The sequence below is a fragment of the Kastovskya adunca genome (assembly GCF_059505785.1).
In genome coordinates, this window is the sequence record NZ_JCACLG010000004.1 from 57,672 (window position 1) to 107,328 (window position 49,657).

Below are 49,657 nucleotides of genomic sequence, written 5' to 3' on the forward strand. Positions count from 1 at the left end.
CACTGACGTTTTTTGGTGTGGCGCTTCTTGGTGATCAGTTGATCCAGTGCCGCGATCGCACTATCGACTCACTGAAACATGGCGCGATCGTTTTATTTAAATATCTTCACGTCAGATAGTTGAGGATTTTATTGTCTTGAGTTAATAAAAATGAATCGTAAACCTTAGCTGTTGCGACTATAATTTGGTCGGCTGGATTTGCATGAAATCCGGTTAATTGAGTAGATTGAATTGTAATCGGAACGGTTAACTGTAGCAATCGCATGCCGGAATAGGATAAGGCTAATTCTAGCCATTCTTCTACTGAACAATCAAAACCCAGTCTATTTTTATCGACTAATTTCGCGATCTCCCAGCAGGAAATGATGCTGATCCCTAGCGCTTCTGCTTGATTTTCCTCAATAATTTTCAGGTTTTGGGGAGTTAGTTTGGGGCTTTCGTCTACCCACCAAATCCAGATATGAGTATCTAGGATAATCATGTCAGTGCTTCCCAATCTTCTGAAGCTACAGGCTGATAAGGGTCATTATAATAAGTTACTTTTCCTTTTAGGGAATGAAGGTCAGACGAGGATTGTTTCTTAGAAACTCCTATATCATTTTTGAGAGACTGAAGGATAATTTCAATAATCTGGATTCGTTCTTCTACTGATGCACTTTGTAGCTTGCTAAGTATTTCTGAGTTAATCATCTTTGCGGCTCCCGATTTGATTTATGCTAAATAAACTACTTAACAATTTATCGTGTTGATTAGTGTCGTCTTCCTGCAATGGTTTTATTTTCACCGATACATCAGTCAAAGTTTTTTCATTTAAAACATGAACTCGCTGACACAGCAGTATTTTTGTAAATCAACCCAGCAGTTCCTACATGAAGCGATCGCCCTCTTCAGTTCCAACGTTTTATGAAGAAGGAAGTTGATAACGAAATAGAAACGGAATAAAAGCTGTTGGTGGGGAATTCAAGATCACTGCGTTTTGCCGTTAGCCTGTCGCACGCGGTTTGGGCGATCGCGTACTTCAATTCAGCTTTGGATCAACTCTCGTTTCCCCTAAAACCTCAAAGGCGATCGCTTCTCTATAAAACCAACAATTCAGCTACTTATACAGGCTGAACTTCCCTGATGTCCACACGCTCACCCGTTAAGCTAAACGCCCGCACTTCAGTAATTTTCACCCTCACCAACTGACCAATTAATTCGTTGATGTCGCCAGCAAAGAACGTCAGACGGTTACCCCGCGTGCGCCCCATAACTTGAGTAGGATCTTTAAGATTTTGTTCTTCAACGAGAACTTCCTCAACCCGTTCAAAGTAGCGTTGCGAAGCTTCAATGGCTTGGGTGGAAACTAAATGATTGAGGCGCTGGAGGCGATCGCTTTTCACTTCCTCACTCAGCTGATGCTCCCACAATGCCGCCGGAGTGCCGGGACGAGGCGAATAAGCCGCCGTATTCAACAGATCGAAGCCAATATCTTCCACCAACTTCAGCGTATTCTGGAACTGCTCTTCCGTCTCCCCAGGAAAACCGACAATCGCATCAGCACTAATCGACGCATCCGGCATATAGCTACGAACTGTCTCAATGATGCGGCGATACTTTTCTGTGGTGTAGCCCCGTGACATTGCCTTGAGAATATCGTTATCTCCCGATTGGAAGGGAATGTGGAAATGTTCGCATACCTTCGGTAACTCCGCGCAAGCTTTAATTAGCCGTTCTGTGAAGTAGCGGGGGTGACTGGTAGCAAAGCGAATCCGCTCAATTCCTGGCACATCGTGGACGTAGTAGAGCAAATCCGTCAGCGTCTGCTTGTGACGCCCCGACTCCGTAACTCCTGGTAAGTCGCGCCCATAGGCATCAATATTTTGCCCCAACAGCGTCACTTCTCTGTAACCCTGTCGCCCCAATTCTTCCATTTCGGCGCGAATTGCTTCTGGTGTACGAGATTGCTCTACGCCCCGCACGTTCGGAACCACACAATAGGTGCAGCGCTCATTGCAGCCGTAAATCACATTCACCCAAGCCGTCACATTACTATCCCGACGCGGTTTAGTAATGTCTTCCATGATGTGAATCGCCTCGGTGGCGACGACTTGATTGCCATCAAACACCTGTTGCAGCAAATCCTGAAGGTGATTGGCGTGTTGCGGCCCCATCACCAAATCCAGTTCTGGCACCCGCCGCAGCAGTTGCTCTCCTTCCTGCTGGGCAACGCAACCCGCAACTACGAGGGTTAAATCTGGTTGCTCGTGCTTGCGCTTGGCTTGTCTCCCTAGATAGGAGTAAACCTTCTGCTCGGCGTTATCCCGAATCGTGCAGGTGTTGTAGAGAATCACATTGGCGTCATTGGGGTCTTCTGACCACTCAAAGCCCATATCTTCCAGAATGCCAGCCATGCGCTCTGAGTCGGCTTTGTTCATCTGGCAACCGAAAGTGGTGATGTGATAGCGGCGGTTAGTCGTGGTCATGGACAGCTACAACCAAATTAATGGCAAAAAAGAGTAGGGACTTTATCTATGTTACCTATCCCGCAGACCCTTACATCGGGAGTTTGATCGTAAAGGTTGTCCCTTGTCCTACCACAGAAGAAGCAGTGAGCGTCCCCCGATGAGCGGTAACGATCTGCATGGCGATCGCTAACCCCAATCCAAAACCGCCTGTATATTTGGAGCGCTCTGTATGCACCCGATAAAATCCCTCAAAAACATGAGGTAAATCCGTTTCACCAATCCCAATCCCACTATCCTCTACTTGAATCACCGCTTGATGCGATCGCGTAAAAAGTCGGAGCTGAATTTTCCCACCTCCGGGAGTATATTTGCAGGCATTACTCAGCAGATTCGTCACGACCTGACGCAAAAGGTCTGGATCGGCTGGCAAATACAGGGGTTGCCAAGGTAGATGGCTACTCAGACTCAACCCCACTGCTGCCGCTTGGATAGTATAGATGTCTGCTATCTCTTTTAGTAAGCTCGTCAGGTCAACTGCGTTCAAAGATTTAGGATCTAACGGTCTTTCATGGCGAGCCAGAAGTAACAAATTACTGACGAGGGAACTCATCGACTTGGTGACATCAACAATCTTCTCCAAACGAAGACGCTGCTGCGAACCATCACCAACGGGGGACAGTAATCCCACCTGAGCATTGCTCAACACCGCCGCTAAAGGTGCCCGCAATTCATGGGAAGCATTGGCAGTGAAGCGGTGAAGTTGCTCATAGCTGTAGCGAATCGGTTGCATCGCCACTCCCCCCAAGAACCAGCCAGTGATCCCAATTATCCCTAAAGTCACAGGTACTGCTAGCGTCAAAACTAAGCGTAACTGAGCCAAACTCTCTTGAGTAGAGGTCAACGGAGTGCCAACCTGGAGATAACCAATTAACTGACTCTCTTGGTAGACGGGTAGCGTTACCTGACGAATCCAAGGGACAGTGGTTTTGATAGTGTCAAATCCTGGTGCGATTTTCAGCTCTTCTGGGGCAGGTGTACCAAAAAATTGCACAAGTTGCTCCGAAGGGCTGTACCAGCGTGCATACACCATTTCTGTATTCAGCAGCCGCGTGTTACTCCCTAGCAGCGGGACATTTTCTAGATCCAACTCCCCCTTCTGAAATTCATAGTTGGCATTAGTTGCCATCACTCTGGTTTTTTGGTAAAGCAAGCGGTCTAACTTGTCTAGCTCATCTACGATTTCCACGTAGTAAAGCAACCCTGCAAAGCCAATCAAAATACTCCCCATCGATAGGGTGAACCAGCGAGCCAGATTCCGACGGCTACGACCAAACATGGCTAAAGAAGGCAAAAGTCTGCGGGTAAATGGTAAGCAAACATGAAAAAGTCTTTCCCTCTGTTTACATTCAACTTTCCCCAGGGTTGAGGCAGTATCCCATACCGTAGACGGTCTCAATCCAGTCTGCTGCACCGACTAACTGCAAGCGTTGCCGCAGCCTGCGGACTAACGTTGTCACCGCATTGCTTTCTGGTTCTGTGCCCCATTCCCATAGAGACTGTTCAATTTGAGTGCGGGTTAAAACCTGATGAGGGTGACGGAGGAAGTACTCTAGCAACTGAGACTCGCGGGCTGATAAGGTGACACTTGCCTGCCCTCGTTCAGCGGTGAGTGTCGTCAGGTGTAGTTGCAAATCTCCTACGCCCAAACTATCTCCTTGCCACAGAGGCGATCGCCTCGATAATGCCCGTACTCGCGCCAACAGTTCAATAATATCGGTAGGCTTAACGAGATAGTCATCAGCTCCCGCATCTAATCCTGTCACTTTATCAGCGGTGGTATCCTTAGCGGTAAGCATCAACACAGGGGCAGTTTTCCCAGCTTGTCGATACTGACGACAAACATTTAAGCCGCTGATTTTCGGCAACATCCAGTCTAAGATCAACAGGTCATACTCTTTTTGGGACAGCAGCCATAGAGCCATGTCTCCATCATCGACACCATCTACAACGTGTCCGACTTGCGACAACGCCGCCTGTATTGGCTCTAATTGTGCCAGATCGTCTTCTACCAGTAAGATTTTCATAAAATAAAGCGATCGCCCTTTTCCCTCTAGAGACAGAAATCTCTGATTATGTATTCATCCTAAAGAAGCAGCATTGTTTAGCACGTCTTCCACCAGTCTGATTCTTACTGATAGTTGACCGGATCAAAGAATTCTTCTCACTTCAAACAAAGTTTTATGTCTTCACCCCAATGGCTGAAAAAATTGCCCGCTCTGGGCTTAGAATTTTGGCTCTCTCTACCTTTATTAGGAATAACTTTTTGGACGGGTGGTGGACTATTAGCTAACCAACTTTTAAGCCGTCCCTACGGTAGCGTTGATAAGCTAGAAGCTGATAGAGAGCTAGAGGTACAACTTTCCCTGACGGTGCTAGTGATTCAAGCGGATATCTATACCGATTTAGGACTAACTAAAGTTGAGATCAAAACTACCGATTCTGCTTTGAAAGAGCTGGAATTTGAGTTTCTGGTGACAGAAGTCAGCCAAGTGGAAGCGATGATTGCTCAAGAACTAAGATTGTCTCAGGAAGATGTGAGGAAACTAGTGCGCTATCGGTTGAAAAACTAGTACTCCCTAAGAATGATTTTTATAACTGATATTTCCAAAGGATGGTATTTGCGGTTAGAAGATCATCTTCCCTTTAATGACTCATACTGTCACATTCCGTCACATTTATTGGTAAGGCTAGAATAAAGACAAAACAAATTTATTTAGGATTCAATCACAAATGAAGAAGCTAACTACACTTCTAATTAGCGCTCTGCTCCTAGCTGGTGCTGCCGCTTGTCAATCCGACGTTGCCCAAACCAATACCGCCGCTCCCGATACTACAGAAGAAACTATCGGAACTCCCGCTGCTGAAGAGGCACGAGAAGGGCAAGAAGATGCTACCAGCGAAGTTCGCAGAGACCAACTTAATTCAGATATTCGGGCACGAGAAGAACGCGACCAAGCCTTGGGTAATGATGATGTCAGAGCTGATGCTGACTTAGCTAGGGAAATCGCCAGCAAGTTAGAAGCGAACTTACCTGCTAGCCTTTTGACCGTAGAAGCGGAGGAGGGTGTTGTCACTGTCGCAGGAACCGTTCCTACTCAAGAGCAGTATGAGCGCATCGAACCTTTGGCACGGGAGATCAGAGGTGTCCAGAATGTTGATATTCAAGCCAAAGTTCAACCGGCTCAACCCCAAGGTAATAACTAGACTGATCGCCATCCTATTTGGTTGATGAAAAGCTTTTTAATCAACCACAAAGACACATAGACGTGCCTTAGGGGCTTGTAAGGCTAGGACACGAATCATTGGGGATTGCTAGTAGTTAATGATTTGTTAGCTGGAAGAGCGATCGCAGGGAATTAATATTAATTTCACCGCGACCGCTCTAGCCATGCTCTATCGCTCAGTAAGAACCTAGGTCAATCTCGGAAATACTTGTGAGTAAAAGTTGCGAACAGGAATATAACTAAGGTAAAAAAAACAAGTCCAGGTTAATTGAGGCACCTATTGCCATTAACTTTTCAATCCAACAATTTTTACGGAGGGTTTCCCTAACAATTAGTTTTGATGAATTGATTGAATTAGGGAAGTTGAAACTTTCTACAACCTCTCTCTATAGAAGTTTTTGAGAGTGCTATTGATGAACGGTTTTTCGCGGACGCCCTCCTTTCTTCCCGTTATTACGAGCGGCTTTTGCTTTTGCCGTTGAGGTGGCAGAACCTCCTTTACTACCTAATTGGGCCATCCAAGCTTTAGTCCCAAATATCCCTATCATCAAAGCTGGAATACTTAAATCAACATCTAGCGTTTCCCAGTGTAGTCCCTCGCCAGATGGGGTAACTTCCACTTGTACGAGGTCATCAGTCGAGGCACCCGCTAATCCTTGAACTAACTCAGGGGGAAATAAGAAGCTGGCTCCATTTCGCAGTTCCACGACAATACGACTAGATTTTTGATCGTAGTGAACGGACTGAGCACGTGGCTCTGATGCATCAGATTCGCGTGCCGAGATCCTTGCCTTTGCAATCTCATCCTTTAAGATTTTCTCAGTTAAATTCAAGTTCTTCATGAATCTCGCTCCATTTCTTTAATAGTTCTGTCTGATGAACAAAAATTAGTTGCAGAGCTTTTTTCACATCTCCATCGCTCATATTCCAAATTTGAATGAGTGAGGGGTCTTCTGTTTCACTGCCGAGGTTGATTTTTGCTTCGCCACCCGCTTTAATAACGTGAACATGAGACGGAAGATGATCGTTGGTGTAAATGCGTACACTAAAACCATCTTTCTTCAGTACGGTTGGCCTGTAGGTTTTTATAGCTTTTTAATATATATCTGCATTGTAACTCAAGCGCTTGGGTTTTTATGCAAACGCAGAAACCTTCCTTGAGCCAAGTGAGGAAATGTCAGCCCAGAGCAAAAAATCTCTACTTCGTATCCATCCAGTTTTGCCCAGCACCAACATCAACCAGGAGAGGAATGCTTAACTGAACAGCGTTTTCCATCGTCTGGCGAATCTTCACCTGCAATTCCTCCCACTCATCGGGGGGAACTTCCAAGATCAGTTCGTCGTGAACTTGCAAGAGGAGACGTGCCTGGTAGTCTTGCAAGATATCGTGCATCTTCACCATGGCGATTTTGATGATGTCAGCACTAGATCCTTGAATTGGGGCATTGGCGGCGGCGCGGAGTAATCCGGCGTCGTAGGGGCCTAAACCTTTGAGTTTGTCGAGGTTGATGTCTTGGGTGTTTTTGCCTCGGTTCTGGAGAAGAGTGTGTGAATTGAAGTTGAAGTAGCGGCGGCGTCCTAAAATTGTTTCAACGTAGCCTTGCGCGATCGCTTCTTTTTGTAACTGCTGCAAGTACTCGAAAACTTTTGAATAGCGATCGTTAAACCGCTCAATAAATTCTTTACCCAATTGCGGCGAAATTCCTGTTTCCCGCGCAAAACGCTGCGCCCCCATCCCATAAATCACACCAAAGTTAATCGTTTTACCCAAACGCCGCTCATCTGGCGTCACTTCCTCCTTCTCAAACAGCAACCGCGCCGTTACCGCGTGAACATCTTCGTTATTTTTGTACGTCTCAACCAATATTGGCTCTTTACTCAGGTGTGCCAAAATACGTAACTCAATCTGAGAATAATCCGCTGTCACCAGCATCCAACCCGGTTCTGGAAGAAACGCCCTACGAATTTGGCGAGAAAAGGCAGTCCGGATGGGAATATTTTGCAAGTTCGGACTAGAAGAAGATAGACGCCCCGTAGATGTCGCTGTTTGGTTGAAGTCTGTATGCACCCGATGCGTCTCTGGACGGACTAGTGCTGGTAGAGCATCAACATAGGTAGACTTCAACTTAGAGAGAGTACGGTACTCCAAAACCGCATTGACAACCCCACTTTCATCTTCTTCTTGCAGCTTTTCTAACGTGGCGTGGTCAGTTGAGTAACCTGTTTTAATCTTGCGAGACTTCTTTTTACTCAGGTTCAATTTGTCAAACAGCAACTCACTCAACTGTTTGGGAGAGCCTAAATTAAATTTTTCCCCCGCCGCTTTGTAAGCTCTCTGCTCGATTGCCTCTAAATCTTTTTCCAGCGTTTGGGAGAATTGTTTCAGGTAATCTCGGTCGATACGGATACCCAGAGATTCCATATCGGCTAAGACAGGCTCCAAGGGTTGCTCAACATCCAGCAACAGCTTGTGCAGTTTCGGGGTTTGTTTCAGTTCCTCCCGCAGCTTAAGAACCAATCCAAATGTAGTATAGACATCCATCCCGCAGTAGTTAGCGACGCTGGGGATATCAATATCCGCCATCGTTTTGCCTTTCGGCACTAAGTCAGTGAATGACTTGGCAACAATACCCAGATATTTCAACGCCAAGTCACTCAAGTTATGGCTATTGTCAGGATTTAATACATAGCTTGCCAGCATCGTATCGAAGACGACACCCCGCAGGTGAATGCCCTGAAAATGCAACACTAAGCGGTCAAATTTGGCATTTTGCAGCGATTTTGGATACTTATCGCTTTCTAAAATCGGGCGCAGTGCTTCTAGAACCGCGTCCTTCTCTAAATTTCCACCCGCTTTGTGACCAATGGGGATATAGGCGACTTCCACATCATCCCGCTCAAGTTCCGTTTTACCCTTTGCCTGTTTGCCTTTAGTAAAGCAGCAGCCAATCCCCACCAGTTGGGCATCCCGTGGCTCTAAATCGCTGGTTTCTGTGTCCCAAGCTGTCGGGATTTCCGGGTCAGTGCAACCTTGCAGTTGCTTGACCAACTGAGCCAGCTTTTCGGGAGTATCAATGATGGTTGGTTGCAGCTCATCCTGAGAGGCTTGCTGCTGCTGGTATTCTTCCGTCTCCTCCGCACTGAAAAACCACAGGTCGTCGCCAGTATCGGGGGCGAGAACCTCTTCGGGGACAGTCCCCGTCGGAGCCTCTTCAACAGGGAAGCCGCCAAATCGTTGCTGAAGCTGGTCAATTTTCTTTAAAAATGTCTGAAATTCTAGCTTTTCTAAAAGGGGTTTGAGAACGTCGGTGTCAAATCCCTCTAACTTGCCCTCTTGTAGCTCCATGTTTACAGGCGCATCAAAGGCTAACTGAGCTAAGTAGCGGGAGTGTTCTGCTTCTTGTTTCCCTGCTTCTAGTTTTTTTTGCGTTGCGCCTTTGATGCTGTCTAATGAGGCATAAATTTTATCTAGGGAGCCGTACTCTTTGAGCAGGCTTACCGCTGTTTTGTCGCCAATACCTTTAACGCCAGGAATGTTGTCTGATTTGTCACCACAAAGGGCTTTGTAGTCAACGACTTGTTCTGGGGCGATGCCGAGCTTTTCTCTAACCTCTTCGGGCCCAAATTCCGTAGGGCCGGTGGAGTTACCCCGCTTGAGGAAAGTGCTGTTGAGGTAGAGGACGCTGATGCCTTTCGTGGGGTCAATGAGTTGGAATAGATCGCGATCGCCTGTTAATATCTTCACTCGATACCCTTGGGCACTAGCCTGACGAGCTAAAGTCGCCAACACGTCATCCGCCTCATAACCTGGGGACGTTACTACAGGCACTTTCAACGCCGTCACCAACTCTTTGAGGTTTTTCAGGTCAGGAATAAAATCTTCCGGCGTGTCTGGACGGTCGGCTTTGTAGGTGTCGTCCGCTTCATGGCGAAATGTCGGCAAGCTCAAATCGAAGGCGACAGCCATCGAGTCTGGAGATTCTGACCCCATCACTTCTGTTAGAGCCTTGAGAAAGCCAAAGCAAACACTTGTAGGAATCCCCGATTTCGTTTTCAATCCCCCATCTCGCCCTTTGGCAAAGGCGAAATAAGAGCGAAAAGCTAAAGAGTGACCATCAACCAGGATGTACAGAGGCTGCTGTTGAGAGGAATCAGCAGCACTTTGGGGTGCAGAGGTGGTTTGAGACATAACTCTATTTTATTTGGGATTGGAGAGGAAGGGTGAAGACAGAGTGCTGAGTCCTGAGTAAGGATTAGGGAGCAGGGGAGCAGAAAAGCAGGGGATAACTACACTCACCCTTCCCTTCATACTTCACCCTTCACCCTTCCCTTCATACTTCACCCTTCACCCTAGCCTCCGGCAACGGCTTCGCCGAACATACTTTCTTCCCTACTCAGGACTCAGGACTCAGGACTTATAATTCCGCATTTAAGCTGGTTATTAAGCATATTTACTTAACTTATTGTTCGCTCTGAGCAAACTGGCTGAAAGCAACCTGATACAAGTGTTTCATCCAATTTAGGAAACTTTTTGAGAAAGGATTCCATCTTTTGATTCTACAGAAGTACCTATTTAGAGGTATAGGCACTTTGTCAAATTATTGTTATATTTCTTAATAGCGAAAGACATATAGTCTTTAGCTGACAAGGGTTTCTGTTCTGAACCCATTTATCTCTCTTAAGTAGGAGAAAGTATCATGTCTCAGCCTGTTGAACTATCCTTGGAACAACAATTTAACCTTCGCTCATTTGAATCTCAGGTTCAACACATGAGCCGCGAACAAGCCCAAGACTTCTTGGTTAAGCTCTACGAGCAAATGATGGTGCGCGAAACAATGTATAAGGAGTTTCTCAAGCACGAATGGGGACTAGCGCCTAATAACGAATCTGAGTCATAGTCGCCGGATGTCTAGTCAGCGACCTCTTTCTCTTGCTCGGTTCCCTCCTGAGGAAAGGAGCTGGGGATGCTGGGGCGTTAACTTGACTCTCAACACTGCCTATTAGCAAGATTTGATAAAACCTCATTTCAAAAACGTTTTATCCCATTTTTATTTATTCACGTTCGTTGATGCTCAACCGCAGTTTCAATTCGTCTCAAGTGCCTAAAGCTGCGTAAAAATCTTGTATAAATAAGCATCCTACTACTACTAGCTAGGACTTCCATATTTGGAAGCTGCGTAAGGGCTTTATCTCTCGAATGTATTCTTTCGCCTGGACTCGCAAGAGGGTGTGTGTTTGCAGAAAGTTAAGCTGCTGCGTCTCAAATTCTATGCAAATCTGCTGCACGAATCGTTCTGTGACATATTCCATCACCACGGGTTGCAAAAAGAATAACCCATCTGCTTTTTCAATTTTGCCGTCTGAAATTTCTGCCATCCCTGAGGCGATTATTTTCCTCAAGAACAACCGCCACCATTTGAAACTACTTCACTTGGTCTAGCTATTGCACCGCAAGTAATCATCTTTATCTCATCCATTTATTTGTCTCGTTGGTGGGGCGATGTTCAGAGGTTATTTGTAAGGCGATCGCGCAACCAGTACATTAAGCTAACGAAGCCTGTGGCAACAAGCGTTCCCGATATAATGTAAACAGCTATTCTCTCTTGTGCCACTTTTATGGACTACCAACACATCATCACAATTGAGCCTGGAAAGCGCAGTGGCAAGCCGTGTATTCGGGGAATGCGAATCACAGTGTATGACATCCTAGAATATTTGGCGAGTGGGATGAGCGAGGCGGAAATTCTGGAAGACTTTTCTGAACTCACTTCAGAAGACATTAAAGCTTGTCTTGCGTTTGTAGCCGATCGTGAGAAAAAGTTATTTGTGGCATCGCTGTGAAACTGCTATTGGATGAAAACCTGTCAGACCGAATTGTTTCCAGAATTGTCGAACTGTATCCAAATTCCGAGCATGTCAAGACATTAGGACTGCTCAATACAGATGATGTAGTGATCTGGGAGTATGCAAAGGTAAATGGGTTTGTGATTGTTTCTAAAGATTCTGACTTTCACCAACGCAGTTTACTTTACGGTCATCCACCCAAGTTTATTTATCTCCGGATTGGCAATTGCTCAACATCGAAGATTATTCAGATCTTGAGAGATAATTTGAACACGATCAATCAATTTGGAAGTAGCGAAACACAAAGTCTTCTAGTGTTGATGTAGTGTAGAACCGCTGCACAACAACCCGCTTGCATGCTGACCGTATCGAGTTGGTTGATTGAGAACGAAAAGTTACTAGCGACGGGTGAAACGGAACATTATGTCACTTACGTTAGCGATCGCAAGTCTTATCAGTTAGATTAAGTCTGCAAAAGCAGATGGCTATCCACGTGCATAGCAAAGATGTCGATGGGGCTTTCACAATTATCGAAGTGAATGTTCCAGAGACCTTAATCCTTCAAAGTTAGCCTTCAGAGGGGGGTAGGAGGGGGTTTGAGATGGTAGTGTTAGGAAAATCCATTCTCCCTAGATATGTTTCATAGTTGCTTAATCTGCACGGATTTTACCGACGGTTTGTATCGGCTTGTGGATTTTGTGCCCAGTTTGGCTGCCAGTGGCATGAAGAAAATTGTTTTCACCCACAGCGTACCGTTATGGGAAGAGGGTGGAATTCCTCGTATAGATCAAGAAGCAATCGAAAAGGCACAAAATCGACTTCAGGGACGTTTGAAGGATGTACCCTCAGGAGTCAATGTGCAGTTCGATGTCCCATCTGGGCGTCCACTAGATACAATTCCTCAAACGGCAAAGAAGCATCAGGCAGATGTCATTATTACGGGAATGCCAGTCCGGAACTTGTTAGAAGAAAAGCTCTTTGGCAGTACGACGACTGGGTTGGCAAAAGCCTGTAATCGACCTTTGATGATTTTGCGCCCAGAACTAGTTTCTACTTATACTTGCGAAGAACTAGAGTTACGCTGTCAGCATCTATTCCGGTACTTACTGCTTCCCTACAATGACAGCCATGCCTCTAAATACCTAATCGGTAAGGTTAAGGAATACGCCCAGAATCGCCCAGACGACTCTCTCCAGGAGTGCTTGTTGATGTGGGTGGTGGATGAAGGGGGACGACGAGAAATCCCGAAGGACTATCAGCTCCAAGAAGCTCAGGAGAAATTAGCACCGATTCAGGCAGATTTGGAACAACAAGGGCTGCAAGTCTGTACAGAAGTTTGCTTAGGCAATCCATTGACGGAGATACTGGATGCGGCGTTGGAGTACGACATCAGTGCGATCGCTGTTTCTTCTGATAATCTCGGTAAATTGATAGCAGCCCGTAGCTTTGCTGGTGAGTTGTTCCGCCGTAGTTGGCACCCGATTCTTTTCTTTCCTTCTTCCAAGTAAGCGGCGCTAAGTTCTTAGTTGATTCAATCTAGTGTAGCGATCGCATTTCCCCCCTCAGTGACAAGACTGTAGGGGGCTTTTTCTATCTTTGGTTAGATTACTGCCAATAAAGATTTATGCCATTCAGAATAGGAATATATAGCTAGGGCTTCTTAGGATGAGATTAGGTGTATTTTACGAAGCTTGAACTAATAAGTCCCGCACTTTTAGGTAAATTTAGTAATTTTTCTTAAGAATAGAAAACAATGCGTCAACTACAAAACTCAACAGTAGCGACTACTATCCTTTCACTGGCTTTAACGGCATTTGCTGTTCCCTCGATTGCCGAAGCTTCTTCCAGAACTCAAAGCCTTCAGCCCTCCGCCTCACAAGCCCCTTCCGCTTTGACAGGCGATTATCAACTGGCACAAGGACAAATCCCAGATACCTGCCGCCAAGTGTCAGCAAGAGGGGTTTTGGGTATCCGGCAACAGCCATCGAGCGAAAGCCCTGTTGTGGGAAATTTAGTAAATAATCAGCGAGTGGTTATTCAAAATCGCGGTAACAACGGCTGGGTGCCGATTTTATCCCCAGTAGAAGGGTATATTCCTTCGGCGAATCTCGTCTACTGTACGTCTGCTGCCCCAGCACCGCCACCTGCCACCTCCGACAACTGCCGCCAAGTAAGAGCCAGGGGAGGGTTAAATATCCGGCGAGAGGCATCAACGACCAGTGCTATTGTCGGACAGTTCGCTAATAGGCAGCGAATTGTTGTTGAAAGCCGAGGTAACAACGGTTGGGTGCCAGTCGCATCACCCGTACAAGGGTATGTCTATGCCCAGTATCTTGGTTATTGTTTCTAAGAGTTGCTGCCATTAAGTGGTGGGTTACGGTTGAGCCGAACCCACCCTACAAATAGCGCTAAGACTAACGCCTGCGGGGGCTAAAGCGGCAATTTGTCAGTAGCAGAGGCGTCAAACTCATTAATAGAAGCTATGTTAATTTCACTCATAAAATAGAGTTATCAGAAGGCTTGACAACGATCGCCTTCGTCCAGAAAAGGAGTTTGCCTGCTGTGGTTGTACAAGTATCTGACCGTAGCTACGAAGCCAAGACCCAGGAAATTGCCAAGCAACTCCTGGAAGCCACCCGCGAGAAACGCTCCTTATTTGCCCAGATGCGCGACCAAATGCGCTGGGATGATAAGTTACTGGCTTGGGCGATGAGTAACCCGGGTTTAAGGGTGCAGCTATTTCGCTTTATCGACTGTCTGCCTGCATTGCGGAGTAAACCGGAGATTGCCCGTCACTTGCAGGAATATATGGGGGATGAATCTGTAGAACTCCCCTCCGCCCTCAAAGGGATGCTCAACTTCGCCAGTGCTGACTCCATGCCGGGACAAGTTGCCGCAACGACTGTATCTACCGCCGTGGAAACCCTAGCGCACAAATATATTGCTGGGGAAAACATCAAGCAGGTGCTGAAGACGGTTGAGCGACTGCGGAAGGAAAAGATGGCGTTTACCCTAGACTTGCTAGGGGAAGCGGTAATTACAGAAGCTGAGGCGCAGTCCTATTTAGAAGGCTACCTGCAATTGATGGAACAGCTCACACAGGAAGCCAAGCAATGGTCACCTGTGCCAGAAATTGACGTTGCCGATGGTGAGGAACTGCCGCGCGTGCAGGTATCGGTGAAGCTGACGGCGTTTTACTCGCAGTTTGACCCCCTGGATGAGGAGGGGAGTCAAGAACGGGTGTGCGATCGCATCCGCATCTTACTGCGTCGTGCCAAAGAATTAGGCGCGGCGGTTCACTTTGATATGGAGCAGTATGTCTACAAGGACATGACACTCTCCATCCTCAAGCAACTATTGATGGAAGAGGAATTCCGCTCCCGCACGGATATTGGACTCACCTTGCAAGCCTATCTGCGAGATAGCGAGCAGGATTTGCAGGGCGTTATCGCTTGGGCAAAAGAGCGGGGCTATCCCCTTACTGTGCGCTTAGTAAAAGGGGCGTACTGGGATCAAGAAACCATTAAAGCCGCCCAAAAAGATTGGTCGCAACCTGTTTATAACGACAAAGCGGCGACTGATGCCAACTTTGAGCAGATGACTCAGATCATGTTGGAGAATCATCAGTACATTTACTCCGCCATTGGTAGTCATAATGTGCGATCGCAAGCTAGAGCGATCGCTCTAGCCGACAGCCTCAATATCCCCCGTCGCCGCTTTGAGATGCAAGTCCTCTACGGTATGGGCGACCAACTTGCTAAAGCGTTAGTAAAACAGGGTCATCGGGTGCGGGTGTATGCCCCCTATGGCGAACTTCTCCCCGGAATGGCGTACCTGATTCGCCGCTTGCTGGAAAATACCGCCAATAGCTCCTTCATCCGACAAAGCCAGGAAGACCGACCTGTAGAAGAGTTAATTGCGCCTCCTGTGGTTAAGGAAAGCCAGGAAACAGGGGAGCCGGGGAGTGGGGAAGAGTTATCCAGCATGGATTACCAATTCCCCAATGCCGCCGATACAGACTACGCCCAGATCAAAGCCCGACAGGACGCTCAAGACGCCTACGCCAAAGTGCGGCAACAGTTGGGTAAAACTTACCCACCCCTGATTAACGGCGAGTATGTGGAAACAGAGGCAACGGTTAACTCCGTCAATCCCTCCAATCCTGATGAAATTATTGGCACCATCGGACTGCTTTCGATTGAGCAAGCGGAAGATGCCCTAAAAGCGGCAAAAGCTGCCTTCCCCGCTTGGCGACGGACTCCTGCACGGCAACGTGCCGAAATCCTCCGCAAAGCTGGCGATATTATGGAACAGCGACGGGCCCAACTGTCTGCTTGGGTGTCTTTGGAAGTGGGGAAAGCGTTGCGGGAAGCGGATGCGGAAGTTTCAGAAGCGATTGATTTTTTCCGCTACTACGCTGACGAGATGGAACGTCTCGACCGGGGTTATAACTACGATATTCCGGGGGAAAATAACCGTTACGTCTATCAACCACGAGGGATTGCCGTCGTTATTTCTCCGTGGAATTTCCCGATCGCGATCGCTACGGGAATGACGGTGGCGGCTTTAGTTACAGGCAACTGTACCCTCCTCAAACCCGCAGAAACGTCTTCTGTAATTGCGGCGAAAATTGGGGAAATCTTAGTAGAAGCAGGAATCCCCAAAGGCGTTTTCCAATTCATTCCCGCTAAGGGTTCAACCGTCGGTGCCCATATAGTCAAGCATCCTGACGTTCATCTGATTGCCTTTACGGGTTCAATGGAGGTCGGTTGTCGGATTTATGCAGATGCGGCAATTGTCCAGCCGGGACAACAGCACCTGAAGCGCGTCATTGCAGAGATGGGTGGGAAGAATGCCATTATTGTCGATGAAAGTGCTGACCTCGACCAAGCTGTAGCGGGAGTGGTGCAATCTGCCTTTGGCTACAGCGGACAAAAGTGTTCTGCTTGTTCCCGCGTCATCGTCCTCGAAACTGTTTATGACAGCTTTATTGAGCGGATGGTAGAAGCAACGCGATCGCTAAATATCGGTGCAGCGGAATTGCCCAGCACACAAGTCGGGCCAGTGATCGATGCTACAGCCCGCAATCGCATCCGTGACTACATCGAGATAGGGCGTCAAGAAGCCAATGTCGCGTTGGAAATGCCTGCCAGCGATGACGGTTACTTCATCGGGCCGGTGATTTTCCGGGATGTCTCCCCCGATGCCAAGATTGCCCAAGAGGAAATCTTCGGGCCCGTTGTCGCCGTCATGCGGGTGAAGGATTTCCAGGAAGCCCTGAATGTGGCTAACGGCACCAAGTACGCCCTCACAGGCGGCTTGTACTCCCGCACCCCATCCCACATCGACCAAGCGACGGCTGAGTTTGAAGTCGGCAACCTCTATATCAACCGCACTACCACCGGGGCGATCGTTTCCCGGCAACCCTTTGGCGGCTTCAAGATGTCCGGTGTCGGTTCCAAAGCAGGTGGGCCCGATTACCTGCTGCAATTTCTCGAACCCCGTGCCATCACTGAAAACATCCAGCGGCAAGGTTTTGCCCCGATTGAAGGAGCTGAGTAACTAACGATTCCAATTTCTTGAGATTAAGGCGATCGCGTAACCACCTAATAGCAGCCAGATTACGATCACGATACCCGCTGCCACCCAGTTACGCGATTTTTTCCCGCTCATTGTTGCCGCTTTCTCCCGGCATTCTGTCATCACTGCTGGGGGAATCAGCTTCACTACCAGCCAAATCCCCAATGGCACAATCAGCAGATCGTCTAAATAACCGATTACAGGAATAAAATCTGGAATCAAGTCAATGGGGCTAAAGGCATAGGCGACCACAGCCGCCGCTAAAATCTTCGCATACCAGGGAACCCTAGCGTCTTTGCAGGCAAGGTAGACAGCTAGGGTTTCCTTTTTTAGTTGCCGTAGCTGCCTTTTGATTCCCTGCATACTAACTATCCCATTGAGGCGGAAACAGGCTGTCTAACCGCTTCCCGCAGCAATTCTGCCTTATCGGTTTTTTCCCAAGGCAGATTTAACTGGGAACGCCCAAAGTGACCATAGGCAGCAATATCTTGATAGAAACGACCGCCCCGCTCTGCTGGCAAAGAGCGCAAGTTAAACGTCTGAATAATTCCGGCTGGGCGTAGCTCGAAATGCTGCTTCACCAGTTCCAGTAAGCGCTCTTCCTCAACGGTCGCCGTGCCAAATGTCTCCACAAAGATACTGACAGGTCGTGCCACTCCAATGGCATAACTCAGTTGCACCTCACACTTTTCGGCTAAACCAGCAGCAACAATATTTTTTGCTACATAGCGGCAAGCATAAGCAGCAGAACGGTCTACTTTAGTGGGGTCTTTACCAGAAAAGGCACCACCACCGTGGCGGGAGTAACCCCCGTAGGTATCGACGATGATTTTGCGTCCTGTCAGACCGGAATCTCCCTGAGGCCCGCCAATGACAAACTTACCTGTAGGATTAACCAGAAAACGAGTTTCTTTAGTAGGTTTAAGCTCAATGTCAGCAAATGCTGGCATGACCACGGCTTCCCAGAGGTCTTCTCGGATTTTTTCCTGTACGGCGGCTTCGTCAGTAATGTTGCCAATGGTAGCGGTGTGCTGAGTGGAAACCAAAATAGTGTCAATTCCTACCGGGCGTCCGTCTTCGTAGGTGACGGTGACTTGAGTTTTGCCATCAGGACGCAGATAGGGCAACTGTCCAGATTTGCGGACACCTGCCAAATGGCGAGAAATGCGATGCGCCAAACTAATCGGCATGGGCATCAGTTCCGGGGTTTCGTTGCAGGCAAAACCAAACATCAAGCCTTGGTCGCCAGCACCAATCGCGTCTAGCTCATCCTCACTCATGTGCTCCCGGCTTTCTTTAGCAACGGTGACGCCTTGGGCGATATCGGGAGATTGCTCATCTAAGGCAACTAAAATGGAGCAACTATTAGCACAGAAGCCATTGTTGCCATCTGTATAGCCAATTTCAGCAATTTTCTGGCGAGCCAAGTTAATATAATTGACTTGAGCCTGAGTAGAAATTTCGCCCGTAATCAGCACCAATCCAGTGTTGACAACGACTTCAGCGGCGACACGACTATAGGGGTCTTGCGTCAGCAGAGTATCTAAGATTGTGTCGGAAATTTGGTCACAAATCTTGTCAGGATGACCTTCTGTGACTGATTCAGAGGTAAATAAGTAGCGACGAGCCAATGACAAATTCTCCTTTTATGGGGTTTAACAATTAAGGGTTTGGCTAGTGTAAACAGTTATAAATTGCAATCATAACAAGATTTGCCCAGAAGCTAAATTTACTTCCTTTCAAGTATTGCTAGCGCATGTCACATTGTTCTAGCCTTGCCGCCAGCGAGGCACAGATTAGATCCCACTTGCCCATGCTCACATCCCCTACGCCTCCCGCCGGGAGATGACCAGGGGGAGCTGTATCGGCGTCAAAGGTAAGCTCGCAGTAGGTGAGCCACTTGCCGTTGACACGCCAGCCGACCTGTTCGCCAAAACGACACCAGGTAGCATAATCAATTTTTGAGCCTCCCCCAAGACTATCCCAGATGCGCTTTTTAGGGACATAACCAAAACGTCCGTTGCTGTAATGCGTCCACATATTTTCAACGGTATTGAGCACTTCACAAGGAAAGGTTCTAAAGTCTTCGACTCTGAGCCAGTTTTCTTCGACGCGATCGCATACTTGCAATAAAATTAGGCGAGTTTCCCTATCAGCCTCTTGCCATTGCTTGGCAGCGAGCAGCGCCTGGAGTGGGCGGTAACCTACTTTTACGGCGGAACTTAAATGAGCATCAGTAAGAGCAGCATTCAAGTCTGGCGCTACGGAGACAACCTCTTCGGTCGGAGCAGACTTGAGAACCTCCATCACCTCGGCAGCCGATTGATAGCGGTCTTTGGGAAAATGCTCTACAAGTTTGTCTAATACGCCTGCCAGAGTTGGATTGACGGTTATCCCCACAGGTAAGTGTTCTTGCCAGAACCAGCGACCTGACATCGGATCGTAAATGCCATCAGAGCCATCTTGCTTAGGAAAACGATTCGTCAACAGACAAATGCACGTCACTCCCAAGCTATACAAATCGCTGGCGGGGTAAGCCTTCCCCAGCATTTGCTCCATTGGGGTATAGCCTGCGGTGCCAACCATCGTCCCCGCTGTACTCATAGCGGTTACAGTTGATTGCTTAGAAACACCAAAATCAATCAACATTAATTTGCCATCACCGCGACGGCGCATGATGTTGTCGGGTTTGATGTCCCGGTGAATTACACCTCGGTCGTGGATAAACTGCAAAACTGGCAGCAGGTTATCCAAATCCGAGCGAATCTTTTTTTCGCTGAAAGCTCCTGCCATCGCCAATTCTTGCCGTAAATTCTGCCCATCGATCCATTCTTGAACCAGATACAATTGCTTGTTTTGTTCAAAATGAGCGAGTAAACGGGGAATTTGGGGATGCTCTCCTAGCTCAAACAGTCTGAGTGCCTCTTGGTTAAACAATCTTATGGCTGTTTGTAAGGTGACGGGAGCCGACTGAATGTCTGGGGAGGGCGAAAATTGTTTGACCACGCAAAGGGCGTTTAAGCAGTCCGTATCCTCGGCTAGGTAGGTTCTGCCAAATCCACCACTGCCAAGGGGTTTGATTACTCGATAGCGATTTTTTAGCAGCAGTGGAGTACCGCAAGCTTGGCAGAAGATGTTGTTACTAGGATTTTGAGGCTCGCGACAACGAGTGTTGAGGCAGTAAATCATACCTTTGGAGGATGCGGGAGGAAGGATTAAATATATCTTAAATCTTGCCTAAATCAGTCGCTGATAATTTGTTACTAAAGGCGGAGAAAGGGTGAAGATGAAGTCCTGAGTCCTGAGTTCTGAGTCCTGAGTGGGAAGAAAGTATGTTCGGCGAAGCCGTTGCCGGAGGCTAGGGTGAAGTATGAAGTATGAAGGATAAAGTATGAAAGATGAAGTATGAAAGATGAAGGGTAAGAGGTTCTCCCCTGCACCCCTGCACCCCTGCACCCCTGCACCCCTGCATCCCTGCACCCCTGCTCCCCCGCTCCCCCGCTCCCCTGCCCCCCATCTCCTCATCTTCCCATTTCCCCATCACCCGACGAGGGGTAGTCTATAAGGGAAGATTTACGGGTTGCAACTCGGAACGTTTAGGATTCAGGACAACAACTGTGGCTTTTAAAATCGGTTTATTAGGATTGGGAACGGTTGGTACGGGAACGGCGGAGATTTTGCTTGACCCCCAGGGGCGTCACCCGCTGCTGAAGGAAATAGAAATTCATCGGGTAGGTGTGCGATCGCTAGATAAACCCAGAGCTGTTACCCTCCCCTCAGAGCTGATTACAACAGACTTAGAGGCAATTGTTACTGACCCCGCTATTGATGTTGTGGTGGAGGTAATGGGGGGATTGGAGCCAGCGCGATCGCTAATTCTTAAAGCGATCGCCCACGGTAAGCACATTGTCACAGCAAATAAGGCAGTAATCGCCCGCTTTGGGGATGAGATTTTTACGGCGGCAAATGAAGCCGGAGTTTACGTGATGCTAGAGGCGGCGGTAGGCGGCGGTATCCCTGTCATTCAGCCCTTGAAGCAGTCCCTAGGAGTTAACAAAATTAGTGCCGTTACGGGCATTGTCAATGGCACCACCAACTACATCCTTACCCGGATGCAAACTGAGGGCGGTGAGTTTGCAGACATCCTCGCAGACGCGCAAAAGCTCGGTTACGCAGAAGCTGATCCCACCGCCGATGTAGATGGGTTGGACGCCGCAGATAAAATTGCGATTCTTGCCTCCCTTGCCTTTGGCGGACGCATTAACTTGCAAGAGGTGCATTGCGAAGGCATTCGTCAGGTGAGTGCCGCTGAGATTGCCTATGCGGAAAAACTGGGGTTTGTCATTAAGTTGTTGGCGATCGCCAAACGGCTAGGAAATGAAGCCGCAGGGCAACAACAAACCCCTGACACTCCTCAGGACTCAGCACACTCTTCCCCATCGCCAATTTCGGTGAGAGTCCATCCCACCCTTGTTCCCCTCACTCATCCTCTTGCTAGCATTAGCGGTGTCTACAACGCCATCTTGGTAGAAGGCGAACCCATTGGACAGGTAATGTTTTTTGGCCCCGGTGCGGGAAGTGGCCCCACGGCTAGCGCTGTCGTCTCAGATATTTTGAATATTATTGGCGTGCTCAAAACCAGTAGTGATAGCCAAAAGATGCATCCTTTGCTCAGTTGCTCCCATCAGCACTACTGTACTGTCGCACCGATAGCTGAGCTGGTCAGCCGATTTTACGCTCGCTTCCTCACCAAAGACCGTCCTGGCGTTATTGGCAGTTTAGGTACCTGCTTTGGCAAACATAACGTCAGCCTAGAATCTGTGGTTCAGACTGGTTTCCAAGGCGGTTTAGCCGAAATTGTCGTTGTCACCCATGATGTTCGGGAAGGGAACTTTAAGCAGGCTTTGGATGAGATTCGGGCGCTTGAGGCAGTAGACAGTATTCCGAGCATCTTACGCGTATTGTAAAAAATACAGCGATTTTTAGAGGAATACACTACATTCATTCATCAGTAGGGGTCAGGCACTGTGCCCAGTCTCTCAGCACAATCTGTAGTCCAAAAAGTGTGAAAAACACTGCAAGTAATCAAGAGAAAGCCATGTGTGTAGTCATACAAAGGGAGGCAAATTATGGGTATTAAAAAGTCTTTAGCTCTTAGCCTTTTCTGGCTAATCGTCCCCATCGGCACTCCCCTTACCCTGTCTCAAACTCCCAACCCTCAAGAAACTAACACCGAGACTCGATATATCTTCGGGGCACCAGCGACAACTGAAGCTATCTGCCTACCACCTGTCCTCTCGCGACTGACACGCCATCGCGTAGCGGCGGGAGAAACCCTGGAGAGTGTTGCCAGTCGCTACAATCTTGTCCCCGCTACCTTGGTTAGCGTCAATCCTGGCTTACGAGGAGGCAAACTGCCCGTTGGCAAGGAAATTCTCATTCCTCCCTTCAATGGCACCCGTGTGGAAACTCCTTCAGGTGCAAGCTGGCAGGACGTTGCAGCCGCCTATGGTGTGGGAGCGGATGTTTTATTTGAGATCAATGGTTGTCAACGCCAGCCGAAGTTAGTTTTTATTCCTAGCGCTAAACCTTCCTCAGGAGGGGGTCAGATGGTGGATACTTACACCGGATTTCCGGGTTATCCGTTACCGACTGAGGTAGCAGTGGGACTAGGTTATGGCTGGAACGGCAATCCGGAAACGGAGCAAGCAAGCTTCCATGGCGGTATTGATTTACTGGCAGATCCGGGAACCTCTGTACTTTCAGTTGCTGTTGGGACGGTGGCTTTTGCAGATCAACAAGGGGATTATGGCAATTTGGTGGTGATTAACCATGCTGGCGGACGCCAAACCCGCTACGCTCATCTGAACCGTGTGAGTGTTACCCTCGGTCAGCAGGTTCAGCAAGGCACGGTTTTAGGGACTGTCGGTTCCACAGGAAACCCCAGCATAGACCAACCCCATCTACATTTTGAAGTCCGCTACAACTCGCCCCAAGGGTGGGTTGCCCAAGATCCAGTACTACACATCAAAGCAAGACCAACTGCTCAAAGGTGATTCAGTTGCTTAGTTACTTAATGTGCGATCGCGCCTTTCAAATTGGCACCGATACTACTCAGCGATCGCTATTTGGATTGAAGTATGTATTAAGCTAATCTCGCAAAAAAAATCGACTGCTCACTGGACTATAAGCGATCGCCTATAATGCTCACACGCACTTATAGAGCATAAGCCTTTATGTCTCAGAAAAATGAGTTGATTCCCCTGTTGATTTCTCTGATTATTACCATTCTTTTGATTGGGGCTGGGTTAGGGTGGCTAGCAAAGTATTCAGAGGTGAGTGGGTGGGATTCATTTATTAGCAATCAAGATGGTGATAGCTCCCAGGAGAAAGACCAAGAAATCTCCGAGCGCTTCAGTACAGGGGAAAAAATTCTGATTCCGGGAGCAGCTTCAGCTAATAAGCAATCAGGCGTGGCAGCCTTGGCGCAGGGAAATTACGAGCAAGCGATCGCTTCCTTAGAAGCCGCCCGAAAAGGCAACCGCAACGATCCAGAAACTTTAATTTATCTTAATAATGCTCGTGTTGGTAAACAAAAATCTTACACAATTGCCGCCGTAGTACCAATTAATGGGTCTAATCCGAACAATGCCCTAGAAATGTTACGGGGATTTGCCCAGGCACAAGATGAAGTCAATCAATCTGGCGGAATTAATGGAGTGCCACTCAAGCTGTTGCTTGTCGATGATAGCGATAATGTAGAAATTGCAAAAAAAATTGCCTCTAGATTAGGTGAAAATAATCAAGTTTTAGCGGTTACAGGTCATTGGACTAGTGATGTCAGCTTGGCAGCAGCATCCGTCTATGATGCGGAAAAACTTGTATATATTGCACCAGTCAGTACTACTGTTAAACTTTCTAAGTTTAGTCCTTATGTTTTTCGGACAACTATTAATAACTACACGGGTGGTAGAGCGTTAGCTGATTACATGCTAAGGAAGCTAAAACGCCAAAAAGTAGCAGTTTTCTTCCTTCCTGAAGTGACTTATAGTCAGGAACTTAAGTCAGAATTCGCTACGGCTGTTTCCTTAGGAGGAGGGGACGTTGTTGCCGAGTTTGACTTGTCTAACCCTAGTTTTAGCGCGGCTCAAAGCGTTAAACAAGCAATAGAACGAGGAGCAGAAGTGCTAATGCTCGCGACTAACAACGCGGCTGTAGATAAAGCATTGCAGGTTGTTCAAGTTAATAATAAACGCTTAGTTGTTCTGGGAGATTTAGCAAACTTGTACACCAGCAAGACTCTAGAAGTTGGTGGGGAGGCAGGTGTTGGGATGGTAATGGCTGTTCCTTGGCATATTGAGGGTAATCCGCAAGCTAAATTTCCGCTTCAGTCTAGACAGCTTTGGGGCGCTGACGTGAACGGGGTGACAGCGATGTCCTATGATGCGGTACAGGCGATCGCTGCCGCCTTGAAGCGCAATCCTACCCGCTCTGGAATACAACAGGCGCTTTCTGCTTCAGACTTTTCTGCCAACGGAAGTGCTAGAACTCTGCGGTTTTTGTCTTCAGGTGAGGTGAATGCGCCTGTGCAAATCGTGAAAATTAGTCCCGCTAATCCCTCTCGCTCCGGTACTGGTTACGATTTCGTTCCAGAATCGTCAAATTGAAATTGCTCCAGTTGTAGTCATAAGTTATCGGGATTTTCTCCTAACTCCCTCAACCGCGCTGCTAACCGTTCTGCCCGTTGCTGTTGGGCTTCGGCCCGTTGGCGTTCCGTCTCGGCCCGTTGCTGTTGGGCTTCGGCGCGTTGGCGTTCCGCTTCTGCCCGTTGGCGTTCCGTCTCGGCGCGTTGCTGTTGGGCTTCGGCGCGTTGGCGTTCTGCTTCGGCCCGTTGGCGTTCCGCTTCCTCTGGTAATAAAACTAAATTGCCCTCTGGGTCAAAAAATCTCAACCAGAGTGCGGTTTCTCGGTCTATCGTTCCTTCCCAAATTCCCAGCCAAAATCCTAACGTTTCGCACCACAACGATCCTTGCTCGTTGGGGACTAATGGTTGATAGCGGAAATTAGCATCCAACCGCCATCCTTGCAACGAATCGGGGTTGAAGGGGTCGAAGACAAAATAGTCTCGCGTTCTAAAAACCCCTTCGTAAATCTCCTTTTTTACTCCCGTATCTGTACTGGCAGTTGAAGGTGACATGAGTTCAACAATCGCATCCGGATAGCGTCCATCTTCATCCCACACCACCCAACCTTGGCGAGGGCGCGTTCCATCCACGTTTAACGCAACAAAAAAATCTGGCCCTTTGAAATCCCGATTTCGTGCCTGGGTACGACTGTAGTAGACAAACATGTTGCCTCCTGCAAAATAGTCGTCTCGCTCTGCCCAGGCTTGCTGCAACGAGCGGATCAAGAGGTTCATGGCGATGCGATGGCGATTGCTTTCCAAGGGTTCTCCGTCATCGAAGATTAGATCACTAGGTGGCGGAGGCGGCACCCAGTCGGGAGTATCGGCTGTCTGGTAAATTGTTTCTGGAGTGGCATCAACTGACATATCCTAAGTCCTCCGCGATCGCACATTTCCCAGCATATCTTTTGTGCCTGCGTACTGTAATTGAAACAGAGCGCTTGTACTGCCAGCCTCAATGCCATTCCAAATATCGCTCACTCATTATTTGACTAACTATATGAGGGTAGGCACTGTGTCCCACCCTCCTAACCAATGACTTAACCTGTAACTCTAGCTACTGGTTGCTGTTGTACGTCTTTGACTGGTTCATCTTCAGGCATACCAAGGATATTTTTGTACATCTTTTCATACTCTTTAGCCGATGTCTCCCAGCTAAAGTCCGTTCTCATACCGCGTTGCTGTAGCTTCTGCCATTCATCTTTAAAGCGAAAAGCCTCGGAAGCCCGCACCATACAGGTGTAAAAATCTAACGCTTCGTAGCGGTCGAAGCAGTAGCCAGTACCAGCATTGTTAACCGGATCATTGTGGATGACGGTATCGACTAAACCGCCAGTTCGCCGCACGATGGGAACACTGCCGTAGCGCATGGCAAGCATTTGACTGATGCCACAGGGTTCAAACCGTGAAGGCATAAGGAAGGCATCACTACCTGCATAAAAGCGTCTAGAAAGAGCATCGTTGTAGAGCAATTGAGCTGACATCCGACCCGGATAACGGGATGCCATCTGCCACAGTTGGGTTTCGTAGTAGCGATCGCCTGTTCCCAACAAAATAAACTGACTATCGGTATAGGCCAAGAAGCGATCGAGAACTTGAAGCAGCAAGTCAACGCCTTTTTGATCCACCAATCGCGATACCATCGCCAAGAGGAAGGTATTGGAATTGACTTGTAATCCTAATTCTTCTTGTAGAGCAATTTTGTTAGCACGGCGTTTTGCCAGGGTATCGGCAGTGAAGTTTTGCTGGATATATTTATCAGTCTCTGGATTGTAGATTTCTGTATCAATACCATTAACAATCCCTACCGTCTTTTCACTAATAAAAGACAGCAAACCCTCTAAAGTTTCACCGTATTCCACCGTTTGGATTTGCTGGGCATAGGTAGGAGAAACCGTATTCACCCGGTCAGCAAACTGCACAGCCGCCGCCAGCGTATTGTGTCCCTGCATATACCAGGGGCACCAAGTCATCTGTTCCAGTTTCCAGCGCCACGGGCCTTGATAAGCAAGGTTGTGAATAGTAAATACTGTACTAATGTCGGACGATTGGTGCATCCACACCGGAATCATCCCGCTATGCCAGTCATGGCAATGAATAATATCCGGCTTCCAGTAGTTCCAGGAAAACTCGGCGGCACCATTAGCAAACAAGGTAAATCGCCAATCTTCATCGGGGCCACCATAAACAGAACGACCGGAGAAAGAGAGGTGCCCAAACAGGTACAACGGCACATCAGTTCCCGGTAAAACTGTCTCATAGACAGCGAAATGCTGAAACATGGCATCTCCCCACCAAATCGGTTCGTAGGGGATTTCCATCTTGTCTGACAAGAAACCGTAGTAGGGCATGAAAATCCGCACGTCATGCCCCATCTTTCTCAAAACTTTGGGTAACGACCCCACAACATCACCCATACCACCCACTTTGGCAAGGGGAGCTACTTCTGCCGCAACAAAGAGAATTCGCATATTAATTTTTGTGTCCGTTTAGATATCACTTAGTAATAGTACCTAAAGGAATGCCTCACTGTACGCGCCCGAAGTGAAATTAGCCACTCAGTACAGGCAACAAAAGCAGAGGTTTTAGCGCTCCGTCTGGCTCTCAATCTACATTCAACATTAGAGCGAGACAGTACTCACCTTAGGTGGGGGCATTAGATTCAAAAGTATTCAATGATACTTAGACAAAAAACGAAATCTCTAACTTTAGCAATCTAATATCAATAACGCACCGGGAATACAGCTCCAAACCGTCCTCCATTAATACTCAGATCAGAGAAAAATTTATGAGCAATTGACAAAACTATCCCGATGTGGTGAATGAAGTTGTGGAAGAGGCAGTAGATAAGGTTTTCTAAATTACGCTGAAATCAATTATTTATCAAAGGAGAAATTTTATGATTTTGCCACTTCTTGCTTTTTCAACTATCTTTTTGCTTCTTACAAATGGCACACTAAATTCCGAAAGGGAAACGCCTGAGGAACAATTACAAGAGGATCTGGAAAAATACCTTTCAAAACGTGGAAAACGCCGCAAAAATCGATAGTTTTGGCGAATTGTTTCGGAAAATTATTTAAAAAGAAGCGATATTCCAAAAGGATGGAGAAGCGGTGTAAGGTGATTCACTTCTTGCACCTGAAGTTTCGATCCTCGTGCATCCTGGCAAGAGATGTGTGTGCACCGTCGATTTATGGGGGAAGCCATTTTTTAGTTCTAGTTCCCCCTAATGGTGCAACTGAGATGATCTACTTCTCCATCCTTTTGTTTTTGATGATTTGAGAAACTAGGAGTTAGGGATTCTTGAGACTTTCTCGGCAAAGTCTTCACCGCGCTCAATTTGAGCAAAGATTTCTTCGAGAATCTCTTGCGCTCCCTGTTGCCGCATCCGTAGGGCAAGTTCCTTGCCGATTTGTTCTGCATCGCTGGCAGAACCCCTGATGCTATCTTTGACAGATCTCTTGCCATCCACACTGATAACGATACCGGTTAAGGTGAGTGTATCGCCTTCAATTGTGGTGTTAACGCCAATTGGCACCTGGCAACCACCTTCTAGCTGGCGCAAAAATGCCCGTTCAGCATTGCATCTTTGGGCAGTGGGAAGGTGTTCGATTGCTTTGAGCAGTTCTAAAACTTCTGTATCCCCAGCACGGCATTCAATCCCTAGTGCCCCTTGTCCGACAGCATGGAGAGAGACTTCAGGGGGGATAACTTGATGGACGCGATCGCCCATTCCCAGACGCTCCAATCCGGCAACTGCCAGAATAATCGCATCGTACTCCCCATCATCCAGTTTTTTCAAACGGGTGTTTAGGTTGCCCCGAATATCTTTAAAGGTTAGGTGAGGGAAATGGTGCCGGAGTTGAGCCAAGCGGCGCAGGGAAGAAGTCCCCACAATTGCCCCTTCTGGCAGCGTCTCAAGTTGCTTATCTTTGTGCTGTTCATGCACAACAAGGGCGTCAGCGGGATTTTCCCGCTCGGTAACGATTCCCAGTACTAACCCTTCGGGTAAGTTAGTCGGTAAATCCTTCAAGGAATGAACCGCCAAATCAATCTGTTGATTGATCATGCTCAGTTCTAGTTCCTTTGTAAACAGTCCTTTATCACCAATTTTAGATAAAGCGACATCGAGAATCTTGTCGCCTTGCGTACTCATGGTGTGGACTTCAAACTCCCGATCGGGAAAGTGTTTTTGCAGTTGTTCCTGTACCCAATAAGTCTGCACTAGAGCGAGCTGGCTTTTGCGGGAACCAATACGGATTGTGCGAGGAGGGCTAGAAACCGTTGATGAAGCGTTAGGGGACATATCACAGCAGCTTAAAAAGAGCGGATTAAAGTGGCTTTATCTAGACTATCGCAGTCAGTGACTCCCATAGCCCGACGCAACGGATTGCAATAGTTCTTCTCGGTTTCACGTTGGCGATCGCAAGCGGGTGAGATTTTCTTCGCCGTAAATATTAATAGAAATTCAGTTTTTACTTGTTTATCTGGCATTCTGCCGCAGAATCGATTGGTTAATGCCGAATGCTTTGTGTTAATCAAAACCTAAAGTTTTGCCGCAAGTTTACTTACAATGAGGCAGTTCTTGTGTTTCCTCCCTAGTCTGCCTCGTATCCCCCTATCTCCCCTGCTATTTGACGCCATGAACCTATCTTTTCTCCCTTTCCCCTCATCACCAGATCAAGAATGCAGGTATTTAATCGGGAAAACCTTTCCTAATCTTCTAGCTTCCGTTGTTCTCGGCACCGTCGCGACTCTTAGTTTAGGTTCTTCCTCGGCAACTGCTGCCCTGTTGGTAGGCAATACAAGAGGTGATAACGTTGTACTCTTTGACGATCGCACGGGAGACTTTTTGGGCGAGTTTATTCCTTCAGGTAGCGGTGGGTTACTCTCTCCCGATGACTTAAACTTTGGCCCTGATGGTAACTTGTACGTCACCAGTGGCAACACTCCTGAGACTTCCGCTGTCCTGCGCTACGACGGGAAAACAGGCGCATTCATCGACGTGTTTGCCTCTGGTAACGGCTTATTTCGTCCCTACGGGGCAGCATTTGGAGCCGATGGCAATCTCTACGTCAGTAGTTTTCTCAGCGACCAGATCCTACGCTACGACGGGAAAACAGGCGCATTCATCGACGTGTTCGCCTCTGGTAATGGGCAACCCGGTAGCTTAAATGGGCCGAATGATTTGTTATTTGGTGCTGATGGTAGCCTCTACGTCACCACTCAAGGGAGTGTGGCGGTGAATGGTGAGCCTGACTTTAGCAGGGGTTTGCCCAGTCAAGTGCTGCGTTTTGATATGACAACGCGAACCTCGACGGTATTTGTCGATCAGCCAACTCCCTCACCAGACAGTTTTGGCTTTGTCAGTTTCCTGGGGCTGGCTTTGGGAGCCAATGGTGATTTGTTTGTTAGTGACTTCGCTAACGATATCCAACGCTACAACTTAGCGACAGGAACATTGATTGATTCTTTGTCTGCCAACTACACAGGTACAGTTCCCAGTAACAATTTCATTGGTAATTTAACCTTCGGACTTGACAACACTCTTTATACTGTCGGCTTTGACTTGACGAACAATAATTTTGGGGCAATTTTGCGTTATGACGGTGTGACGAGAGAGGCTTTGCCTGCTCCAGGTAATGAGGGTGCTGTCTTTGTGGCTACTACCCCTCAATTGCTGCGTCCTGTCGGCATCACGTTTACCTCCCAACCCCTTGCCTCTGTCCCTGAACCAACGGCGACAGTGGGGTTGCTAACCTTCGGCACTTTCTTTATGGCTTCACGTTGGAAGCGTCAACGTAACTAAGGCTGAAGAGTAAGAGTACTGCGTGCGATCGCCAATCCTAATTAAGTGTGGCACTGTCTCTACCTACATGCCTAGGCGGTGTTTGCACTGATCGCCCTTTGCAAAAACCCTCACGCTCTTAGCTGCCTCTCCCGTAATCATCAATAAAACTCTATGAAGAGCATCAAAACTATTGATTCAATATGAGAGCGATTTTTTTCGGGGGAGATAGAGCAGGCGATACGGTAAGATGGCTCAAGGTCTGATTCTTCTTTCCCTGTCATTTATCATTTGTTTGCAACATTGCCGAAAATAGCTGTTGTGCCAAAGCCCAAGGTATATCTCAACGATAGATGTTGTGGAGCCTAGGTTGAGGACAGTTTGCTGAAAAGGGTCTGACTCGGCAATGTTTCAACAAGAAGGGAATGAGTATAAATATTTAGGCAATTTGGCTCGCTTTCTGTCCATCTCTCCCGAAAAAAATCGCTCTCCTAGTAACCGCACCTTCTAAACGCTCTATACCCAATTGTTCAAAGACAGCAGCGCGGAATGAGGGGTCATCAAGAGGAGCAGTTCCCAAGCTAATTAGAGGATCAGGAGAAGTTCATTGGCCCAGACCTATGGGTCGCGCGGCTGTTGAAGATCGACGACGCAGACCTTGACATAGCCGCCGAGTTGGTCTGCCGGGCCAGGGGCTCATCGGCAGACCGCAACCCGTCTGGGATCAGCCGCCCATCAGCGCCTGGGCGATGCCGACGAAGAGCGGTATTCCCAAGGCGATCGCAACCGGCGTGCCGATGGCTGTGGACGCGCCTATGTAGGCGGAGGGATTGGCCGACGGGATACCGGCTCGTAAAGTGGGCGGCCCTGAGATGTCTGAACTGGAGGCGGCAATGACGGCCAGGAGCGCGACGCCGCCAGGACTGAACCCCGTGGCGTAGTGGGCAATCATGCCGAGACCGAAGGCGATAAACCCATGCAGCAGCGGACCCACGAAGGCATATACGGCGTACCACTGAGCTACCTTGCGCAGCTCGTTAATCCTTGACCAAGCCTCCATACCCATTACCAGCATCAGTATCGAAAGCAGACCGCGGAAGAGGGGTTCGTAGAAGCTTTCAACGACACTTTCCGGCCGGGTTAGGATGCCTAGAGCGAGGCCGAGCAGCAGTGCCGATAGGGCAGAGCCCTCGAGGCTTTCCTTCACGATGGGCCATATTTTGACCCGCTCGCGCTGCTGGTCGGGATACCCGCTTGCGGTAATGCGCTGCCGGCTGAGATACTCCTGCCTGCTGGTGGGATACTTTTGCTTGGTGGGATACTCGCCTGCGGCAACCGACTGCTTGCTGAGAGACTCCTCCTTGCTGAGAGACTCCTCCTTGCTGAGAGACTCCTCCTTGCCGAGAGACTTTTGCTTGCTGGTATAAATGCTGGCCAAGACGATCGCAGTCACGAGCGCGGGGATGTCCATGAAGGGATAGAGTGCGCCGGCCCAAGGTTCGTATGCGATGCCTTGCGAGTCCAGTACCGTTATGCCGGCGGCGAGGGTAGAGCCACTCACTGCACCGAACAAGCCCCCGGTCGCAAGGGCATCCACTGTTCTAATGCCCGGCAGCTTGGCTAACGTGTAGCTTGCGATGAACACAATAAGGATCCCCATTACCACGGCGAACAGCGCAGGCAACAGCATCTCCGTCAGATTGGAATTGCGGATCGCAATGCCGCCCAACAGGCCGACTTTGATGAGCAGCATGAAGACGATGAACTTATAGATCGCATCTGGAATTTGCAGCTTGCTACCGAGGGCGGCAATGACTATACCACCGATCAGAAAGCCGAGCGTTGGGGACTGCAACTGCGCCCCGAATTTCGTCAAGAAGTCGGAAAAGAAATCCACGTTGTAATTCCTCTTTAATCAGATTTTAGGGGTCAGGACGGCAGGCAAGCGTAGCCTCAAATCCTGGGTGGCTGGCTCCACGCATCCGGGTGAGCAGCGAGTCAACCTGCCACTAAGAATGCATCTGCATCCCGGTGCGTCGTGTGCTGGAAGATAAGGTTTAGCTCCGGCGATCGCAAATGATCGCGCTAATCAGTGGTGATTCATTGGCAATGGCTTGTTGCGGCCATAGTTCACCAGTAATTGGTTCGTAAAATCCGAGCGATGCATCTGGGAAAGCGTTTTCGGGTAACCACTCAGGTGGGGAGCGCTCATTCATCATTAGCAGCAACGGACAATGGTGCATATTCGGGGAATGCATCGACTGAGCGCCCAGATTAGCCCGGTTGATGATGTCGGCATAGGTCAACACCGGACGACCTGAAGAATCTATCACCAAGTGATTAAAGGTAAAACAATTCAGGTTAAACGCCATCGTACTCACCCCCAAAGCCGCAAACCAGATGCAGACTGGAAGATAGATCCGGCTACGGAAGCCCCTGCGGTGTACAGAAAGTTCCGACGAGTCATGCGAGAGAAATTTGCCATGAATACCTCCTCCGCCTCCTCTAACGAGGAGTGATTATTGTGATAAGTGATCTTTAAAAACTTGAAGAAAGTATGGATGAAGCGCTTCATCCCTTCAGCACAGGTGTTACGCGAATACACATCGACAGGGTGTTCAGAGGTGGTCGCTCTCTGAACGGGGCTGGAAGGTGTCGCTGTCCCGCAGCAACTCCTATATATCAAGATCTATTAAGACCCGAATTTCTATGTGTTTAAGTCTATCCTTAAATCCGCACAAATTTGCGATCAATTTATATGGATCTGCTAAATAATATCAAATTCAAATCATAAGCTTTCCTTGTATTTTCAGAAAACCCGTATATCCCTGGTCAACGTAAATAGTAATCATAGAATTTCCTCTATACGCTGTTGTTATTAAGAAAGGCTTTCTATGACTGCACTTCCCAAATTGTGTTGGATGGTAAATTGAAGTTTGATTACTCTACCAGTGGACGGTACTGCAAACGGCAGAACCCTCGTCCTAGTGCCCCCTGCAAGCTGATGTTGAATGGTGGTCATAGCGCCAAAAAGATAAGTGTTTTTTATAAAATGCTTCCGCTAATCTGAGTCAATCTTTCTCAACAGAGGGTAGTAGATTCGCCGATCTTTGGCATAAACTTAAAGGCATAAACTTAAAGATATGGTTCAAGGCAAAACCATAGAATCTTGCCTTGAATTGTCACAACAGAACGCATCAAGAGGTAACCCACATGACCCAGAAAGCCAGTAAGCTCATCATAGTCACGGAAAAGTTGCTGCTGAAACAGATCGCCAAGATCATCGACGAAGCTGGGGCTACCGGTTATACGGTGATGGAGGCTGGCGGTAAAGGCAGTCGCAACACGCGCTCATCGGGACAACCCAGCGTTTCCGACACCTACTCGAATATAAAGATCGAGGTGCTCACCTCTAAGCGGGATATTGCCCTGAAGATTTCGGATGAGGTCGCAGCGAAGTTTTTCGACGATTATTCGGGCATTGCCTATCTCTGTGACGCGGAGGTACTACACGCGCACACGTTCTGAACTCAAAACCCCTTAGTGGTGCAGAAAACTAAAACTCTGTCGTCCACGGTCAATGGTCTCACAGGAGAACGTCACCACCTTTGAGAACTCAATCCGAGCGTCTCAGTCCTGCTGGTAGTGCTTCAGGGCATAAGCTTTTTCCTGTGAGAGCGATTTTTTTGGGGAGAGATGGACATCAAGCCAGCCAAATTGCCTAAATATTTATACTCAGTCCCTTCTTGTTGAAACATTGCCGAGTTAGACCCTTTTCAGCAAACTGTCGTCAACCTAGGCTCCACAACATCTATCGTTGAGATATACCTTGGGCTTTGGCACAACAGCCATTTTCGGTAATGTTGCAAATAAATAAACGCCCACCTCCTCACAAACAGAAGAATTCGGAGCGGCTTTCTTTGAAAATACTTGTTACCAGCACAGGTGAGGCAACGGAACCAAGTAAGCTTTTCCGAAGGCAAGATTTATATCAACATCCTTTAGCATTGCGGCAAAACGTTCTAACATATCCCAAACTGGATATTCTTGCCTTGCCTGCATAAAGCCCCTCTTGTCCGCCGCAGTTTTCTTTTGGACAAATGCCTTTACCACCAATGCAGACCGGATAACAGGACGATGACTTGGGTGATACGATGGCTTCTACTCGGAGTTGATAACGCCACGCACCCGCTGCCGGATGAATACTGAAGTCATATTCCTATAAGAACTGCTCTTTTTCCCTGAATCCAAATCTGGAGAGCTTGACAGCTAAAAGCGCGATCGCCCTTTGCAAAAACCCTCACGCTCTTAGCTGCCTCTCCCGTAATCATCAATAAAGCTCTATGAAGAGCATCAAAACTATTGATTCATTATCGGAGAATATTCGGATTATAATCTTTTCTAATGAAACTTCATGCTTCTTTGCTAAACCTATGAGGATAATGATGATTTTTTTCAGACTATAAATGAAGTTTATTTTAGTCGTTGTAAAAATTCATCTATCTTCATAGTTTTTCTTAGTCTTATAAAATCAATAAGCCAGAGATATAATTTTTCTGAACTGACAGGCTGACATTAAACTCAAGCCACGTCAGGAGATTTTATAAAAATTTTCCATGATTGTGATGTCTCTACTCAATCTATTCCGCTTTTGAGGAAAGGCTGCAATGACTCAATTTTCAGCCAAGATTGAGAGAATTTTTTAGCTACAAAAATTAGAGAGAAATATTTTGAGCTAATTTTTGTAGCTAAACACTTAACTCTTCCTTCATTGCCTTGTTATGCAACTCACAAATCGTATCCATTTCAGAAACTTACGCGGCGATATCTTTGGTGGGATAACTGCCGCAGTTATTGCCCTGCCGATGGCATTAGCATTTGGTGTCGCCTCCGGTGCTGGAGCTGCGGCTGGTCTTTATGGTGCTGTTTTGGTCGGCTTTTTTGCGGCGCTTTTCGGCGGCACTCCGACATTAATTTCCGAACCCACTGGCCCGATGACCGTGGTGATGACGGCGGTCATTGCTAGCCTCACGGCTGCTAACCCAGAAAACGGTTTAGCAATGGCATTTACCGTGGTCATGATGGCAGGGGTACTCCAGATCATTTTTGGTGCATTGCGCCTGGGTAGATACATTACCCTCATGCCCTACACGGTAATTTCCGGCTTCATGTCGGGGATTGGCATAATTCTAATCATCTTGCAGCTTGGCCCTTTCCTCGGACAGGCTACTCCTAAGGGTGGGGTAATTGGGACAATTCAAAACTTGCCCCAGCTTTTGAGCAATATTAGTCCCGTCGAAACCGCCTTAGGTGTTTTGACAGTAGCTATTATTTGGTTCATGCCATCGAAATTCAGGCGGGTTATTCCCCCGCAGTTGGTGGCTCTAGTTGTAGGAACACTAATTTCGCTCTTCCTCTTCCCAGGTCTTGATATCCGACGAATTGGTGAAATTCCCTCAGGTCTGCCATCCTTGCAGATGCCTGTCTTTAGTGCCAGCCAGTTTCAGACGATGCTAATTGATGCCTTGGTTCTGGGAATGCTGGGCTGCATTGATGCTCTACTCACCGCAGTGATTGCTGATAGCTTGACTCGCACCCAGCACGACTCCGATAAAGAACTGATTGGTCAAGGTCTCGGCAACCTGGCTTCTGGATTATTTGGCGGGATAGCTGGTGCGGGGGCGACGATGGGAACGGTGGTGAATATCCAAGCAGGGGGACGCACAGCCCTGTCTGGTTTAACTCGTGCCTTCGTTTTGCTTATCGTTGTCTTGTGGGCGGGAAGCCTGACTGAAGTAATTCCGATGGCGGTTTTGGCAGGTATAGCGCTCAAGGTGGGGATTGATATTATCGACTGGAGTTTCCTAAAACGTGCTCATCAGTTGTCCCCTAAGGCTGCCTTAATCATGTACGGGGTGATCGGACTCACCGTATTCGTTGACCTAATTGTTGCCGTTGGGGTTGGGGTTTTCGTTGCCAATATGTTGACAATTGAACGCCTCTCTAACCTCCACGGTAAGGATGTGAAGGCAATCAACGATACGATTACCGATGCTGATGATGAAATTCTCTTGAGCAACGAAGAGAAACGGTTGCTCGATCAAGCCAATGGTCGCATTCTGTTGTTCTACCTAAGCGGGCCGATGATCTTTGGGGTTTCTAAAGCGATCTCTCGTCAGCACGCCGCGATGGAAGACCATGATGTTTTAGTTTTAGACTTAAGCGATGTGCCACTGTTGGGCGTGACTTCTTCTTTGGCGATCGAGAATGCGATTCAAGAGGCTTGTGATAAAGGTCGCCACGTGTTCATCATCGGGGCTACGGGTCAAATTAAGCGGAGACTGCAACGCTTTGGGATTTTGGACTTGTTACCCCCGCAGCACCTGGTAACGAGTCGTTTGGAGGCACTCCAGCAAGCCGTTGCCTTAGTTAACACCAATGGAGTCCAAGGCTCTAGTAATTTCTCAAATGGGACTGTAGGACTGGATGACCCTGCATTCGGAATTTAGAGATGCTGAAACATCTAGCTAAGTAGGAAGGCTAAGGGGGTTAAGCCCTTTGTTACGACAAGATTGTCATCTGATTGTCAAACTCACGTCACATGCGTTCAGTAAACTTTCCGTAATTCGGCGTGAATTTCACTGTCGTTCTCCTCAGACTATACAAACGATGCTCTCTCGATAGACATAGCGAGAGGGCATTTTTTTTTGCTTAAACTGTGGTTGAAGGGATAGAGGAAATGCTCAGCGATCGCATACTTGTTATCTGATTGCCACAGTATTGTCATATCGGTTGTTTAACCTCAATAGTAAGCAATTGATAAAATTGCTCCTCATGCTACCCAAATGAATGATATGGATGCTCTCTTGTGTGAAGACAAGAGAGCATTTTCTTTAACCATCAAACTCCCGAAGCCTGAGTTAAATGAGGGATTTGTGGCAACGCTCTCATCATCCCTCGACTTCACTGGAAGCTAACCCTGTTTGCGGTTACGGCGGCGAAGACCAGCCACACTGACAGCAGCGAGACCAGCTAGTGCAGCCGTTGTGGAAGGCTCAGGTACGGCGGTGAGGTGCTTGACGTTCTTTTCACCAATATCGACAGCAAAGACGGCATCGTTAAAGTCGCGGTCTGAGTACTGATTTTTGCCGCCTATTGCTCTGTAAGAACCATACAAGTCCTCGAACCCTAGTAACAGATAGCGACTGTTCTGGATGGCGTAAGCAACAACGTGCTGTAAGCTATCGGGGTTAGAACTGGTTTGAGTACCAAAGATATTTGCCTTATTTCCAAGGCTGAAGCCGTCTGATCTGAGAAAGAAATCGAGTTGGGTACCAGCGGTAATTTTTCCTAGATTGACACTATCCCCTTTCTTCAGCGGTCCGCCAGGGTTAGGCAAAAGAGACTCTGGCGATGAAATGTCCTTAAAAATCAACCCGGAACTTGTGGTTTGACCTGTTGCTTCGTAAGCCAACTGATTTCTATTAGCCGCCCCTTCATTGATGAAGAAGACGCTCACATTGTAGCTATACTTCAGTTTCAAATTCTCAGGGTCTAAAAGAAATTGTCCAGCATTCGCTAATTCCATTTTTTCTTTTTGAACAAACTGCTGGAAGAAAGTATCGTCAAAGCCAGTTTGAGACTTACTGTAGACAGTTGGCTGTGTCCACGAATTATTCCAGGTAAATGCAAAAGCGGTATTGGCAGAGAGGACACCCGTCAAAGTAGTGGCGGCAGCAAGCAAGCTAGTAAATAGTTTAGTTCTCATTTTTACTCTCTATTTGAGTTAGTAGTTCTTGTATTTGTTCGTTAGATATTTACGCAATAAAGCATTAAGAACATCAAGGTTTGTTTATTTACTTGAGCTGCTTTGCTTCGTAATCTATATTTTTTATATTTCCTTTAACCTATGCATGTCCATAGTTTCTGGGATTCTTTACTGAAACTTAGTTTTAGTTAAAAACCAATTAGAACTATTGCTTACGTACGTAAACGTATAATTTAAGACAATGTAATTCAATCGCATTTTTACTGAGTAAAAAACTAAGATTGGCATTAAGAAAAAGAGGTTAAAGTAGGTTACCTAGGTATTTGCACTGTTGCGGTCGATGCCTTTGATAAATATGGTGTTTTTGGGCTTAAGTAGGCAAAAAAAACCCTACCGTTAGGTAGGGAGTTTTACTTAAGTTTTGCGGTTATTTAGTTGCAGCAGGGCAATGGCAACTTACATCTTTGTGCCGCATTCTGGGCAGAAGTTATTCGTGGCAGGGTTTTTGGCGTCGCAGTTGCTGCAATAAACTAGCTCAGTGGCTTCGATGTGGCTGCGTTCGGGCAAACCAAACATCTGGGCATTGCTCTTGCCTGGAGCGACCATGGGGTAACAGTTTTCGTTTTTAGTGACGTGAATATTCATCAGCACGGGGCCGTTGTGGGCAAGCATTTCGGCGATCGCGTCAGTGAGTTCGCTGCGATCGCGTACGATTATGCCTTTAACCCCATAGGCTTCTGCTAACTTCACAAAGTCTGGCATCCCTACTTCCATATTGGAGGAAGAATAACGCTCGCCGTGGAACGCCTGCTGCCACTGACGCACCATTCCCTGCCAGCCGTTATTAATAATCACAGTCTTCACATTGATGCCGTACTGTGTCAGGGTTCCCAATTCCTGAATGTTCATTTGAATGCTGGCATCTCCCGCGATGCAAATGACTTCCTCGTCAGGGTGTGCCATCTTCGCGCCCATCGCTGCTGGTAAACCAAAGCCCATCGTGCCTAATCCAGCACTGGAAATCCAGCGACGGGGGCCATTTTTAAGGAATTGTGCCGACCACATTTGATGCTGACCGACATCGGTAGTGTAGTAGGCATTGGGTGCCTGATTAGCCAACTCGGAGATCGCTTCCTGGGGAGAAATACTATCGGAATACTGCGGCACCATCAAAGGATAGTCCTGACGCCAACGGTTAACGCGCGATCGCCATTCTTTTGTCTGATTGGCGTCAATCGCCACGTCTAATTCTTGACCCCGTTGCAGTAAGTCAATTAATACCTGACGCACATCCCCCACAATCGGCACTTGCGGAGCGCGGTTTTTGCCCACCTCAGCCGGGTCAATGTCGATGTGAATCACTTGAGCGCGGGAGGCAAATTCATCCAATTTCCCGGTCACCCGGTCATCAAAGCGTGAGCCGACAGCAATCAGCAGGTCGCATTCGCTAACCGCAAAGTTGGCGTAGGCGGTGCCGTGCATTCCCAACATTCCCACAGCAAGCGGATGTTTCTCATCAAAGGAACCCTTGCCCATCAAGGTTGTTGTGACGGGGATTTGGAACAGTTCCGCTAGTTGCCGCACCTCAGCATGGGCATTGGACGCGATCGCTCCCCCACCGATGTACAGTAAAGGTCGCTCTGCTGTGCGAATCAAATTCAACGCCTGGTTGATTTGGCGCGGGTTGCCCTTAACAGTAGGGCGATATCCCGGCAACTTAACGCTACCCGGTTCAACCGGAACGTAGTCAAACTCTTCTAAACCAACATCTTTAGGAATATCAATTAAAACCGGGCTGGGGCGTCCAGTGCTGGCAATATGGAAGGCTTCTGCCACAATCCGTGCCATATCTCTGGGGTCGCGCACCACGTAGGAATGCTTCACAATCGGCAGGGTAATGCCATAGATATCTGTTTCTTGGAAGGCATCGCTACCAATTGCTGCCCGTGGTACCTGACCTGTGATCACCACCATCGGAATCGAATCCATATGTGCCGTGGCAATCCCTGTCACCAAGTTTGTTGCGCCGGGGCCAGAGGTACCAAAACAAACCCCCACTTTACCCGTAGCACGGGCATATCCATCGGCAGCGTGGGCGGCTCCTTGTTCGTGTCTTGCTAAGATGTGCTTGATCTTTCCCGACGCTTCCCAATGGTATAGCTCGTCATAAATTGGTAGAATTGCACCGCCAGGATAGCCAAAAATGTGCTCAACGCCGTGGCGATTGAGACTGTCAAGCAAGGCAAATGCCCCAGTTCGGCGGTCGATCGTTGTTGGAAGAACTTTGCTTTCGGAAATACTTTGGGAACGCACGAGGTAACCTCACACAGTGACTAATTTTTTAGTTTAGATTTTGTATCTAATCAGCTATTGCACAAATAATCTTGCAAGCTCTGGCTATTTAAAGTTAAGAGCCGTAAGGTATCCCTGACTCTCTCCTCAAGTTTATAACCCTCTCCAATTAGTTGAGTTATGCCTTTTAGATGCACTACAGCTTAAATGCCTGTATTAATTGTGGCTAATATTCCAGTCTAATGATTAGATAAATTCCTGTCGAGTGAATTTTGAGACAAAGTAACTCACAGGCTTGAGCTTGAGGAATAGGGCTAAGGGTCAAAAATATACGGGAGTGATGGAGAACACAATAGGATAAGCATAAAGTTGGTATTATGACTCAATGCTTAAAGAATCTTATTACAGGTTTTTTACTCGTATCCACCGATGGCTGATTAAGTAAGCTGTCCTTCCTGTTGCATTTACGAGGTCGAACTTGCTAGTTTTCTTAGCCTGTTACTCAACGTTAGGGGTGTTTGCATATTTAGCACATCACCACCGCGTCGCTTCTTCGCCTTGGCTCTTGCTTCTATTCCCTACCGTCACTACGACTTATATTGATATTACGAGTTACCTGATTCAAGCCTGGACATTCTGGAAGTCTGAAGCATGGCTAACTAACTTATTGCAGGTTTTGATGCGGGATGCTTCTCTGCCTACGGCTGGGATTCCCAATCCCGTCCTATCAAAAGCCTTTGCTCCCCTTGCTTCGGTTCCCCAGCCAGAGCGTTCCCAGTTGTCACAGAACCATGATTTTTGGCAGTGTCCCCTTGGCAGGATGCGAGAAGATGCAAAAACCAAAGCCCTTAGAGAGGCTAAATCAACAGCCTTGTTGGAGAATCATCCTTCTTGCTACGATCCGCTAACTGGCTTACTCAATCGTCAAGGGTTCATTGAGCGATTGAACCAGAGACTGCAAGCGACACCAAAATCGTCTCCTGTTGTCCCGTTTGCTGTGTTGTTTGTTGATTTAGACCGCTTCAAATTTATCAACGATAGCCTGGGACACGAGATTGGAGATCAACTTTTAGTAGCGATCGCAGAGCGACTTCGCCACCACTTTACTCAACAGGCGATCGCGCCATCTCCTGTGACATTGGCACGAGTTGGGGGAGATGAGTTTGCAATTCTCCTGGAAAAACTGCCCAGCATCAACGATGCGACAAAAGTAGCAACAGCGATTCTGCAAACGTTAGTATTACCATTTCATCTCAATGGAAATGAAATCTTTGTCACAGCAAGCATTGGGATTGCCTTGGGGAGCAAAGCAGCCGAGGAGGCGAAAAAGGGGAGTTCCGATGATGGCAAGACGTTTTCTGTTAGCCACTACCGAGCAGTAGACTACCTGCGGGATGCCAATCTCGCCTTGTACCGGGCAAAAGCGTTAGGTTCATCTCGCTATGAGGTGTTTGACTCCAGTATGCGGGCTTCGGCGATCGCTTCCTGGGAATTGCAGACTGATTTGCGGCAGGCAATCGAGCGTCAAGAACTTCGCCTCCATTACCAGCCCATTTACTCCATAGCCACGGGGAAAATTTCGGGGTTTGAAGCCTTGGTACGCTGGCAACATCCTACTCGCGGCTTGCTATTTCCTAAAGAGTTTATTCTCTTAGCAGAAGAAACGGGGTTAATTGTGCCGTTAGGAGCCTGGGTTCTGCGTGAAGCCTGCCGTCAGTTGCAAGCGTGGCAGCAAGAGTCACCCACGTTGCAACCGTTAACCATGAGTGTCAATTTCTCTGGTAAGCAATTTCTACAAACAGATATAGTTGAGCAGATCGACCGAGTGTTGCAGGAAACTGGGTTATCCCCTAAGAGTTTGAAGTTAGAAATTACCGAAAGCTTGCTGATTAGAAATACGGATACGATCAAATCCGTCATGAATCAGTTACGTAACCGCAATATTCAGCTTTCTCTAGATGACTTTGGTACAGGCTACTCCTCTTTGAGTTATTTACAAATATTTCCCCTCAGCACCTTGAAGATTGATCAGTCCTTTGTGAGGACGCTAAGTGCTGAGAAATTGGCAATTGTGCAGGCGATCATTACCCTGGCGCATAGCCTGGGAATGGATGTCGTTGCCGAAGGAGTAGAAACCAAGGCACAACTTGCCCAACTGCAAGCCCTACACTGCGAACACGGACAAGGCTACTGGTTTTCGCAGCCCGTAGATAGCACAGATGCAAAAAAATTAATCGCCACCGATCTTGCCCTTCAACCCAAACCTTCCAAAAAGGGATTAGGAACTGGGAAGAAAGTTTTGAGTTGTTCTTAGCTAATGGCGCTTTAGTTCATCCTTTACCCTTCATACTTCAAATAACGCTGTAGCTGCCCATTGATAAACTGAGCGGCGGTTGTCGGGGTGCGGGTTTCACTTTGAGGATCGATCCACCAGCCAGAACAAGTATTAGGCGATCGCCACAACTCTAAATGTTCCACAGGCGGATCAGCGTAGAAACTATCGTCCCCCGTACCCAATAGGGCGGAACTCCAGTGCGTAAAGTAATCATGACTCAAGCGATGGATCGGGAAATTGCCTCCTAAGACAACACCCCAACCATCTAAAGCCAGAAAAGCCTTAACCTTCCCTCCCGCCAATTGCCACAGCCAAGCTGCCCCCATTGCGCCCACCACTCCAGCACTAAAGCTGATAAAGATTAGAGGAGAGGTAACAGAATGCGACTGTAGAAACTGCAAAATATGGGAAGCTGAATAAGCAGGGTAATTTTCAACTGGAAAAATCAGTATATTTGCGTTATGACTTCCGTTAAATTTATTAGATAATTGTGCTTTCAGGCTGTCCAAAAAGTCTTGAGTCAGTTTCAAATCGTGAATTCCAGGACAAATAATAATAGTCATTACCTTTGTTTAATCCGTTTTGATTATTACTTTTATCAACATTGCTCTGCTACTTTATTAATCGCATATACAACTTCTATAGTTGAACATTTATCAATTTTTTAGATTCTTTTTAGGAATAAATATATCATTAATGATGACTATTAATAATAACTGGCTCAATGCAGCAACTGAAGAGTTATTAGAGCAAAAGTGACTTATGCAAGCACCGCTACCAAAAAATGAAGTCGCAAGGCTCGGAGTTTTGCGCCAGTGTAAAATTCTCGATACGCCAGCTGAAAAGCCTTTTGATGAAATCACTAACTTAGCTGCCTACCTTTGTGGCACTCCGATTGCCTTAATTAGCTTCATTGATAGCGATCGCCAGTGGTTTAAGTCGAAAGTGGGGTTGGAAGTAACTGCAACGCCTCGCAAAGATGCGTTTTGCGCCCATGCAATTCTTCAACCAGAAGCTTTAGTGGTTCCAGATACTTTAGCGGATAAACGCTTTGTCAATAATCCCCTCGTCACAGGCTTTCCTCATATTCGCTTTTATGCGGGTGTACCGCTGATTACCGTAGACAGACAGGCGCTGGGAACTCTCTGTGTTATTGACTATGTTGCCCGTGAGTTAACTCCACAACAGCTAAATGTACTAAAAACCCTAGCTCGCCAAGTTGTTCGGCAGATCGAACTGCGTCGGAGTCTAACGGAGTTGGAATCCCAAGTTGCCCGGCGTCGAGAACTCTCCCAAGAACGGGAGCGTTTCTTTAAACGGATTAGCATCAGCTTTGGACTTGCCTCAACAACTTTGGTGGCGGTGGGGATTTTTTCTTACACCAACTTGATGCAACTAGTAGAAAATTCTCGGCAAGTTACTTCCTCGCGGCAGGTATTGGCACTAGTAGATGAAGTGCTTTCCCAAATGAAAGATGTGGAAACCGGACATCGCGGCTATGTAATTACTGGACAAGAGCTTTATCTAGAACCCTATCAGTCAGCGGAGAATATCATCGGGCGGAAAATAGAAACGCTCCGGCAGATCACCGTCGCTCAACCCCAGCGGCAACAGCAGCTAGATACGCTAGAGCAGCTCGTTGATCAAAAGCTTGTCTTCAGTCAACAGATTATTGACTTACGCCGGAATCAGGGATTTGCAGCGGCACAGCAGTTGTTGCTGAAGGGACAGGGAAAAGAATTGATGGATGAGATGCGTATCCTTGTCCGGGAAATACAGAATCAAGAAACCCAGGTATTACGCAGGCGATCGCTCTCATCCCAAACCAGCACCCGCAACACGATATTGAGCTTTACCATCGGTATCTTCCTCAATGGTTTGATTCTGGCATTGGTTTACCACTGGATTCGGCGTGAGATTAGCAAACGGAAGTACGTTGAAAGGGAACTCGAACAAGAGCACGACTTTATTAGCACCGTCCTCGATAACGTCAGCGCGTTGGTTGTTGTGTGTGATACTCAAGGGCGGATCGTCCGCTTTAATCAGGCTTGCGAACAAACAACAGGTTACTCATTTTTTGAAGTGCGAGGCAAGCTGTTTTGGGATCTGTTTTTACTTCCAGAAGAACAGGAGTTAGCCAAGAGCAATGTCCAAAAGCTGTGTTCCGGTGAATCTTCCCATCACTATGAGAATTATTGGCTCACGCGAAGTGGCGATCGCCGCTTAATTGCTTGGTCAGATACCGTCCTTCGCCATGCAGAAGGTGCAGTGGAGTTTGTCATTAGCAACGGCATTGACATCACCGAACGCAAGCGAGCAGAGGAAGCACTGCTAGAAAAGCAGCGTTTGATCGAACAGATCGCTGAGGCATCTCCCAATGTTCTGTACATCTATGACCTCTCGATCCAATCTAATATCTATAGCAATCGCCAAGTCAGCGCCGTTTTGGGATACACCTCTCAAGAAATTCAAGAAATGGGAAGTCAGTTTTTTCCTTCCCTCATGCACCCAGACGATTTTGTGCAACTTCCGGAACGTATGAATCGCTTTATTGCAGCCAAGGGGAGCGATGTCATTGAGACGGAGTACCGGATGAAACATGCTGATGGGCAGTGGCGCTGGCTGATCAGCCGGGATATTGTTTTTACTAGGGATGCCGATGGCAATCCCCAGCAAATTTTGGGTACAGCTCAAGATATTACAACGCGTAAGCAGGCAGAGGAAGCACTACAAGCAGCAAATCAGCAATTGAAGAATTGGGTAGGGGAGCTAGAACAGTCTAGCCGCGAGATTACGTTGCTTAGTGAGATGAGCGATGTCTTGCAAGCATGTAGAACGCTGACAGAAGCCTACGGCGCGATCGCCTCCCTAATACAACCTCTATTTCCTCATGCTTCCGGTAGCGTTTTGATCATCAGCGCTTCTAGACAGTTAGTCGAAGCCGTGGCAACTTGGGGCAGTGAATTATCCAGCCAACAGATGTTCGCACCAGACGAATGCTGGGCACTAAGGCGCGGTCGTTATCACTTTATCGAATCTACTTGTACAGGTATACGCTGCCACCATTTCCACAATTCGCCTACCTTTAAGGAGTCCCTATGCGTGCCAATGATGGCTCAAGGAGAAACCTTGGGCTTATTGTATTTGAATGCTACAGAATCAGGACAACTGAATATTACTAAACAACGATTGGCAGTTACGGTTGCCGAACACATTGCTATGGCACTGGCTAATTTAATCCTGCGGGAAAAATTACACAAACAAAGTATTCGCGACCCCCTCACGGGTCTATTTAATCGGCGTTATCTTGAAGAGTCTTTAATCCGGGAGGTTCACCGAGCCGCCCGCAATCAACAATCTTTGGGCATCATTATGCTTGATGTCGATCATTTTAAGAGCTTCAATGACACCTTTGGGCACGAGGCAGGGGATTCGGTGCTGCGGGAGTTAGGACTGTTTTTAAGCAAGCAAATCCGGGAGTCTGATATTGCCTGTCGCTATGGTGGGGAAGAGTTGACGCTGATTTTGCCGGAAGTGTCTTTAGAGGTAACCCGACAGCGAGCCGAACAAATCCGCGAAGGCGTCAAGCACCTGAGTGTGCAACATCGCCGTCAACCCTTGGGCGGCATTACGGTTTCTCTGGGAGTGGCGGGTTTTCCTAATCACGGATTAACGGGTAAAGCTGTGATTCAAGCAGCGGATGCGGCGCTCTATCAAGCAAAGGCGCAAGGACGCGATCGCACTATTGTGCATACTTACGAAGAGAGTCCTGAGTTGGGGATGAAGTATGAACTGTGAAGGGTGAAGGATAAAGTATGAAGTATGAAGTATGAAGTATGAAGTATGAAGTATGAAGGGTAAGAGGTTCTCCCCTGCTCCCCTGCCCCCCTGCTCCTCATTTCCTCATCCCCCCATAGGGGATGTTACCCTTGAAGCATAGTAGAGAGGTGCATCTAAAACAATTCTGAGGCACCCCTACAATGAAAGCACTCAGAGGAAAAGAACGTGGTAGCTACCCCGGAAAAAACCCACCAATCCACCCCCACCCCTGCATCTGACAGCAGCGATCGCGTTGCTGTTTTGCTCATGGGCTACGGTGAAGTAGAAAGTTATGAAGACTTCGCCAACTATAACGAACAAGCTTTAAATTTACTGACAGCAAAGTTTGCCCCCGTTCCCACCTGGGTTTATCCCCCCCTAGCCAAACTCTTAGCGATGTTTGACTTTCATGAGTGGGGTCATCAGCACGGGAATTTCATTTCTCCTCACAACAAGATTTTTGAGCAGCAACGAGAAGGTATTGAGAAGAACCTACAAGAAAAATGGGGCGATCGCGTTAAAGTTTTCAAAGCCTTCAACTTCTGCGCTCCCTTCCTTCCTGAGCAAGTTATCGCAGAAATTAAAGCCCAGGGCTTTGACAAACTACTCATCTATCCCCTCTTAGTCGTTGATTCCATCTTCACCAGTGGCATCGCCGTCGAACAAGTAAACAAAGCTTTCGCTCAGATGGCTGACGGGAAAGAACACTGGGTAAAAGGGCTGCGCTACATCCCCTCCTTCTACAACGAACCTGCCTACATCAACTTAATGGCACGGATGGTAGAAGAAAAGATCGCTCGTGACCTTGCCGTTGCTCACCTACCTTCCCAAACTGGCATTGTCTTGATGAATCATGGTTGCCCTCATGAGGCAAAAGGATTCACAAGTGGCATCACTGAAAGTCAGGCACTTTACGACAAAGTCCGCGACAAGCTGATTAACAAGTATCCCATGATTTCTGTAGGTTGGCTCAATCACCAAACCCCCCTAATTAAGTGGACGCAACCTAATGCGGACTTAGCTGCCAAAAACTTGATTGAACTGGGGGTGACGGCGATTGTATTTATGCCCATCGGCTTCGCGACGGAAAACCACGAAACAATCCTGGACGTTGACCATATTATCCATGACTTGCGGCGTCGGCACCCGGAAGTGACTTACGTTCAAATGGAGTGCGTCAACGACAACCCAGAGTTTTTGCAGATGGCTGCAGAGTGGGCAAATCCTCAAATTGAAGACCTCTTTTCAGAGCAAGCACTGGCAGTTAACCCTGAGTTAGCCGCAGTACAAGCCCAACATCATCACGACCATTCACACGGTCATGATCATGGCGAGCATAGCCACGGTGAGCATTCACACCATCATCACTAAGTACGATAGGGGCACGGGCACAGTCCGTGCCTTTACTTTTTGAGATAGACTTACCAGAACCTCAATTTTTAAGCGGCATCTCGAAGCTTTTGGGTATTATCTACTAAGCTTTGAGCAAGCTGGTCAAAGCGTTGAGAGAGTTTTTCATCCAGCAGTTTGCCCTCTTCATCAAAAGCTTTCCAGGATTGAGCGATCGCCACTTGCTCTGGAATCACCCAACCATGTACCCAGCGCACAATCAGGCGCATGTCGTTGAGGGCGTTGCTGTTGGACTGACCCCCTAAGACACTAATCAATCCCGTAACTTTGCCTGAAAGATGCTCAAAACCCATCAAATCCAGAGCATTCTTCAAAACGCCACTAACGCCACCGTGGTATTCCGGTGTTGACAAAATCAATCCATCAGCCTTTTTAACGGTATCCTGCAAGCGAGCGACATCCGGGTAATCGGGATACTCATCACCGCCATCACAAAACGGCAGTTTCATTTGCCGTAAATCAAGTATTTCTACGTCAGCTCCTAATGCCTCAACGCGTTGAATTGCCAAGTTTAGGGCTTTATAGCTAGAGGAGTTTGGGCGTAAACTGCCACCAATGCCAACAATTTTTACCATGTTCTTTAGTTAAGGGTAATAAAAGACAATTGCAAGATTTGAGTACTTTGTTAAATTTAAAGCGGACTCGTTATGAGTACATTATATATAACGAATTGCAATTTCTCTACAATTAGATGCCCTTGCTTTTCTCCTGGCAGATACACCAAGAATTAGAGATAGTTAAACTAGACAATAAAGACGTTTAACTTTTAGCCAAAGCCCTTCTAATCGAAAACAGGGACGCTCTAAAGTTGAACAAAGGCAGAGGCAAAGGCAATCAGCAATGAAGAACAGTTCCTGGAAGACAGTACGGACAGGGTGTAAGTCGAAAAACGATTCGACTAACCAGCAGGCACAAGCTAAGGGGATATTGAAGAAAGGCAAGTCCGCCACCACAACGCGATCGCTTTGGCGTCTTGCTGCCAGTTTGGTGCTTTTCCAAGGGGTAGTTATGGGAAGCCCAGCACTGGCGCAGGCAGAGGAAGAAACTCTTTCCTACGGGGAACTGTTGCAGAAAGTTGATGCTGGGGAAGTCACCAGAGTTGAAATTGACCCCGGTAGCCGAGTGGCACAAGTCCAGCTAGAAGGACAACCGGAAGACGCTCCCCTTCAGGAAGTGCAATTGTTTGAGCAAAATCCAGAGCTAATTGAGAAGCTCACCGCCAACAACATTGAATTGAGTGTGGAAGCGGCGGCTAATAACACGGCAGCTCTAGGGCTAGTTGCAAACTTATTTTTACTCTTGTTATTACTGGCAGGATTAATGATGATCCTGCGCCGCTCCAGTAATTCCTCAGGTCAAGCGATGAACTTTGGTAAATCCCGCGCTCGCTTCCAGATGGAAGCCAA

Annotated in this window: 43 protein-coding genes; 20 read left to right on the forward strand and 23 right to left on the reverse strand. The window is 47.7% G+C overall.

Going from position 1 to position 49,657, the window contains the following annotated elements; translation table 11 throughout:
- Positions 1-106: 106 nt before the first annotated feature.
- The 5 genes from AC5JR3_RS01315 to rppA form a co-directional block, all read right to left on the reverse strand.
- Positions 107-481, reverse strand: coding sequence for a type II toxin-antitoxin system VapC family toxin (locus AC5JR3_RS01315; RefSeq protein WP_495842261.1), 375 nt, complete (start codon positions 479-481; stop codon positions 107-109).
- On the reverse strand, positions 478-690 hold the full coding sequence (locus tag AC5JR3_RS01320; protein WP_495842263.1) for a hypothetical protein: 213 nt from the start codon (positions 688-690) through the stop codon (positions 478-480). The genes AC5JR3_RS01315 and AC5JR3_RS01320 overlap by 4 nt, the downstream gene beginning before the upstream one ends.
- Positions 691-1,100: 410 nt before the next feature.
- The gene (gene miaB, locus AC5JR3_RS01325; protein ID WP_495842265.1) at positions 1,101-2,465 is read right to left on the reverse strand and encodes a tRNA (N6-isopentenyl adenosine(37)-C2)-methylthiotransferase MiaB; all 1,365 of its coding nucleotides are present in this window, start codon (positions 2,463-2,465) and stop codon (positions 1,101-1,103) included.
- Between the two features lie 70 nt (positions 2,466-2,535).
- Complete coding sequence (locus AC5JR3_RS01330; protein ID WP_495842267.1) at positions 2,536-3,783, reverse strand: sensor histidine kinase; 1,248 nt, start codon at positions 3,781-3,783, stop codon at positions 2,536-2,538.
- Positions 3,784-3,853: 70 nt separating this feature from the next.
- Positions 3,854-4,531: a two-component system response regulator RppA gene (rppA, locus tag AC5JR3_RS01335; protein ID WP_495842269.1), complete on the reverse strand. Its 678-nt coding sequence runs from the start codon at positions 4,529-4,531 to the stop codon at positions 3,854-3,856.
- A gap of 156 nt (positions 4,532-4,687) precedes the next feature.
- Here rppA and AC5JR3_RS01340 point away from each other — a divergent pair, with 156 nt between their 5' ends.
- Entirely contained in the window at positions 4,688-5,077 is a 390-nt protein-coding gene (locus AC5JR3_RS01340) for a hypothetical protein (protein WP_495842271.1), read from the forward strand.
- Positions 5,078-5,237: 160 nt separating this feature from the next.
- Complete coding sequence (locus AC5JR3_RS01345) at positions 5,238-5,711, forward strand: BON domain-containing protein (RefSeq protein WP_495842273.1); 474 nt, start codon at positions 5,238-5,240, stop codon at positions 5,709-5,711.
- Positions 5,712-6,138: 427 nt separating this feature from the next.
- Here AC5JR3_RS01345 and AC5JR3_RS01350 read toward each other — a convergent pair whose 3' ends face one another.
- The 3 genes from AC5JR3_RS01350 to polA form a co-directional block, all read right to left on the reverse strand.
- The gene (locus AC5JR3_RS01350) at positions 6,139-6,573 is read right to left on the reverse strand and encodes a DUF2442 domain-containing protein (RefSeq protein WP_495842275.1); all 435 of its coding nucleotides are present in this window, start codon (positions 6,571-6,573) and stop codon (positions 6,139-6,141) included.
- Complete coding sequence (locus AC5JR3_RS01355) at positions 6,551-6,820, reverse strand: DUF4160 domain-containing protein (RefSeq protein ID WP_495842343.1); 270 nt, start codon at positions 6,818-6,820, stop codon at positions 6,551-6,553. Before AC5JR3_RS01355 ends, AC5JR3_RS01350 begins: the two co-directional genes overlap by 23 nt.
- A 109-nt stretch (positions 6,821-6,929) precedes the next feature.
- Complete coding sequence (gene polA / locus AC5JR3_RS01360; RefSeq protein ID WP_495842277.1) at positions 6,930-9,920, reverse strand: DNA polymerase I; 2,991 nt, start codon at positions 9,918-9,920, stop codon at positions 6,930-6,932.
- Between the two features lie 508 nt (positions 9,921-10,428).
- On the opposite strand from polA, the gene AC5JR3_RS01365 reads away from it, so the two are divergent.
- Positions 10,429-10,629: an NblA/ycf18 family protein gene (locus tag AC5JR3_RS01365; RefSeq protein ID WP_495842278.1), complete on the forward strand. Its 201-nt coding sequence runs from the start codon at positions 10,429-10,431 to the stop codon at positions 10,627-10,629.
- A 253-nt stretch (positions 10,630-10,882) separates the two neighbouring features.
- On the opposite strand, the gene AC5JR3_RS01370 is transcribed toward AC5JR3_RS01365, so the two are convergent.
- Positions 10,883-11,107, reverse strand: coding sequence for a hypothetical protein (locus AC5JR3_RS01370; RefSeq protein ID WP_495842280.1), 225 nt, complete (start codon positions 11,105-11,107; stop codon positions 10,883-10,885).
- Between the two features lie 240 nt (positions 11,108-11,347).
- Between AC5JR3_RS01370 and AC5JR3_RS01375 the strand changes: the two genes are divergently transcribed.
- From AC5JR3_RS01375 to pruA, 5 genes are all read left to right on the forward strand, one after another.
- Complete coding sequence (locus AC5JR3_RS01375) at positions 11,348-11,572, forward strand: DUF433 domain-containing protein (RefSeq protein WP_495842282.1); 225 nt, start codon at positions 11,348-11,350, stop codon at positions 11,570-11,572.
- Entirely contained in the window at positions 11,569-11,901 is a 333-nt protein-coding gene (locus AC5JR3_RS01380) for a DUF5615 family PIN-like protein (protein WP_495842284.1), read from the forward strand. The genes AC5JR3_RS01375 and AC5JR3_RS01380 overlap by 4 nt, the downstream gene beginning before the upstream one ends.
- 309 nt (positions 11,902-12,210) lie before the next feature.
- Entirely contained in the window at positions 12,211-13,083 is an 873-nt protein-coding gene (locus AC5JR3_RS01385) for a universal stress protein (protein ID WP_495842286.1), read from the forward strand.
- A 245-nt stretch (positions 13,084-13,328) separates the two neighbouring features.
- On the forward strand, positions 13,329-13,925 hold the full coding sequence (locus tag AC5JR3_RS01390; protein ID WP_495842288.1) for an SH3 domain-containing protein: 597 nt from the start codon (positions 13,329-13,331) through the stop codon (positions 13,923-13,925).
- A 212-nt stretch (positions 13,926-14,137) separates the two neighbouring features.
- Complete coding sequence (pruA, locus tag AC5JR3_RS01395) at positions 14,138-17,137, forward strand: L-glutamate gamma-semialdehyde dehydrogenase (protein WP_495842290.1); 3,000 nt, start codon at positions 14,138-14,140, stop codon at positions 17,135-17,137.
- On the opposite strand, the gene AC5JR3_RS01400 is transcribed toward pruA, so the two are convergent.
- From AC5JR3_RS01400 to AC5JR3_RS01410, 3 genes are all read right to left on the reverse strand, one after another.
- Complete coding sequence (locus AC5JR3_RS01400; RefSeq protein ID WP_495842292.1) at positions 17,138-17,518, reverse strand: YkvA family protein; 381 nt, start codon at positions 17,516-17,518, stop codon at positions 17,138-17,140.
- A 5-nt stretch (positions 17,519-17,523) separates the two neighbouring features.
- Positions 17,524-18,786 carry a methionine adenosyltransferase gene (gene metK, locus AC5JR3_RS01405; RefSeq protein ID WP_495842293.1) on the reverse strand — a complete coding sequence of 421 codons (1,263 nt, stop codon included), beginning with the start codon at positions 18,784-18,786 and terminating at the stop codon, positions 17,524-17,526.
- Positions 18,787-18,904: 118 nt separating this feature from the next.
- Positions 18,905-20,344: a protein kinase domain-containing protein gene (locus tag AC5JR3_RS01410; RefSeq protein ID WP_495842295.1), complete on the reverse strand. Its 1,440-nt coding sequence runs from the start codon at positions 20,342-20,344 to the stop codon at positions 18,905-18,907.
- A 428-nt stretch (positions 20,345-20,772) separates the two neighbouring features.
- On the opposite strand from AC5JR3_RS01410, the gene AC5JR3_RS01415 reads away from it, so the two are divergent.
- The 3 genes from AC5JR3_RS01415 (at position 20,773) to AC5JR3_RS01425 (ending at position 24,822) form a co-directional block, all read left to right on the forward strand.
- Entirely contained in the window at positions 20,773-22,122 is a 1,350-nt protein-coding gene (locus AC5JR3_RS01415) for a homoserine dehydrogenase (RefSeq protein WP_495842297.1), read from the forward strand.
- 162 nt (positions 22,123-22,284) lie between these two features.
- Positions 22,285-23,211 (forward strand): peptidoglycan DD-metalloendopeptidase family protein, encoded by a 927-nt coding sequence (locus AC5JR3_RS01420; RefSeq protein WP_495842299.1) that lies wholly within the window; start codon positions 22,285-22,287, stop codon positions 23,209-23,211.
- A 180-nt stretch (positions 23,212-23,391) separates the two neighbouring features.
- Positions 23,392-24,822 (forward strand): ABC transporter substrate-binding protein, encoded by a 1,431-nt coding sequence (locus AC5JR3_RS01425; RefSeq protein ID WP_495842301.1) that lies wholly within the window; start codon positions 23,392-23,394, stop codon positions 24,820-24,822.
- 17 nt (positions 24,823-24,839) lie between these two features.
- Here the strand turns inward: AC5JR3_RS01425 and AC5JR3_RS01430 are convergent, their stop codons facing one another.
- Positions 24,840-25,706, reverse strand: coding sequence for a Uma2 family endonuclease (locus tag AC5JR3_RS01430; protein ID WP_495842303.1), 867 nt, complete (start codon positions 25,704-25,706; stop codon positions 24,840-24,842).
- Positions 25,707-25,879: 173 nt separating this feature from the next.
- Positions 25,880-27,310: a glycogen synthase GlgA gene (glgA, locus tag AC5JR3_RS01435; RefSeq protein WP_495842305.1), complete on the reverse strand. Its 1,431-nt coding sequence runs from the start codon at positions 27,308-27,310 to the stop codon at positions 25,880-25,882.
- Positions 27,311-27,738: 428 nt separating this feature from the next.
- Between glgA and AC5JR3_RS01440 the strand changes: the two genes are divergently transcribed.
- Positions 27,739-27,888, forward strand: a complete 150-nt coding sequence (locus AC5JR3_RS01440; protein ID WP_495842307.1) for a hypothetical protein — start codon at positions 27,739-27,741, stop codon at positions 27,886-27,888.
- A gap of 237 nt (positions 27,889-28,125) precedes the next feature.
- Here AC5JR3_RS01440 and hemC read toward each other — a convergent pair whose 3' ends face one another.
- Both hemC and AC5JR3_RS01450 read right to left on the reverse strand, forming a co-directional pair.
- A complete protein-coding gene (gene hemC / locus AC5JR3_RS01445) occupies positions 28,126-29,145 on the reverse strand; it encodes a hydroxymethylbilane synthase (RefSeq protein WP_495842309.1) in 1,020 nt (339 codons plus the stop codon).
- 11 nt (positions 29,146-29,156) lie between these two features.
- Positions 29,157-29,333, reverse strand: coding sequence for a hypothetical protein (locus AC5JR3_RS01450; protein WP_495842310.1), 177 nt, complete (start codon positions 29,331-29,333; stop codon positions 29,157-29,159).
- 79 nt (positions 29,334-29,412) lie between these two features.
- Between AC5JR3_RS01450 and AC5JR3_RS01455 the strand changes: the two genes are divergently transcribed.
- On the forward strand, positions 29,413-30,648 hold the full coding sequence (locus tag AC5JR3_RS01455; protein ID WP_495842312.1) for a Vgb family protein: 1,236 nt from the start codon (positions 29,413-29,415) through the stop codon (positions 30,646-30,648).
- 703 nt (positions 30,649-31,351) lie between these two features.
- Here AC5JR3_RS01455 and AC5JR3_RS01460 read toward each other — a convergent pair.
- Both AC5JR3_RS01460 and AC5JR3_RS01465 read right to left on the reverse strand, forming a co-directional pair.
- Complete coding sequence (locus AC5JR3_RS01460; RefSeq protein WP_495842314.1) at positions 31,352-32,524, reverse strand: sodium-dependent bicarbonate transport family permease; 1,173 nt, start codon at positions 32,522-32,524, stop codon at positions 31,352-31,354.
- A gap of 160 nt (positions 32,525-32,684) precedes the next feature.
- A complete protein-coding gene (locus AC5JR3_RS01465; RefSeq protein ID WP_495842316.1) occupies positions 32,685-32,960 on the reverse strand; it encodes a hypothetical protein in 276 nt (91 codons plus the stop codon).
- 3 nt (positions 32,961-32,963) lie between these two features.
- On the opposite strand from AC5JR3_RS01465, the gene AC5JR3_RS01470 reads away from it, so the two are divergent.
- Together AC5JR3_RS01470 and AC5JR3_RS01475 are read left to right on the forward strand one after the other, a co-directional pair.
- The gene (locus tag AC5JR3_RS01470; protein ID WP_495842317.1) at positions 32,964-33,146 is read left to right on the forward strand and encodes a hypothetical protein; all 183 of its coding nucleotides are present in this window, start codon (positions 32,964-32,966) and stop codon (positions 33,144-33,146) included.
- Between the two features lie 694 nt (positions 33,147-33,840).
- A complete protein-coding gene (locus tag AC5JR3_RS01475; RefSeq protein WP_495842319.1) occupies positions 33,841-34,155 on the forward strand; it encodes a P-II family nitrogen regulator in 315 nt (104 codons plus the stop codon).
- A 463-nt stretch (positions 34,156-34,618) separates the two neighbouring features.
- Here AC5JR3_RS01475 and AC5JR3_RS01480 read toward each other — a convergent pair whose 3' ends face one another.
- Positions 34,619-34,831, reverse strand: coding sequence for an IS1096 element passenger TnpR family protein (locus AC5JR3_RS01480; protein WP_495842345.1), 213 nt, complete (start codon positions 34,829-34,831; stop codon positions 34,619-34,621).
- Between the two features lie 577 nt (positions 34,832-35,408).
- On the opposite strand from AC5JR3_RS01480, the gene bicA reads away from it, so the two are divergent.
- Positions 35,409-37,136 (forward strand): bicarbonate transporter BicA, encoded by a 1,728-nt coding sequence (gene bicA / locus AC5JR3_RS01485; protein WP_495842321.1) that lies wholly within the window; start codon positions 35,409-35,411, stop codon positions 37,134-37,136.
- A gap of 464 nt (positions 37,137-37,600) precedes the next feature.
- Here the strand turns inward: bicA and AC5JR3_RS01490 are convergent, their stop codons facing one another.
- Complete coding sequence (locus tag AC5JR3_RS01490; protein WP_495842323.1) at positions 37,601-38,395, reverse strand: DUF4114 domain-containing protein; 795 nt, start codon at positions 38,393-38,395, stop codon at positions 37,601-37,603.
- Positions 38,396-38,851: 456 nt separating this feature from the next.
- Entirely contained in the window at positions 38,852-40,708 is a 1,857-nt protein-coding gene (ilvB, locus tag AC5JR3_RS01495; RefSeq protein ID WP_495842325.1) for a biosynthetic-type acetolactate synthase large subunit, read from the reverse strand.
- Positions 40,709-41,201: 493 nt separating this feature from the next.
- Between ilvB and AC5JR3_RS01500 the strand changes: the two genes are divergently transcribed.
- Positions 41,202-43,001: a putative bifunctional diguanylate cyclase/phosphodiesterase gene (locus tag AC5JR3_RS01500; protein WP_495842327.1), complete on the forward strand. Its 1,800-nt coding sequence runs from the start codon at positions 41,202-41,204 to the stop codon at positions 42,999-43,001.
- Positions 43,002-43,024: 23 nt separating this feature from the next.
- On the opposite strand, the gene AC5JR3_RS01505 is transcribed toward AC5JR3_RS01500, so the two are convergent.
- On the reverse strand, positions 43,025-43,585 hold the full coding sequence (locus AC5JR3_RS01505) for a hypothetical protein (RefSeq protein WP_495842329.1): 561 nt from the start codon (positions 43,583-43,585) through the stop codon (positions 43,025-43,027).
- 199 nt (positions 43,586-43,784) lie between these two features.
- Here AC5JR3_RS01505 and AC5JR3_RS01510 point away from each other — a divergent pair, with 199 nt between their 5' ends.
- Positions 43,785-46,820, forward strand: coding sequence for a diguanylate cyclase (locus AC5JR3_RS01510; protein WP_495842331.1), 3,036 nt, complete (start codon positions 43,785-43,787; stop codon positions 46,818-46,820).
- A gap of 207 nt (positions 46,821-47,027) precedes the next feature.
- Positions 47,028-48,212, forward strand: coding sequence for a ferrochelatase (locus AC5JR3_RS01515; protein WP_495842333.1), 1,185 nt, complete (start codon positions 47,028-47,030; stop codon positions 48,210-48,212).
- 68 nt (positions 48,213-48,280) lie between these two features.
- Here the strand turns inward: AC5JR3_RS01515 and AC5JR3_RS01520 are convergent, their stop codons facing one another.
- A complete protein-coding gene (locus AC5JR3_RS01520; RefSeq protein ID WP_495842335.1) occupies positions 48,281-48,826 on the reverse strand; it encodes an NADPH-dependent FMN reductase in 546 nt (181 codons plus the stop codon).
- A 265-nt stretch (positions 48,827-49,091) separates the two neighbouring features.
- Between AC5JR3_RS01520 and AC5JR3_RS01525 the strand changes: the two genes are divergently transcribed.
- Positions 49,092-49,657 (forward strand): ATP-dependent metallopeptidase FtsH/Yme1/Tma family protein (locus AC5JR3_RS01525; protein ID WP_495842337.1); only part of this gene is annotated, 566 nt, incomplete at its 3' end.

What these genes read in the sequence shown, in the direction of transcription:
- AC5JR3_RS01385 (WP_495842286.1), top strand. Translation starts at nt 12,211, where the DNA reads ATGTTTCATAGTTGCTTAATCTGCACGGATTTTACCGACGGTTTGTAT.
- polA (WP_495842277.1), bottom strand. Translation starts at nt 9,920, where the DNA reads ATGTCTCAAACCACCTCTGCACCCCAAAGTGCTGCTGATTCCTCTCAA.
- AC5JR3_RS01375 (WP_495842282.1), top strand. Translation starts at nt 11,348, where the DNA reads ATGGACTACCAACACATCATCACAATTGAGCCTGGAAAGCGCAGTGGC.
- AC5JR3_RS01475 (WP_495842319.1), top strand. Translation starts at nt 33,841, where the DNA reads ATGACCCAGAAAGCCAGTAAGCTCATCATAGTCACGGAAAAGTTGCTG.
- AC5JR3_RS01510 (WP_495842331.1), top strand. Translation starts at nt 43,785, where the DNA reads ATGCAAGCACCGCTACCAAAAAATGAAGTCGCAAGGCTCGGAGTTTTG.
- AC5JR3_RS01365 (WP_495842278.1), top strand. Translation starts at nt 10,429, where the DNA reads ATGTCTCAGCCTGTTGAACTATCCTTGGAACAACAATTTAACCTTCGC.
- AC5JR3_RS01430 (WP_495842303.1), bottom strand. Translation starts at nt 25,706, where the DNA reads ATGTCAGTTGATGCCACTCCAGAAACAATTTACCAGACAGCCGATACT.
- hemC (WP_495842309.1), bottom strand. Translation starts at nt 29,145, where the DNA reads ATGTCCCCTAACGCTTCATCAACGGTTTCTAGCCCTCCTCGCACAATC.
- AC5JR3_RS01345 (WP_495842273.1), top strand. Translation starts at nt 5,238, where the DNA reads ATGAAGAAGCTAACTACACTTCTAATTAGCGCTCTGCTCCTAGCTGGT.
- AC5JR3_RS01450 (WP_495842310.1), bottom strand. Translation starts at nt 29,333, where the DNA reads ATGCCAGATAAACAAGTAAAAACTGAATTTCTATTAATATTTACGGCG.
- AC5JR3_RS01440 (WP_495842307.1), top strand. Translation starts at nt 27,739, where the DNA reads ATGATTTTGCCACTTCTTGCTTTTTCAACTATCTTTTTGCTTCTTACA.
- AC5JR3_RS01420 (WP_495842299.1), top strand. Translation starts at nt 22,285, where the DNA reads ATGGGTATTAAAAAGTCTTTAGCTCTTAGCCTTTTCTGGCTAATCGTC.
- AC5JR3_RS01350 (WP_495842275.1), bottom strand. Translation starts at nt 6,573, where the DNA reads ATGAAGAACTTGAATTTAACTGAGAAAATCTTAAAGGATGAGATTGCA.
- AC5JR3_RS01370 (WP_495842280.1), bottom strand. Translation starts at nt 11,107, where the DNA reads ATGGCAGAAATTTCAGACGGCAAAATTGAAAAAGCAGATGGGTTATTC.
- AC5JR3_RS01410 (WP_495842295.1), bottom strand. Translation starts at nt 20,344, where the DNA reads ATGATTTACTGCCTCAACACTCGTTGTCGCGAGCCTCAAAATCCTAGT.
- AC5JR3_RS01390 (WP_495842288.1), top strand. Translation starts at nt 13,329, where the DNA reads ATGCGTCAACTACAAAACTCAACAGTAGCGACTACTATCCTTTCACTG.
- AC5JR3_RS01320 (WP_495842263.1), bottom strand. Translation starts at nt 690, where the DNA reads ATGATTAACTCAGAAATACTTAGCAAGCTACAAAGTGCATCAGTAGAA.
- AC5JR3_RS01490 (WP_495842323.1), bottom strand. Translation starts at nt 38,395, where the DNA reads ATGAGAACTAAACTATTTACTAGCTTGCTTGCTGCCGCCACTACTTTG.
- AC5JR3_RS01340 (WP_495842271.1), top strand. Translation starts at nt 4,688, where the DNA reads ATGTCTTCACCCCAATGGCTGAAAAAATTGCCCGCTCTGGGCTTAGAA.
- AC5JR3_RS01400 (WP_495842292.1), bottom strand. Translation starts at nt 17,518, where the DNA reads ATGCAGGGAATCAAAAGGCAGCTACGGCAACTAAAAAAGGAAACCCTA.
- rppA (WP_495842269.1), bottom strand. Translation starts at nt 4,531, where the DNA reads ATGAAAATCTTACTGGTAGAAGACGATCTGGCACAATTAGAGCCAATA.
- AC5JR3_RS01315 (WP_495842261.1), bottom strand. Translation starts at nt 481, where the DNA reads ATGATTATCCTAGATACTCATATCTGGATTTGGTGGGTAGACGAAAGC.
- bicA (WP_495842321.1), top strand. Translation starts at nt 35,409, where the DNA reads ATGCAACTCACAAATCGTATCCATTTCAGAAACTTACGCGGCGATATC.
- miaB (WP_495842265.1), bottom strand. Translation starts at nt 2,465, where the DNA reads ATGACCACGACTAACCGCCGCTATCACATCACCACTTTCGGTTGCCAG.
- AC5JR3_RS01455 (WP_495842312.1), top strand. Translation starts at nt 29,413, where the DNA reads ATGAGGCAGTTCTTGTGTTTCCTCCCTAGTCTGCCTCGTATCCCCCTA.
- AC5JR3_RS01520 (WP_495842335.1), bottom strand. Translation starts at nt 48,826, where the DNA reads ATGGTAAAAATTGTTGGCATTGGTGGCAGTTTACGCCCAAACTCCTCT.
- AC5JR3_RS01330 (WP_495842267.1), bottom strand. Translation starts at nt 3,783, where the DNA reads ATGTTTGGTCGTAGCCGTCGGAATCTGGCTCGCTGGTTCACCCTATCG.
- glgA (WP_495842305.1), bottom strand. Translation starts at nt 27,310, where the DNA reads ATGCGAATTCTCTTTGTTGCGGCAGAAGTAGCTCCCCTTGCCAAAGTG.
- AC5JR3_RS01505 (WP_495842329.1), bottom strand. Translation starts at nt 43,585, where the DNA reads ATGACTATTATTATTTGTCCTGGAATTCACGATTTGAAACTGACTCAA.
- AC5JR3_RS01425 (WP_495842301.1), top strand. Translation starts at nt 23,392, where the DNA reads ATGTCTCAGAAAAATGAGTTGATTCCCCTGTTGATTTCTCTGATTATT.